The organism is Methylobacterium sp. WL119 (assembly GCF_008039875.1).
GTDB lineage: Bacteria > Pseudomonadota > Alphaproteobacteria > Rhizobiales > Beijerinckiaceae > Methylobacterium.
In genome coordinates this window covers 1-55,809 of sequence record NZ_VRUU01000006.1, presented here as the reverse complement: position 1 = coordinate 55,809, position 55,809 = coordinate 1, and the positions used below count along the sequence as shown (strand labels likewise).

At 71.8% G+C, this 55,809-nt stretch carries 53 protein-coding genes and 1 pseudogene (1 of these 54 only partly in view); 32 read left to right on the top strand and 22 right to left on the bottom strand.

Annotated features, from left to right (window positions below; translation table 11 throughout):
- On the bottom strand, positions 1-488 hold the 5' portion of the coding sequence (locus FV227_RS04805) for a MarR family transcriptional regulator (RefSeq protein ID WP_147729407.1). Its footprint begins 13 nt before the window's first position; only the first 488 of its 501 coding nucleotides appear in the window; its start codon is at positions 486-488; the stop codon falls past the left edge of the window.
- Positions 489-586: 98 nt separating this feature from the next.
- Between FV227_RS04805 and FV227_RS04800 the strand changes: the two genes are divergently transcribed.
- On the top strand, positions 587-1,366 hold the full coding sequence (locus FV227_RS04800) for a DUF1499 domain-containing protein (protein ID WP_147858421.1): 780 nt from the start codon (positions 587-589) through the stop codon (positions 1,364-1,366).
- Positions 1,367-1,402: 36 nt separating this feature from the next.
- On the opposite strand, the gene FV227_RS04795 is transcribed toward FV227_RS04800, so the two are convergent.
- Entirely contained in the window at positions 1,403-2,344 is a 942-nt protein-coding gene (locus FV227_RS04795) for an MBL fold metallo-hydrolase (RefSeq protein ID WP_147858420.1), read from the bottom strand.
- Between the two features lie 85 nt (positions 2,345-2,429).
- Complete coding sequence (locus tag FV227_RS04790; protein WP_147858419.1) at positions 2,430-3,350, bottom strand: DUF2865 domain-containing protein; 921 nt, start codon at positions 3,348-3,350, stop codon at positions 2,430-2,432.
- Positions 3,351-4,201: 851 nt separating this feature from the next.
- Here FV227_RS04790 and FV227_RS04785 point away from each other — a divergent pair.
- Positions 4,202-4,378 carry a DUF1328 domain-containing protein gene (locus FV227_RS04785; protein WP_147858418.1) on the top strand — a complete coding sequence of 59 codons (177 nt, stop codon included), beginning with the start codon at positions 4,202-4,204 and terminating at the stop codon, positions 4,376-4,378.
- Positions 4,379-4,445: 67 nt separating this feature from the next.
- Here the strand turns inward: FV227_RS04785 and FV227_RS04780 are convergent, their stop codons facing one another.
- Entirely contained in the window at positions 4,446-4,694 is a 249-nt protein-coding gene (locus tag FV227_RS04780; RefSeq protein ID WP_187274681.1) for a NepR family anti-sigma factor, read from the bottom strand.
- Between the two features lie 195 nt (positions 4,695-4,889).
- Here FV227_RS04780 and FV227_RS04775 point away from each other — a divergent pair, with 195 nt between their 5' ends.
- Complete coding sequence (locus tag FV227_RS04775; protein WP_147727398.1) at positions 4,890-5,693, top strand: response regulator; 804 nt, start codon at positions 4,890-4,892, stop codon at positions 5,691-5,693.
- Between the two features lie 424 nt (positions 5,694-6,117).
- Entirely contained in the window at positions 6,118-6,495 is a 378-nt protein-coding gene (locus tag FV227_RS04770; RefSeq protein WP_147727397.1) for a hypothetical protein, read from the top strand.
- A gap of 155 nt (positions 6,496-6,650) precedes the next feature.
- Here the strand turns inward: FV227_RS04770 and FV227_RS04765 are convergent, their stop codons facing one another.
- The gene (locus tag FV227_RS04765; protein WP_147727396.1) at positions 6,651-6,845 is read right to left on the bottom strand and encodes a KGG domain-containing protein; all 195 of its coding nucleotides are present in this window, start codon (positions 6,843-6,845) and stop codon (positions 6,651-6,653) included.
- Between the two features lie 173 nt (positions 6,846-7,018).
- Between FV227_RS04765 and FV227_RS04760 the strand changes: the two genes are divergently transcribed.
- Positions 7,019-7,231: a hypothetical protein gene (locus FV227_RS04760; protein ID WP_147727395.1), complete on the top strand. Its 213-nt coding sequence runs from the start codon at positions 7,019-7,021 to the stop codon at positions 7,229-7,231.
- A 6-nt stretch (positions 7,232-7,237) separates the two neighbouring features.
- Here the strand turns inward: FV227_RS04760 and FV227_RS04755 are convergent, their stop codons facing one another.
- Positions 7,238-8,032, bottom strand: coding sequence for an SCO family protein (locus tag FV227_RS04755; protein ID WP_246686355.1), 795 nt, complete (start codon positions 8,030-8,032; stop codon positions 7,238-7,240).
- Positions 8,033-8,199: 167 nt separating this feature from the next.
- On the opposite strand from FV227_RS04755, the gene FV227_RS04750 reads away from it, so the two are divergent.
- Positions 8,200-8,643, top strand: coding sequence for a Crp/Fnr family transcriptional regulator (locus FV227_RS04750; RefSeq protein WP_147727394.1), 444 nt, complete (start codon positions 8,200-8,202; stop codon positions 8,641-8,643).
- 17 nt (positions 8,644-8,660) lie between these two features.
- On the opposite strand, the gene FV227_RS04745 is transcribed toward FV227_RS04750, so the two are convergent.
- Positions 8,661-9,104 carry a VOC family protein gene (locus FV227_RS04745; RefSeq protein WP_147858417.1) on the bottom strand — a complete coding sequence of 148 codons (444 nt, stop codon included), beginning with the start codon at positions 9,102-9,104 and terminating at the stop codon, positions 8,661-8,663.
- Between the two features lie 177 nt (positions 9,105-9,281).
- On the opposite strand from FV227_RS04745, the gene FV227_RS04740 reads away from it, so the two are divergent.
- Together FV227_RS04740 and FV227_RS04735 are read left to right on the top strand one after the other, a co-directional pair.
- Complete coding sequence (locus FV227_RS04740) at positions 9,282-9,926, top strand: L,D-transpeptidase (RefSeq protein WP_147727392.1); 645 nt, start codon at positions 9,282-9,284, stop codon at positions 9,924-9,926.
- An 85-nt stretch (positions 9,927-10,011) separates the two neighbouring features.
- The gene (locus FV227_RS04735) at positions 10,012-10,656 is read left to right on the top strand and encodes a glutathione S-transferase N-terminal domain-containing protein (RefSeq protein WP_147727391.1); all 645 of its coding nucleotides are present in this window, start codon (positions 10,012-10,014) and stop codon (positions 10,654-10,656) included.
- 16 nt (positions 10,657-10,672) lie between these two features.
- On the opposite strand, the gene coaBC is transcribed toward FV227_RS04735, so the two are convergent.
- Entirely contained in the window at positions 10,673-11,947 is a 1,275-nt protein-coding gene (gene coaBC, locus FV227_RS04730) for a bifunctional phosphopantothenoylcysteine decarboxylase/phosphopantothenate--cysteine ligase CoaBC (RefSeq protein ID WP_147858416.1), read from the bottom strand.
- Positions 11,944-12,966 (bottom strand): selenoneine biosynthesis selenosugar synthase SenB, encoded by a 1,023-nt coding sequence (gene senB / locus FV227_RS04725; protein WP_147858415.1) that lies wholly within the window; start codon positions 12,964-12,966, stop codon positions 11,944-11,946. The genes coaBC and senB overlap by 4 nt, the downstream gene beginning before the upstream one ends.
- 27 nt (positions 12,967-12,993) lie before the next feature.
- On the opposite strand from senB, the gene senA reads away from it, so the two are divergent.
- The 3 genes from senA (at position 12,994) to FV227_RS30265 (ending at position 16,988) form a co-directional block, all read left to right on the top strand.
- The gene (senA, locus tag FV227_RS04720; protein ID WP_147841454.1) at positions 12,994-14,283 is read left to right on the top strand and encodes a selenoneine synthase SenA; all 1,290 of its coding nucleotides are present in this window, start codon (positions 12,994-12,996) and stop codon (positions 14,281-14,283) included.
- Between the two features lie 514 nt (positions 14,284-14,797).
- Positions 14,798-15,055 (top strand): MHYT domain-containing protein, encoded by a 258-nt coding sequence (locus FV227_RS04715; RefSeq protein ID WP_246686357.1) that lies wholly within the window; start codon positions 14,798-14,800, stop codon positions 15,053-15,055.
- Complete coding sequence (locus FV227_RS30265) at positions 14,943-16,988, top strand: EAL domain-containing protein (RefSeq protein ID WP_147862860.1); 2,046 nt, start codon at positions 14,943-14,945, stop codon at positions 16,986-16,988. The genes FV227_RS04715 and FV227_RS30265 overlap by 113 nt, the downstream gene beginning before the upstream one ends.
- 37 nt (positions 16,989-17,025) lie before the next feature.
- Here FV227_RS30265 and ubiB read toward each other — a convergent pair whose 3' ends face one another.
- Positions 17,026-18,582: a 2-polyprenylphenol 6-hydroxylase gene (ubiB, locus tag FV227_RS04705; RefSeq protein ID WP_147841452.1), complete on the bottom strand. Its 1,557-nt coding sequence runs from the start codon at positions 18,580-18,582 to the stop codon at positions 17,026-17,028.
- A 25-nt stretch (positions 18,583-18,607) separates the two neighbouring features.
- Positions 18,608-19,402, bottom strand: coding sequence for a bifunctional demethylmenaquinone methyltransferase/2-methoxy-6-polyprenyl-1,4-benzoquinol methylase UbiE (gene ubiE / locus FV227_RS04700; RefSeq protein ID WP_147729355.1), 795 nt, complete (start codon positions 19,400-19,402; stop codon positions 18,608-18,610).
- A gap of 206 nt (positions 19,403-19,608) precedes the next feature.
- On the opposite strand from ubiE, the gene mutM reads away from it, so the two are divergent.
- The 5 genes from mutM (at position 19,609) to gmk (ending at position 24,135) form a co-directional block, all read left to right on the top strand.
- Positions 19,609-20,535 (top strand): bifunctional DNA-formamidopyrimidine glycosylase/DNA-(apurinic or apyrimidinic site) lyase, encoded by a 927-nt coding sequence (gene mutM / locus FV227_RS04695; protein ID WP_147729354.1) that lies wholly within the window; start codon positions 19,609-19,611, stop codon positions 20,533-20,535.
- Between the two features lie 173 nt (positions 20,536-20,708).
- Positions 20,709-22,091, top strand: a complete 1,383-nt coding sequence (gene mltG, locus FV227_RS04690; protein ID WP_147858412.1) for an endolytic transglycosylase MltG — start codon at positions 20,709-20,711, stop codon at positions 22,089-22,091.
- A gap of 49 nt (positions 22,092-22,140) precedes the next feature.
- Complete coding sequence (locus FV227_RS04685; protein WP_147729916.1) at positions 22,141-22,491, top strand: VOC family protein; 351 nt, start codon at positions 22,141-22,143, stop codon at positions 22,489-22,491.
- Positions 22,492-22,554: 63 nt separating this feature from the next.
- Entirely contained in the window at positions 22,555-23,418 is an 864-nt protein-coding gene (locus FV227_RS04680) for a YicC/YloC family endoribonuclease (RefSeq protein WP_246686356.1), read from the top strand.
- Positions 23,419-23,463: 45 nt separating this feature from the next.
- A complete protein-coding gene (gene gmk / locus FV227_RS04675) occupies positions 23,464-24,135 on the top strand; it encodes a guanylate kinase (RefSeq protein ID WP_147728705.1) in 672 nt (223 codons plus the stop codon).
- Positions 24,136-24,148: 13 nt separating this feature from the next.
- Here the strand turns inward: gmk and FV227_RS04670 are convergent, their stop codons facing one another.
- The 11 genes from FV227_RS04670 to FV227_RS04620 form a co-directional block, all read right to left on the bottom strand.
- Complete coding sequence (locus FV227_RS04670; RefSeq protein ID WP_147728706.1) at positions 24,149-24,736, bottom strand: biliverdin-producing heme oxygenase; 588 nt, start codon at positions 24,734-24,736, stop codon at positions 24,149-24,151.
- The gene (locus tag FV227_RS04665) at positions 24,733-27,342 is read right to left on the bottom strand and encodes a histidine kinase dimerization/phosphoacceptor domain -containing protein (protein WP_147728707.1); all 2,610 of its coding nucleotides are present in this window, start codon (positions 27,340-27,342) and stop codon (positions 24,733-24,735) included. Before FV227_RS04665 ends, FV227_RS04670 begins: the two co-directional genes overlap by 4 nt.
- 115 nt (positions 27,343-27,457) lie before the next feature.
- Positions 27,458-28,852 (bottom strand): dihydrolipoyl dehydrogenase, encoded by a 1,395-nt coding sequence (locus FV227_RS04660; RefSeq protein WP_147858410.1) that lies wholly within the window; start codon positions 28,850-28,852, stop codon positions 27,458-27,460.
- A 123-nt stretch (positions 28,853-28,975) separates the two neighbouring features.
- Positions 28,976-30,565 (bottom strand): c-type cytochrome, encoded by a 1,590-nt coding sequence (locus tag FV227_RS04655; protein ID WP_147728831.1) that lies wholly within the window; start codon positions 30,563-30,565, stop codon positions 28,976-28,978.
- Positions 30,566-30,607: 42 nt separating this feature from the next.
- Positions 30,608-30,964, bottom strand: coding sequence for a hypothetical protein (locus FV227_RS04650; RefSeq protein WP_147728830.1), 357 nt, complete (start codon positions 30,962-30,964; stop codon positions 30,608-30,610).
- Positions 30,964-31,431, bottom strand: coding sequence for a TspO/MBR family protein (locus FV227_RS04645; protein WP_147728829.1), 468 nt, complete (start codon positions 31,429-31,431; stop codon positions 30,964-30,966). Before FV227_RS04645 ends, FV227_RS04650 begins: the two co-directional genes overlap by 1 nt.
- 11 nt (positions 31,432-31,442) lie before the next feature.
- Entirely contained in the window at positions 31,443-32,627 is a 1,185-nt protein-coding gene (locus FV227_RS04640; protein WP_147728828.1) for a geranylgeranyl diphosphate reductase, read from the bottom strand.
- 136 nt (positions 32,628-32,763) lie between these two features.
- A complete protein-coding gene (locus FV227_RS04635) occupies positions 32,764-34,131 on the bottom strand; it encodes a BCD family MFS transporter (RefSeq protein ID WP_147858409.1) in 1,368 nt (455 codons plus the stop codon).
- On the bottom strand, positions 34,131-35,012 hold the full coding sequence (chlG, locus tag FV227_RS04630; protein WP_147728498.1) for a chlorophyll synthase ChlG: 882 nt from the start codon (positions 35,010-35,012) through the stop codon (positions 34,131-34,133). The genes FV227_RS04635 and chlG overlap by 1 nt, the downstream gene beginning before the upstream one ends.
- 203 nt (positions 35,013-35,215) lie before the next feature.
- On the bottom strand, positions 35,216-36,664 hold the full coding sequence (gene ppsR, locus FV227_RS04625; protein ID WP_147728497.1) for a transcriptional regulator PpsR: 1,449 nt from the start codon (positions 36,662-36,664) through the stop codon (positions 35,216-35,218).
- 35 nt (positions 36,665-36,699) lie between these two features.
- The gene (locus tag FV227_RS04620; protein WP_243933281.1) at positions 36,700-37,587 is read right to left on the bottom strand and encodes a cobalamin B12-binding domain-containing protein; all 888 of its coding nucleotides are present in this window, start codon (positions 37,585-37,587) and stop codon (positions 36,700-36,702) included.
- A 277-nt stretch (positions 37,588-37,864) separates the two neighbouring features.
- Between FV227_RS04620 and bchF the strand changes: the two genes are divergently transcribed.
- From bchF to FV227_RS04540, 16 genes and pseudogenes are all read left to right on the top strand, one after another.
- On the top strand, positions 37,865-38,380 hold the full coding sequence (gene bchF, locus FV227_RS04615) for a 2-vinyl bacteriochlorophyllide hydratase (protein WP_147728496.1): 516 nt from the start codon (positions 37,865-37,867) through the stop codon (positions 38,378-38,380).
- Positions 38,377-39,678, top strand: a complete 1,302-nt coding sequence (locus tag FV227_RS04610; protein ID WP_147841439.1) for a ferredoxin:protochlorophyllide reductase (ATP-dependent) subunit N — start codon at positions 38,377-38,379, stop codon at positions 39,676-39,678. Before bchF ends, FV227_RS04610 begins: the two co-directional genes overlap by 4 nt.
- A gap of 4 nt (positions 39,679-39,682) precedes the next feature.
- The gene (bchB, locus tag FV227_RS04605; protein ID WP_147727568.1) at positions 39,683-41,245 is read left to right on the top strand and encodes a ferredoxin:protochlorophyllide reductase (ATP-dependent) subunit B; all 1,563 of its coding nucleotides are present in this window, start codon (positions 39,683-39,685) and stop codon (positions 41,243-41,245) included.
- Positions 41,220-44,939 (top strand): magnesium chelatase subunit H, encoded by a 3,720-nt coding sequence (locus FV227_RS04600; RefSeq protein ID WP_147858408.1) that lies wholly within the window; start codon positions 41,220-41,222, stop codon positions 44,937-44,939. Before bchB ends, FV227_RS04600 begins: the two co-directional genes overlap by 26 nt.
- A complete protein-coding gene (gene bchL / locus FV227_RS04595) occupies positions 44,936-45,829 on the top strand; it encodes a ferredoxin:protochlorophyllide reductase (ATP-dependent) iron-sulfur ATP-binding protein (protein ID WP_147727570.1) in 894 nt (297 codons plus the stop codon). Before FV227_RS04600 ends, bchL begins: the two co-directional genes overlap by 4 nt.
- 11 nt (positions 45,830-45,840) lie before the next feature.
- On the top strand, positions 45,841-46,548 hold the full coding sequence (bchM, locus tag FV227_RS04590; RefSeq protein ID WP_147727571.1) for a magnesium protoporphyrin IX methyltransferase: 708 nt from the start codon (positions 45,841-45,843) through the stop codon (positions 46,546-46,548).
- Positions 46,545-47,975 carry a BCD family MFS transporter gene (locus FV227_RS04585; RefSeq protein ID WP_147858407.1) on the top strand — a complete coding sequence of 477 codons (1,431 nt, stop codon included), beginning with the start codon at positions 46,545-46,547 and terminating at the stop codon, positions 47,973-47,975. Before bchM ends, FV227_RS04585 begins: the two co-directional genes overlap by 4 nt.
- Positions 47,976-48,006: 31 nt before the next feature.
- Positions 48,007-48,783, top strand: coding sequence for a photosynthetic reaction center subunit H (gene puhA, locus FV227_RS04580; protein ID WP_147728032.1), 777 nt, complete (start codon positions 48,007-48,009; stop codon positions 48,781-48,783).
- On the top strand, positions 48,780-49,481 hold the full coding sequence (gene puhB / locus FV227_RS04575) for a photosynthetic complex putative assembly protein PuhB (RefSeq protein ID WP_147728030.1): 702 nt from the start codon (positions 48,780-48,782) through the stop codon (positions 49,479-49,481). The genes puhA and puhB overlap by 4 nt, the downstream gene beginning before the upstream one ends.
- Positions 49,482-49,750: 269 nt before the next feature.
- Positions 49,751-50,224, top strand: coding sequence for a photosynthetic complex assembly protein PuhC (gene puhC / locus FV227_RS04570; protein WP_147728029.1), 474 nt, complete (start codon positions 49,751-49,753; stop codon positions 50,222-50,224).
- Positions 50,221-50,523, top strand: coding sequence for a hypothetical protein (locus FV227_RS04565; protein WP_187273562.1), 303 nt, complete (start codon positions 50,221-50,223; stop codon positions 50,521-50,523). Before puhC ends, FV227_RS04565 begins: the two co-directional genes overlap by 4 nt.
- 20 nt (positions 50,524-50,543) lie before the next feature.
- Positions 50,544-51,596: a magnesium-protoporphyrin IX monomethyl ester (oxidative) cyclase gene (gene acsF / locus FV227_RS04560; RefSeq protein WP_187274684.1), complete on the top strand. Its 1,053-nt coding sequence runs from the start codon at positions 50,544-50,546 to the stop codon at positions 51,594-51,596.
- Between the two features lie 10 nt (positions 51,597-51,606).
- On the top strand, positions 51,607-52,470 hold the full coding sequence (gene puhE / locus FV227_RS04555; RefSeq protein WP_147728027.1) for a putative photosynthetic complex assembly protein PuhE: 864 nt from the start codon (positions 51,607-51,609) through the stop codon (positions 52,468-52,470).
- A 45-nt stretch (positions 52,471-52,515) separates the two neighbouring features.
- The gene (hemA, locus tag FV227_RS04550; protein WP_147728026.1) at positions 52,516-53,733 is read left to right on the top strand and encodes a 5-aminolevulinate synthase; all 1,218 of its coding nucleotides are present in this window, start codon (positions 52,516-52,518) and stop codon (positions 53,731-53,733) included.
- A gap of 317 nt (positions 53,734-54,050) precedes the next feature.
- Positions 54,051-55,061: a magnesium chelatase ATPase subunit I gene (gene bchI, locus FV227_RS04545; RefSeq protein ID WP_147858406.1), complete on the top strand. Its 1,011-nt coding sequence runs from the start codon at positions 54,051-54,053 to the stop codon at positions 55,059-55,061.
- Positions 55,058-55,809 (top strand): annotated as a pseudogene (locus FV227_RS04540) (hypothetical protein); the annotation flags it as partial. The gene bchI and the pseudogene FV227_RS04540, both read left to right, overlap by 4 nt.

Genomic DNA, 55,809 nt, shown 5'->3' with positions numbered 1-55,809 from the left:
GGACGATCCGGCCTCTCGGTTTCGGACCGGGCCAGCTCCCGCCAGCGCAGCACGAGGCCCTCGAATGCGGCGAGGTCGTCGGCGCCGAGGCGCCCGAGCGTCCGCCCGACATAGGCCGCCTGCGCCGCGAGCCCCTGCGCGGCGAGGTCGGCGCCGGCCGGCGTGAGGTGGAGCGCATGCGAGCGCCGGTCGCCGGGGATCGGGCGGCGCTCGACCAGCCCGGCCTCGACCAGGCGGTCGATCAGACCGGAGACGTTGCCCTTCGTGACGTAGAGGCGCGCCGCCAGGTCCTGCTGGGTCAGGCCCTCGCGCTCGGTCAGCGTCGAGAGCACGTCGAATTGCGGGATCGACAGGCCGATGCCGCGCAGCGTCCCGCTCATCGCCGCCGTGACCCGCCGGTTGAGGCGGATGAAGCGGAACCAGACGCGCAGGGGATCGACCGCGGCGTCGGCAGGATCCGGATCGGGGACGGGGCGGGTACGCGGCATCACGGGGCCAAGCTATAGCAGACCGGGCGATCCCGGCGAGTGGCGCGGCCACGCGCCGGCCGGTATAGCGTTCGCGACCCCGAAGCCAGACACCAGCCATGCGCCGCCTTCTCGTCGAGGAACCCGTCACCCGCGCCGGCCCCCTGGCCCGGTGGGCCGCCCTGTTCTCGCTCATCGTGTCCGGCATCGCGATCGTGCTGGTCCGCGATCCCCGTGCGGAGGCCGGGCCGGCGCTGGCGACGCTGGCCGCGGGCCTCGGCGTCGCGGTGCTGGCGGTCGCGCTCGCCGGGTTCGCCTTCGTCCGGGTCTGGCGGGAAGGCGCCCGCGGCCTCGGTGCGGCGATCGGCGGCCTGGTCCTCGCGATGCTGGTGCTCGCCTACCCGGCCTACGCGGCGCTGCGGGGCTTCCGGCTGCCGGCGCTGACCGACGTGACCACCGACATCGACAACCCTCCGGCCTTCTCGCGCTCGCGCGCCGCGTTCGCCGCCCGGAACGGGCGCTACCCCGCCGATCCCGACCTCCCGACCCGCGAACGGCAGCGCGCCGCCTATCCGCAGACCGCGCCGCTGACCCTCGACATCGACGCCGACGAGGCGTTCGAGCTGGCGCGCAAGGCGGCGGTGAACCGCAAGTGGCAGATCGTCGAGGCGATCCGCCCCGGCGGGCGGACCGGCAACGGCCGGATCGAGGCGGTCTCGCGCAGCCTCATCCTCAACCTGCCCGACGACGTCACCATCCGCGTCCGGCCGCGTGCCGACGGCGCCCGCATCGACGTCCGCTCCGCCTCGCGGCTGGGCACGCGCGATTTCGGCGTCAATGCCGACCGCATCCGGGCCTATCTCGACGAGGTCGCGAACCTCGCGCTCGCCGTGAAGTAGGGTCGGGCGGCCGCGCGCGGCGGGCGGTCTCGCGCCTCAGCCGGCCGGCGAGGGGCCTGCTGCGAAGGTCCCGTCGAGGCGCGGCGCGCCCTGCGTCGCCACCAGCCCGCGCGCGACGAGATCCTCGAGGTGGGCGAACACCGACAGCGCCGCCGCGCCGCGCAGGCGCGGATCGAGGTTCTGGTACGTGGCCGCGACGATCGCCGGGATGGTGTCGTCGCCGGCGGCGATGCGCGCGCGGATCGAGGCCTCGCGGTGGCGGCGGTGGTTGGCCAACCCGCGCACGAAGCGCCGGGGATCGCGCACCGGGCCGCCATGGCCCGGCCAGTAGATGGTCTCGTCGCGGCCCCTGAGCTTGTCGAGCGAATCCATGTAGGCGCGCATCGAACCGTCCGGCGGCGCGACGATGCTGGTCGACCATGCCATGACGTGATCGCCGGAGAACAAGGCCGCCTCCTCCGGCAGGGCGAAGGCGAGGTGGTTCATGGTGTGGCCGGGCGTCTCGACCGCGACGAGGGTCCAGCCTTCGCCGGAGAGCGCATCGCCCTCGTGCATCGGCCGGTCGGGGACGTGGTCGCGGTCGGCGGCGGCATCGAGATGGCCGATCTCGCCGGCGCCGAGCGCGCGGGCGGCCCGATGCGGCAGGCAGCCGGCGATCGGCGCGCCGGTGCGTGCCTGCAGCAGGCGGGCGCCCGGGGAGTGGTCGCGATGGGTGTGGGTGACGACGATCGCCGCCACCGACTCTTGGCCGAGATCGGCGAGCAGGGCCTCGACGTGGCCGGCATCGGCCGGCCCCGGATCGATCACCGCGACGCGTCCGTGCCCGACGACGTAGGTGCAGGTGCCGCTCGCGGTGAACGGGCCGCCGTTCGGCGCGACCCGGCGGCGGACGAGGGGGCTCAACGTTTCCAGGCGGCCGCTCGCGGGCATCACCGTGTCGAAGTCGGGCGCATCGGTACCGGCATCCGTGTCCGCCATCCGAGGCTCCTTCCGATCCCGACCGGCGCGGTCGGCCCGGAGCTACGCGAACGCGCGGCGGCGGACAATCCGAAGCGCGAGGACGTCAACGGAACGGGGAGGGCGTGACCACGCGGATCGGGTTCTGGTTGATCGCGGCGCGCGCGGGGATGCGGAAGCCGTCGCCGACCGAGGCGACCTGGACGAGGCTCGCCCGCTCGGCCGTGCGCAGCGTCCGGCGGAAGGCGTGCGCCTCGGCGTCGCGCTGGATCGCGCCAACCTTCGCCTCGATCCGCCGGCTCTGGCCCCGCGTGATCGCGGCCTGCCGGAAGTCGACCAGGGCGACCGAGCCCGACCGGTTTCGCGTCACCACGTCGGCGCTGTCGCGGGTGGCGACGACGTCGCCCTTGCGCAGGGTGAGATCGCCGGCGAGCGGCAGGGGCGGGGTGCCGGGCGCGGCCTGGCAGGAACAGTTCTCGACGCGCCGCTGGCGGTAGATGTTGGCCAGAGCCGAGGCCCGGTAGGGCAGGCCCTGCGGGCTGATCGCGCGGTCGAGCTCGGTCTCGCGGGCGCCGAGGGTGTAGACGTTCGTCGGCGCCCCCGGGCAGGCGGCGGCGCAGGCCGCCTCGTGCACCGGCATGTCGGCCCGTGCCCCGAGATTGCCGATGGGGAAGAGATAGCCGTCGCACATCCGCACGCAGACCGTGCGACGCCCGGCCGAGGCGACGGCGACCCGCGTCACGCGCTCCGCGCGGGCCCGCTTGCGACGCGACCGGCCGAGCGGGAGGTCGGCCACGGGACGCGGGGTATGATAGACCGGGCGCGAATACCCGAGGCGGCGGCCGTCGGGCAGGTTGGCGTAGCGGCCGGGGCGGTGCGCCGGCGGCGCGGGCTGCGGCCGGGCGGGCGCGAAGAGTTCCTGGAAGAAGTCGAGCAGGCCGCCGCGCTCGGAGGCCTGGACGAGGCTCGATCCGATCGTGACGCTGCCGAGCCCGAGGATCAGCCCCGCCGCGGCGGTCCCGATCATCTGCCGCCGCGTTCCCCCGGAGCCGTAAAACCTCTGCCAGCGCGCCCAGAACGCCATGTCTCGTCAGGTCCCCGCCCATGCGGCATGCCGGCCCAGCGGTGGCCTGGGCGAGCGAGGCCGACTTAAAGGTTCGTTAAGCGGGGCGGCAAGTGCGGAAGACAACCGACACGATCACAACATCGCAGCGATCAGGCACAGGTATTGGCCCCTCGAGCGGCCTATTATGAGGACACCAGCAGGCGGCTCGACTTGGCGGACCTGTCGCGAGGCCATGCTCGTCGGCTTTGCCCGGTGGGCGGTGCGCGGCGCGTTCGAGCCTCCGCCGTGGGATTCCGGTGGACGGCGCATGAAAAAAGCCGCCCCGGAGGGCGGCTTGCTCAGCGACGGATCGACTCCGGCGGCGATCAATGCCGATGAGCGGGACCGTTCGGCCGGACCCGGATCGGAACCAGGCGCGGCTCGGGCCTCGGGGCCAGCGCACCCAGGACCTCCTCGACGCCGCGTGCCGCGGCACCTGCGGCGGAGCTGACGATATCGGTGAGGCGCTGGACGAGGGCGGACGCTTTTCTCATCGCTGTTCTCTGGTTTCGGACCTGGACTGAGGAACGCCGTTCGGAACGGCTCCGTTCCGGCTGCAGCCTCGTGTCCAACGAAGAGCAATATGGCGTGACATGCGCACCGGCGCGAGGGGGCGGGCGACGATTTCGGCGATGGATCGGCATCGGATCCGAGGCGCTCGATTTTTCGTGTGTGCAGGCATTCGAAGCGGCGGAACCGAAACAACGACTTGACGTTTGGGATGTCAGAAGGTCGCGGCCAAGCCCGCGTCCATGTTATCAAGGATAACGCAGATGCTCGGTTGGGCCGTTACGTTCCTCGTCGTGGCCCTCGGGGCCGCTCTGCTCGGCTTCGGTGGCATCGCCGGCACGGCGATGGAAGCCGCCAAGCTGGTGTTCTTCGTCGCGATCGTGCTGTTCGCCATCTCGGCCGTGATCGGCCTGATGCGCGGCCGCTCGCCCACGCTCTGACGCCGAGCTCGCATCCTGCGGGCGCTTCACGCGCCACAGGAACTGCAGAAGATGGAGCCGGAGCGCCTCAGGGCGACTTCGGCTCCTTCGCATCGAGACGCTCGATGAGCTCGCGAAATCGATCCGGGACGGGTTGCTGGACGAGTCCGTCGTAGAGGCAGCGGAGGTTGTGGCCGATGCGCGCCTGGGCCTGGTCGCTGAGGCGCGACGATCCATGCTCGCGCTTCTCGGCCCTCGAGCCCGCGGGCCCCGATTCTCCGACGGGCCTCAGGCCGGCATTGCCGATCGGCCTCCCCGCCTTCGCAGCGTCGGTCATCCTCACGTCCCCCGGTGCCGTTCGCGGCATCTGTGCATGAGGCACGCGCGCATTGTCTTGCCGCGCGACATACGCCATGGCTGCACCAGCAACGCCTCCGGCCAGAAGCGGTTCCGCGCCCTGCCGGAACGGAGTCGGATGCCCCGCGTTGGGGCGGCAGGTTGAATAGCAGGCCGACAAGGCACAGGGGATCGTATGTCGACATCGCAACTCGTGGTGCAGCACCTGCCGTACCTGCGGCGCTACGCGCGCGCGTTGACGGGCAGCCAGGTGGCGGGCGACGCCTACGTCGCGGCAACTCTGGAGACGCTGGTCAACGAGCCGGATACGCTCGGCCGCAGCACGAACGTGAAGGCCGACCTGTTCCGGGTGTTCACCCGCATCTGGAATTCGCTCTCGGTGAACGGCCGCAGCGAACAGGTGCAGCACGATCTCCCCGCCGAGGTGCGGCTCGGCCAGATCACGCCGCTGCCGCGCCAGGCCTTCCTGCTCTCCTGCCTCGAAGGCTTCTCGGAGGAGGACGCGGCGATCATCCTCGACGTCGACGTCAGCCAGGTGCGCGACCTGGTCGACGAGGCGGGACGCGAGCTCGCCGCGGACATGGCCACCGACATCCTCATCATCGAGGACGAGCCGCTGATCGCGATGGACCTCGAAGCGCTGGTCGAGGGCCTGGGCCACAACGTCATCGGCGTCGCCCGCACGCGCACCGAGGCCGTCAAGATCGCCTCCGAAAGCAAGCGCCCGGGCCTGATCCTTGCCGACATCCAGCTCGCGGACGGCTCGTCCGGCCTCGATGCCGTCAACGACCTGCTGAAGACCTTCGAGGTCCCGGTGATCTTCATCACCGCCTACCCGGAGCGATTCCTCACGGGCGAGCGCCCGGAGCCGGCCTTCCTCATCGCCAAGCCGTTCCAGCCCGCCAACGTCTCCGCCGTCATCAGCCAGGCGCTGTTTTTCCAGCAGACGGCACGCCGGCGTGAAGCCAAGTCGGCCTGACCGGGAGGCGGTCCACAACCGCCTCCGCGCCAATCCGCAGAACGAAAAAACCCCAGCGACGAGCCGGGGTTTTTTGTTGCCCGCCAAGGACATCGGTCCAGGCATAAAAAAACGGGCCGGAGAAATCTCCGACCCGTGGATGAGGTTCCGGCCGATGCACAAGGGGAATGCGGGGAGGACCAGGTGGCCGGGTGCTCGATCAACGGGCGTGCGCGAACCAAGTTCCGGGCGCGAACCGTTTTTCGACGCCTGTGGCGTCCGCGCCACTCCGGGTCGCTGTGGACAAGGTTCCTCGTGCCCGGCACCGCCACGAGAAACTGTTGCCGAATACTGATTTCGTCAAAAGCGAGGCCGTGACGGAACCGGATCATGGAAGACGCGTTTTCCGTTCATCCTGTCAAGCTCCCATTCGGAGACCACGACGATGCTTCGGTCAGGCTTCCTTCTCGGCGTGAGTGCACCGGCCGCCATCCTGACGTTGCTCGTCCACCCGATGGTCCAGGCGAGCGCGGACCAATGGGTCCCCACGACCACGGTCGCAGCCCCCGGTCCGGCCGCGTTCGAAGCCCGCCCCCTGCCGGGCATGCGCCCGGTCTCGATCGCGATCCGGCCGAGCCGCGTGGCGAGCCTGCAATCCGAGCCGAACCGCGCCCTCCCGGCCGCGTCGGACACGGCGCAGGAGATGGGAACCAAGCCGCCGCTCAAGCCGCGTCGGATGATGCGCGAGGGCTGCGAGGCGGCGCTCAGCTCGCTGGTCGGCCCCGAAGCCCGCCGCATGATCCCCGGCCGCTGCATCTCCTGAGGCGACACCGATCAGCCTACCGGCTTACGGTGCACGACGCGAAGGCCCGCTCCATGTTCTGGAGCGGGCCTTCGCGTTGTGCGGCACGGAAGCGGACATAAAAAAGGCGCCTGCCCAGCGAAGGGCAGACGCCGCGCGTCTCGAAGGGCGGTCGATCACTCGGCGCCGTCGCGGCCCGTACCGGTGGCCTGACCGCCCTTGCGGCCGGCCGTCGAGGCCAGTTCGCGGTCCTGCGAGAACGAACGCTTCTCAGCCGGCACGCTGCGGCCACCCTTGCTGGCGATCTCGCGCTGGCGCTCGAGATCCATCGACGCAAAACCTCGCTTCGAGGTTGAATTACCGGATGCCATCAGCTCCTCCTCAGGCTTCTCTTCACCCTTTCACAACCTTCGCCAGTATCCGAAGGTTCCTCTCACGCTTCCGCGACAAGCTTAGCCGCAACCACGTCGGTGCGCTGGCGTTGGAAGACAGCGGTGGGGCAAACGACAATTCAGCGCCTGCGTCGAACGAGGTTTTTTCGAGCATGACGAATCGCGAGATGGTCTCCGGTGCGGCCAAGGTTTCGCCGGAGGCCGCGCCGAAGCCGAACACCGCGGCGCTTCCGCCGATGCCCGCGGACGAGGGCAGCGCGACGCCGACGACGCAGGTCGAGCCGATCGATTCGCCCCAACCGAACGCCAGCGCCGGCCGCGAGCCGCCGAGCGCCGAGAAATCCGGCTTGGCGACGAAGCGCTGAGCGGCCTCAGGCCTGCCGGGGCCGGCGGTTGAGCAGGACGATCCCGATCGCCATCGCGAGGATCGTCCCGGCGGCGGCGAAACTGAGGACGCGGCGGATCATCGGCGTGTAGACGCCGGTCGCGGCATCGTACCCGTAGCAGAGCAGGACGAGGCGGTCGGCGAGGCTGCCGGTCCGGCCCTCGCCGGCCTCGACGAGGGCGAGCCGCAGGTCGCTGCCGTTCAGCGCCAGCGGCGACAGGACGCGGGCGACACGGCCGTCGCCGGTGAGCAGGATCGCGGCGGCGGGGTGGGCGAAGCTGTCGGTGCCGGCGTCGTAGACGAAACGGTAGCCGAGCGCCTGCGTCAGCCGATCGACCGTGGCGGCGTCGCCCACCAGCGCGGCCGCCTTCGCCGAAAGCCCCGGGTTCCCGAGCTCGGTCTCCAGCATGTGCCGCGCCGCGGCCGCGTCGTCGCGCGGGTCGATCCCGACGAGGACGAGGCTGACGTCGCGGCCGGCGACGAGGCCGGTTGCGGCCAAGGCCGCCCCGGACATCGACAGCATCGGGTCGCAGACGTTGCCGCAGGTGTAGTCCACCGGCAGCAGCAGGGTCGGCCGGCCGCCGAGCGCCTCGCCCAGCGTGGTCGGCCGGTCGCCCGCGGCATCGTTCCAGGCGAGATCGAGGGGAACACGGGCGCCCGGAGGCGGCACGACCGCGACGCGCGCAAGCTCGGTCCGGTTCAGGCGGGCGGCGGCCGGCGTGGCGGCGAACGCGATCCCGACGAGGAGCGCGGCGAGGCGAGGATGGCGGGCGCGGCGCATGGCACCTCCGGTGGGGGCCTGCATGCCCGATCGCGTTCGACGGGGCATCCGGGTCACGCCGTCGCAGCGTGCCGCCGGGACGGGAGGGCTGGACAAGATCGCCGCAAGCCGCATGGATGAGGCGGCCGGCGCCATCACGAGATCCGGCGCGGTGCGGAGTTCCACCTATGACCCTCGATACGGAGGTTACCTCCCTTCGGCAGGTGCCGCTGTTCCGCGAGGTCGAGCCGTCGCGGCTGAAGCTGCTCGCCTTCACCAGCGAGCGGGTGCATTTCGAGGCGGGCCAGCAATTCTTCACCCGCGGCGACGTCGCGGATGCCGCCTACCTCATCCTGGAGGGCAGCGCCGCCGTGACCATCGACGGGGCCGCGGGGCCGGTGCGTCTCGCCCTGCTCGGGGCCAACGCCCTGGTCGGCGAGATGGGCATCCTGGCCGACCAGCCGCGCTCGGCCACCGTCACGGCCGAGACGGCGGCCACCGCCCTGCGCATCGACCGCGGCGTGTTCCTCGAGCTGCTGGCGCAGTTTCCGCAGATCAGCATCGCGCTGATGCGCGAGCTGGCCCTGCGCCTCGAGCAGACAAACCAGGCGCTCGCGCAGAGCCGCGCCTGAGATCGCGCGATCGGGCGTCACGGCGCCGGGTAGGTGATGAACTCCATCAGCGACCCGTCCGGATCGCGGAAGTAGATGCTGGTCCCGGGCCCGGCCGCGCCGTGGCGCTCCACCGGGCCGAGCTCGACGGGGACGCCGTGCGCGGCCAGGTGCGCCATCGCCTCCTCGATCGTGCCGGACCAGCGGAAGCACAGGTCGCTGCCGCCCGGCATCACTGGCTTCTCGGCGAGCGGCTCCGGGGTCAGCCCGGGGCCGTGGCAGTTCAGCTGCACCCCGCCGAGCCGGTACGCGAAGCCCGCGCCGGCCGGGACGATCTCGGCGCCGACCACGTCGCCATAGAAGGCGTTCGCGCGCGTCCAGTCGCTGACGTGGATCACGCAATGGTCGAGGTGGATCGCCGGGCGCAGCGGCGTCTCCGGCAATGCGCCTTGCATCTCGGGAAGGGTGAGCGTGTCGGCCATGATGCGCCTCGTCTCGGAACCGATCCGAGAGAGTTAGGGCGCAAGCCACGGCCGAACGAGGCGAAATCCGGGCAATCGTGCCGGGCGCTTCATCCAACCTGAGACGCAAAAGTCACATCGTGGGGGGCGGCGAGGCGGTAGGCATGATCCGAACGCTTCCTCGCCTCGTGAGGCCCCATGCCCCTCCGCCGGATCCTCCTCGCTGCGGTCCTCATCGCGCCGCTCGCAGCCTGCAACCAGCGCGGGCCCGTGAACCTCGCCGCCAACGACGAGGAGGCGGCGTGGTATGTCGGCTCGATGCCCGACAAGCCGTTCGACGTGCCGCTGGTCGACACCAACCGCCTCGATCCGAAGTACCGCCGGCAGGTCGTGAGCTATTCCGGCCCCGAGCGGCCGGGCACCATCGTCGTTGACATCGACAAGCGTCAGCTCGCCCTCGTCCAGGCCGACGGAACGGCGATGCAGTACGGCGTCGGCGTGGGCAAGCTCGGCTTCTCGTGGAAGGGCGAGGCCCGGGTCGGCCGCAAGGGCGTCTGGCCGGACTGGAGCCCGACCACGACCATGGTCGCCCTCCATCCGGAGATCGACCGCCAGCGCAAGGGCGGCGTCGACAACCCGCTCGGCGCCCGCGCGCTCTACCTCTACCAGGGCAACCGCGACATCCTGTTCCGCATCCACGGCACCAACGAGCCCTGGAGCATCGGCGAGCAGATGTCGTCGGGCTGCGTCCGCATGCTCAACGAGGACATCGTCGACCTTTACGAGCGCGTGCCGGTGGGGACGCAGGTGCTGATCAAGCGCAACGGCAAGTACCGGGTCTGAGCCGATCCGGTCCGAACGGCCGGCTTGACCGGAGCCGGCCTCCGGCAGAGCGTGCGCCCGAAGCGTTCAGGCCCCGGAGACGACGATGCCGACCACGACCGACGGACTCGTCCTGCACCACGCCCCGAACACCCGCTCGACGGGCGTGCGGGTGCTGCTCGAGGAACTTAACGCGCCGCACGAGCTGCACGTCATCAACCTCAAGGCCGGCGAGCAGCAGGGCAGCGCGCACCTCGCCGTCAACCCGATGGGCAAGGTCCCGGCGATCCGCCACGGCGGCGCGACGGTGGCCGAGCAGGCCGCCTGCTACCTTTACCTCGCGGACCTGTTTCCCGAGGCCGGCCTCGCGCCCGGCACGACCGATCCGGCCCGCGGCGCCTACCTGCGCTGGATGGTCTTCTACGGCTCGTGCTTCGAGCCGGCCGTGATCGACCGGGCGATGGAGCGCGCGCCGCCGCCCCGGATGATGTCGGCCTACGGCGATTACGACACGGTGCTGGCCCAGGTGCTCGCGATGCTGACGCCCGGCCCCTGGATCCTCGGCGAGCGCTTCTCCGCCGCCGACGTCCTGTGGGGCTCGGCGCTCGGCTGGACCACCGCGTTCAAGCTCGTCCCCGAGGAGCCGGCGATCATGGCCTACCTCGCGCGCTTCCGGGCGCGTCCGGCCTACCAGGCGATCGCCGCCGACGACGCGCGCCTCGCGGCGGCGCAGCAGGCGGCGGCAGGGTAGGGCACCCGAACCGGCCCTAACCCCGAAGCAACTCCGAAAACCGTGCCACCAGCCGGCGCGCGACCTCGTCCTTGTCGAGCGTCGGCCAGGTCTCGACCGACCCGTCGTGCGCGATCAGGTGGACCGTGTTGGTCGCGCCGCCCATCACGCCGCCCGCAGCCGAGACGTCGTTGGCGACGATCAGGTCGCAGCCCTTTCGGGCGATCTTCGCCTGGGCGTGCGCGATCACCGTGTCGGTCTCGGCGGCGAAGCCGACGACGAGGGCGGGGCGGTTCTGCGTCCGCCCGGCGATAGTGGCGAGGATGTCGGGGTTCTCGACCAGCGTCAGTGGGGCGGGCGCCGCGCCGGCCTTCTTGATCTTGGAGCCGGTCTCGGTGGCGGGCCGCCAGTCGGCGACCGCGGCCGTGAACACCGCGATGCTGGCGGGAAGCGCCGCCTCGACCGCCGCCAGCATCTCGCGCGCGGTCTCGACCCGCACCACGGCGACGCCCTCGGGATCGGGGATCGCCACCGGCCCGGAGACCAGCGTGACCGTCGCGCCGGCGGCGGCGGCGGCGGCGGCGATGGCGTGGCCCTGGCGCCCCGACGAGCGGTTGGCGATGAACCGCACCGGGTCGATCGGCTCATGGGTCGGCCCGGAGGTGACGAGCACGCGGCGGCCGACGAGCGGCCCGGCGGCCTTGGCGCGACCCGCGAGGAAGCCGAACCCGGCGGTCTTCGCCTCGGCCTCCCCGAGCATCGCGGCCGCGGCGTCGGCGATCTCGGCCGGCTCGGCCATGCGGCCGGGCCCTGTCTCGGGCTCGGCCATCGGGCCGGCATTGGGGCCGACGACCCGGACGCCGTCGGCGAGCAGCGTCGCGAGGTTGCGCCGCGTTGCGGGATGCGCCCACATCGCCACGTTCATCGCCGGCGCGATCAGGATCGGCAGGGTGGTGGCGAGCAGCACCGTGGAGGCGAGGTCGGGGGCGTGGCCGGTGGCCATCCGCGCCATCAGGTTGGCGGTGGCCGGCGCCACCACCACCGCGTCGGCGTCCCGGGCCAGCTTGATATGGCCGATCTCCGCCTCGTCGGCCCGGTCGAACAGGTCGGTATGGGCGGGCTGGCCGGCGAGCGCCGCGGCCGCGAGCGGGGTGACGAATTCCTGCGCGCCCTTGGTCAGCAGCGGTCGGACGGAGGCGCCGCGCTCGCGCAGGCGGCGGATCAGGTCGAGCGCCTTGTAGGCCGCGATGCCCCCGCCGATGACGAGGAGGATGCGCCGGTTCGCGAGCGGCAACGTGGGGGCTGCGGTCATGGCAGAAGGAGTGCCGGTGCGGGGCGGGCCGCGTCAATCCCGGCCGCGGCCCGCGCTCTCGCCGCGCCGGCCGCGCGCGCGACGAGGACGGCCCAGGCCTCCCGCTCGTGCGCCGGGTCGAACGCCGCCGCACGCGCCGCACCGTGCGCGCGCAGGCGCTCGAGGAAGGCCGGGTCCTGTTCCGCGCGCAGCATCAGGCGCGCGAGCGCAGCCTGGTCTCCGGCCGGGAAGTAGCCCGGGTGGTCGGCGCCGAGCAGGCCGACATTGCCCGGGATCTCGGAAGCGAGGATCGGCAGCCCGGCCGCGATCGCCTCGGAGATCACGTTGGCGCCGCCCTCGTTCAGCGAGCTCAGCACCATCAGCCGCCCGCGCCGCAGGAACCGCCGCACCCGTGCGCCGGAGACCTCGCCGCGCCAATCGTAGCGCGGGTTGGCCTGCATCTCGGCCCGCGCGCGATCCGCCCACGCCGGGTCGGGCGCGCCGCCGAGATGGACGACGCGGATGCGGGAGGCGGGCGGCAGGGCGCGGGCGGCGAGCGCGGCGCGCAACGGGTCCTTCTCGGCGCGCAGGTGGCCGACGACGAGGATCTCGAAGGTGCGCGTCGTGGGCGGCAGGCGCTCCTCGCTCGCCGGCACCGACTGCACGATCACCGCGAGCTTGTCGCGGTAGGATTCCGGGATCGCGTCGGCGACGAGGTCGTGCAGGCCAACGAGCGCGTCGGCGAGATCGAGCGAGCGCAGGGTGGTGCCGGGATCGGCGGCGAGATCGTGATTGATGTCGGTCCCGGTCAGCGCGACGACGAGGGGGCGCTCCGGGTATAAGCGCCGGTATCGCGCGATCGCCGGGGCGCTCTTCCAGGCGTGCAGCGCGATCATCAGGTCGCAGGGCGCGTCGGCGTAGGCGGTCGCCACGACGACGCGGTGGCCGAGCCGGCGCAGGATGCCGGCCCAGCGCAGGGCCGTCGTGCGGTTGCCGGCCCGCGAACGTTTCGGCGCCGGCGTGATCAGGATGATGTCCATGGGTCGATCGCTTATCGGATGGGTGCCATGACCGACGCCACACAACTCATCGCGATGCTGGAGGACAGCCGCGCCCGGACCCTCGAGCTGGTGGCCGGGCTCGATGCCGAGCGGCTGATCGGGCCGCGGCTCGACATCGTCAACCCGCTGCTGTGGGAGATCGGGCACCTCGCCTGGTTCCACGAGCACTTCATCCTGCGCGCCCTCGACGGGGCGGAACCCGCGATCGCGGATGCCGACGCGGTCTACAATTCCGCGGTGCTCGCCCACGACGATCGCTGGGTGCGCGCGCTGCCGCCGCTCGACGTCACGCTCGGCTACATGGGCCGCGTCCACGACGCGCTGGTCCGGCGCCTCGACGGCTCGCCGACCGCCGAGGAAGCCTACCGCTACCGGCTGACCACCTACCACGAGGACATGCACGGCGAGGCCTTCACCTATTCGCGCCAGACGCTCGGATACCCGGCGCCGTCCTTCGCCGCCTCGGCCGGTCTCGCCCCGGTCGCGGAGGGGCCGTGGCCGGGCGACGCGGCGATCCCCGGCGGCACCTTCCGGCTTGGCGCCGAGCCGGGCGAGGCGTTCGTGTTCGACAACGAGAAGTGGGCGCACCCGGTCGAGGTCGCGCCGTTCCGCATCGCGCGGGCGCCGGTGACCAACGCGGAGTTCGCCGCCTTCGTCGCCGCCGGCGGCTATCGCGAGCCGTCGTTCTGGGACGTGGAGGGATGGCGCTGGCGCTGCCGGAGCGGTGCGGAGCACCCCGCGCATTGGCAGCCGGACGGGGCGGGCTGGCGGGTCCGCCGCTTCGACGGCGTCTCCGACCTCGCCCCGCACCAGCCGGTGGTCCATGTCAGCTGGTACGAGGCCGCCGCCTACTGCGCCTTCGCCGGCCGCCGCCTGCCGACCGAGGCCGAATGGGAGGTCGCGGCCTCCACCGCCCCGACCTCGGGCGGGGCGATGGGGCAGGTGAAACGCCGCTATCCCTGGGGCGAGGCGGCACCGGATGCGACCCGCGCCAACCTCGACGGCGGCCGCCTCGGCTGCGTCGACGTGGCCGCCCACGAAGCGGGCGACAGCGCCTGGGGCTGCCGCCAGATGATCGGCAACGTCTGGGAATGGACCGCGAGCGACTTCCTGCCCTATCCGGGTTTCTCGCCCGATGCCTACCGCGAGTATTCCGAGCCCGCCTTCGGCACGCGGAAGGTGCTGCGCGGCGGTGCCTGGATCACCCGCGGGCGGATGGTCGACAACGCCTACCGCAACTTCTTCGGGCCGGATCGCCGCGACATCTTCGCGGGCTTTCGCACGGCGGCCGTGTAGGATCGTACTTCTCAGAAGTTGAATTACAACTTCTGACCTCACCCGATGGGTACTCGTTCCTTACACTGTAGATGACAGGAAGTGGAACGCCGCACGCGGAAACCGCGGGCAACGTCCTCGACTTGCGCCTCACGCACGAAATCTGAGCGGCAAAACATATTTAAGAAAATTATCGCACCCTGCTACTCGAACCGTCCCAAGGTCGCACCACGCAGCGTCGTCGTCTCGCAGGCTCGATCCGTTCGGGAGAGGCCGGAGGATCGGACCGCGCCGCCCGGGGCTCGGCCGAGGCGATTTCGGACTTGCGCGCATGTTGACCGTCCTCGGTTGCTTCACGGCCCGGCACGACCTCCGCCTCGTCGTCCTGGCGGGCGTGATCTGAGCGATCGCGGCGCTGACCGCGATCCGGCTTCTCCGCCACGCCGGCACCGCCAGCGGTCGTGCGCGATCGACCTGGCTCGTGGTCGCGGCGATCTCCAGCGGGTCGGGCATCTTCGCGACCCACTTCATCGCGATGCTGGCGTTCGAGCCGAGCATCCCGAGCGCCTACGATTCCGGGTTGACCGTCCTCTCGCTGGTCTTCGCGATCGGCCTCACCGGCCTGGGCCTGCGGATCGCCCTGTCCGAGACGCCGCGGGCGTCCTGGCTCGGGGGGGGTCGTGGTCGGCTTCGGCATCGCCGCGATGCACTACACCGGCATGGCGGCCTTCGAGGTCACGGGACGTCTGCGCTGGGATCCGGCCTTCGTGTTCGCGTCGATCCTCATCGGTGAGCTCCTTTCCGCCGTCGCCGTCTCCATCGCCGTGCATGCCCGTTCGCTCACCTCCCTGTTCGGCAGCGCAGGCCTGCTCGCGCTGGCGATCGGCGCGCATCACGGGGTGGGCATGGCCGGGGTGACGATCACCGAGAACCCGCTGGCGACCCTGTCGCCCCAGGCGATGCCGCCGGGCTGGCTCGCCGGCGCCGTCGCGGTGGCCAGCCTCATCGTGTTCGTCCTCACGGCGACGGCCTACGCGCTCAGCCTTCGCGAGCAGCGTCGCGCGCGCGCGGAGATGGTGCGCATGCGCGGCCTCGCCAACGCGGCGGTCGAGGGTCTGATCGTCCTGGACCGGTGCCGGATCGTCACGGCCAACATCAGCTTCAGCCGGCTCGTCGGCCTCTCGCACGAAGCGATGACGGGCCTGTCGGTCACCGCCTTCCTCGACGAGCCCCGGACCTGGGATCGGCTCCCCTACGTCATCGGGCAGCCGGTCGAGCTGAGCCTGCGCGACGGCGCCGGCGCGGTCATCGAGGCGGAGGTGATCCTTCGGCGGATCGATTTCGCGGGCAAGCCGCATCATGCCCTGGCGGTCCGCGACATCCGGCAGCGCAAGCACGCCGAGCGGCACATCCGGTACCTCGCCCACCACGATGCCCTGACGGGCCTGCTCAACCGCTCCGCCTTCAACGCGCGCCTCGATCGCGCCATGGGCGCGGCAGTTGCGACCGGCGTTCCGATCGCGGTGCTCTGCCTAGACCTCGACCGGTTCAAGGCGGTCAACGACCTGTTCGGCCATGCGGCCGGCGACGCGACGCTGAATCGGGTCGCCCGCCGCGTCACCGGGCTGCTCAGCCCCGACCAGATCCTGGCACGCCTCGGCGGCGACGAGTTCGCCATCCTCATGGCCGGACGGACCGGGCCGGACGCTGCCGAGCGCCTGGCGAAGACCATTCTCGCGGCCCTCGCGGCGCAGGCCTCGGGCGGGCCCGCCGACGCGATCGTCGGGGTCAGCATCGGCATCGCCCTGTGCCCGCAGGACGCTGTGGAGCGCCAGGGCCTGATGGGACATGCTGATACGGCGCTCTACCGCGCCAAGGCCGAGGGCCGGGGGACCTACCGCTTCTTCGAGCCGCAGATGGGCATCGCCGTGCGCGAGCGTCACGCCTTGGAACGCGACCTCGAACAGGCCCTGGCGCGCGGCGAGTTCCACCTCGTCTACCAGAAGCAGGTCGCGGCCGCGGGCGGCGCCCTGCTCGGCTTCGAGGCCCTGCTGCGCTGGACCCATCCGACACGAGGGCTCGTCCCGCCCGACGTCTTCATCCCGGTGGCCGAGGAGCGCGGAACGATCTCGGCGATCGGGATGTGGGTGCTTCGCACCGCCTGTCGCGAGGCCGCGGCCTGGGCGTCGCCCCTGCGGGTGGCGGTGAACGTTTCGGCGGTCCAGGTCCACGATCTGGCCTTCGCCCCGCAGGTGCACGCGGTTCTGGTCGAGACCGGGCTGCCGGCCGCGCGGCTGGAGCTGGAGATCACCGAGACCGCGCTGATCCGCAACTTCGACCGTGCGGTGGCGACGCTGCGCCAGCTGCGGACGCTCGGCGTCGGCATCGCCATGGACGATTTCGGGACGGGCTACTCGTCGCTGGCCAACCTCCGGGCGTTCCCCTTCGACCGGATCAAGATCGACCGGTCCTTCGTGCGCAACGTCGACACCAACGCCCAGACGGCGGCGATCGTGCGCGCGGTCCTCGGGCTCGGCTGCGGGCTCGGCCTGCCGGTGGTCGCCGAGGGCGTCGAGACCGTCGCGGAACTCGCGTTCCTGAGAGCGGCCGGGTGCGCCGAGGTGCAGGGCTACCTGTTCGGTCGCCCGGGCCCCGTCGACACGCACGGGATCGCCCCCTGCGCAGCCGCCGTCGCGGATGCGCCGCGACAGGGTCGCGCCGCCTGATGGAACGCTCCGAAGCGGGCGGCTTCGCCGTCCCGGCCTATCGCAAGGCCGCCACCAGCACGCCCGCCGCGATCGCCCACAGGGCCAGCGTCTGCCACAGCGCGTTGCGGCGCTCGTTGCGGGCGATGCGCTCCAGGCGGCGTGCGTCGCCCGTGCCCGCCTCGTCGGCATGGACGATCAGGCGCCGGAGCCGCAGGGCGAGGTCCGGCACGTCGGCGACGATGTCGGTGAGGGTGCGCGCGGCGTGGGCCGCCCCTTCCAGGCGCCCGGCCGGGCCGAGGTTGCGGGTGATCCAGCTGCGGACCACCGGCTCGGCCGAGGTCCACATGTCGAGTTTGGGATCGAGGCTGCGGGCGACGCCTTCCACCACCACCATGGTCTTCTGCAGCATCACCAGCTCGGTGCGCGTGCTCATGTCGAACAGGGCGGTGATGTCGAACAGCAGCGTCAGCACCTTCGCCATCGAGATCTCGTCGGCGCGGCGCTGGTGGATCGGCTCGCCGATGGCGCGGATCGCCTGGGCGAAGTCGTCGACCGAGTGGTGCGCCGGCACGTAGCCCGCCTCGAAGTGGACCTGCGCCACGCGGCGGTAGTCGCGCATGATGAAGCCGAGCAGGATCTCGGCGAGGAACCGCCGTTCCTTGCGCCCGAGCCGGCCCATGATGCCGAAATCCACCGCGACGAGCTTGCCGGCGGCGTCCACGAACAGGTTCCCCTGGTGCATGTCGGCGTGGAAGAACCCGTCGCGGATCGCCTGGCGCAGGAAGCTCTGGATCACCGTGCGCCCGATCGCGTGCGGGTCGTGGCCGGCTTCCCGAAGCGCGGCGGCGCTGTGGAGGCGGGTGCCGTCGATCCATTCGCAGGTGAGCACGTCGCGGGCGATTAGCTCCCATTCGGGCCGCGGCACGCGAAAATCGTCGTCCTCCGCGGTGTTCTGCGCGAGCTCCGAGGCGGCGGCGGCCTCGAGCCGGAAGTCCATCTCCATGGTCACGGAGCGGGCCAGGATCTCGACCACGTCGCGCGGGCGCAGGCGCTCGGCTTGCGGAGACAGCACGTGGACGATGCGCGCGAGGAGGCGCATCACCTCCACGTCGCGCTGGAAGCGCTCGCGCACGCCCGGCCGCATGATCTTCACGGCGAGCGTGCGCTGGGTGCCGTCGGCATCGTGGACCACCGCCTTGTGGACCTGCGCGATCGAGGCCGCGGCCACCGGCTCGCCGAAGGCGACGAACAGGGCGGAGATCGGCTTGCCGAAGGCGGCCTCGACCACCTTCACGGCCACCGCCTGCGGGAAGGGCGGCACCCGGTCCTGCAGCATCTCGAGGTCGCGGGCCGCGCTCATCCCGACGATGTCGGGGCGGGTGGCGAGGAACTGCCCGAACTTGACGTAGGACGGGCCGAGCCGGGTCAGGCCGGCCGAGAGCCGGGCCGCGCCGGTACCGAGGCCCGGCCGCTCCAGCAACCGGACGATCCGCAGCCCGAGCCGCAGGTGCGGCGGCAGCTCGGAGGCGTCGACGAGCGCCAGCGCGCCCTCGCGCGCCAGCACGAAGCCGACATGGGCCCCGCGGAAGAGGTTGACCGCGGCGGCGATCATCGCGCCGCCCGGCGGCTCGGGTCGGTCACGAGACCTTCCAGCCGGAATGGATCGCGACGATGCCGCCCGAGAGCGGCCGGTGCGTGACGTGGCGGAAGCCGGCCTGCTCGATCATCCCGGCGAACAGCCCGGGGGAGGGGAACTTCCGGATCGATTCCACGAGGTAGCGGTAGGATTCCGCGTCGCCCGCGACCCGCGCGCCGAGCCGCGGGATCACGTGGAAGGAGTAGGCGTCGTAGATCTTGTCGAGCACCGGCAGGTCGACCTTGGAGAATTCCAGGCACAGGAAGCGGCCGCCGGGCTTCAGCACGCGGCGGGCCTCCTGCAGGGCCAGCTCGATCCGCGGCACGTTCCGGATGCCGAAGGCGATGGTGTAGGCGTCGAAGGTCGCGTCCGGCAGGGGCAAGGTCTCGGCGTTGCCGGTGACGAAGTCGATGCGCCCGTCGAAGCGCGCCCCGGCGCGCTCGGCGCCGACCCGCAGCATCGCCTCGTTGATGTCAAGCACGGTGACCGAGGCCTGCGGGCCGCCGGCCTCGAGGACGCGGAAGGCGACGTCGCCGGTGCCGCCGGCCACGTCGAGATGGCGGAACGGCCGCGTGCGCGACGGGCGCAGCATCGCGATGAGCTGCGCCTTCCAGGCCCGGTGCAGGCCGCCGGACATCAGGTCGTTCATCAGGTCGTAGCGCTTGGCGACCGAGCGGAACACGTCGTCGACGCGCGCCTGCTTCTCGGCCAGGGCCACACGCTCGAAGCCGAAATCGGTCTCCTGCGCCCCCGTCGTGCCGTCCCGCGCGCCCGTCGTCTCGTCCGCCACCGTCATGAAGTCCTGCCCGTCTGCGCCCTCGCGCCTCATAGCGAAGCCGGACGCGATCCGCCATGCGTCGTAAGACGCGGTGGGGACGGCCGGCCGTGGGCGGCGAAGCCTCGCCCGTCGGCCGGGATTGCGGCGGCGGCGGCCCGGGCCGATACCCGGCCTCCACGATCCGCCTTCCACCATCCGATTTGCCGAGGGACGGCCACAGGACGATGCCCGAGCTTCCAGAGGTCGAGACGGTGCGGCGCGGCCTCGCGCCGGCGATGGTCGGGGCCACCTTCAGCCGCGTCACCCTGCGCCGCCCGAACCTGCGCTTCCCGTTCCCCGAGCGCTTCTGCGCGCGCCTGGAGGGGCGCCGGGTCACCGGCCTCGCGCGGCGGGCGAAGTACCTCACGGCCGGCCTCGATTCGGGCGAGACGCTGATCATGCATCTCGGCATGAGCGGCCGCTTCGACGTGGCGATGCCCGACGGCAGCAACACGTCGCCCGGCGACTTCTACCTCGACGGGGCGCTCGGCACGCCCAAGCACGACCACGTGGTGATGGCGATGGGGAACGGCGCCACCGTCACCTACAACGACGCCCGCCGCTTCGGCTTCATGGACCTCGTGCCCACCGACACGCTCGCCGCGTGCCGGCACTTCGCCGGCATGGGCATCGAGCCCCTGAGCGCGGATCTGACGGCCGAGACCATCGCGCGGCTCTTTCGCCACAAGATCACGCCGCTGAAGGCCGCGCTCCTCGACCAGCGCCTGATCGCGGGCCTGGGCAACATCTACGTCTGCGAGGCTCTGCACCGGGCCGGCCTCCACCCCGAGGCCGCCGCGGGCACGCTGGCAAAGGCCGACGGCGCGCCGACGCCGAAGGCCCGGCTGCTGGCCAGGGTGATCGGCGAGGTGCTCACCGAGGCGGTCGCCGCCGGCGGCTCGACGCTGCGCGACTACGCCCACACCGACGGCACGTCGGGCGCCTTCCAGCAGGCGTTCCGCGTCTACGACCGGGTCGGCGAGGCCTGCCGCACCAAGGGCTGCGGCGGGACCGTCGGCCGGATCGTGCAATCCGGCCGCTCGACCTTCTTCTGCGCGACCTGCCAGCCTTCTGGGACGCGGATCGCGCCGACGCCCCCGAAACCGCGCTGACCGGATCGGCCTGTCTGTCGACCAGCCGGGGCGCGTGCAGCGCGCAACGGCAATTTCGCCACAAACCGGCGTAGTTTCCGGTACCCTGCGGCGATCCTTCGTGATCGCCGCCCCGTCGCGCATGCGCGCCCGGCACCGCCCTCGTCGCCGGCGCGAGCCCGAGCAGGATCCCGATGTTCTTCCGTCGACGCCAGACGCACGTGCCGCCGCAGCCGCTCACCTTCGACGAGCCGGCCCAGCCGCAGCGCCTCTCCCCCCGCTCGCCGAACGAGGCGATCAAGCCGACCGCGGCCCCGCCGCCGCCCGAGCGGCCCGAGCGCCGCCGCGGCGGGCTCCTCGCCACCATCAGCGGGCTGCTCACCTTCGCGGTGGTGATCGCCATCGCCGTGATGCTCGGGCTGACGCTGTTCCAGCGGCAGGTGCAGGAGCCCGGCCCGCTCGCCGCCGACAAGGTGGTCGTGATCCCGTCCCGCAGCGGCACCGGCGAGATCGCCGAGATCCTGAAGCGCGAGGGCGTGATCGACCATGTCGGGCTGTTCGAGTTCGCCGCCCGGTTCGGCGGGCGCCCGCCGCTGAAGGCCGGCGAGTACACCTTCAAGGCCCATGCCAGCATCAGCGATGCGATCGACACCGTGACCACGGGCCGGCAGGTCCAGCACGCGATCACCTTCCCCGAGGGGCTCACCTCCGAGCAGATCGTGATGCGCCTCAACGAGAACGACGTGCTCACCGGCGAGGTCGGCGAGATCCCGCCCGAGGGCTCGCTGCTGCCCGACACCTACAAGTTCGAGCGCGGCGCGAGCCGTCAGCAGATCGTCAACCTGATGCGCGAGAAGCAGCGCAAGGTCCTCAACGACATCTGGCTGCGCCGCAGCGCCGACGTGCCGGTGCGGACGCCGGCCGAGATGGTCACGCTGGCCTCGATCGTCGAGAAGGAGACCGGGCGCGCCGACGAGCGGCCGCGGGTGGCCGGCGTGTTCGTGAACCGCCTGAACAAGCGGATGAAGCTGCAATCGGACCCGACCATCGTCTACGGGCTGGTCGGCGGGCGCGGCACCCTCGGGCGCGGCATCCAGCGCTCCGAGATCGACCGGGCGACGCCCTACAACACCTACGTGATCGAGGGCCTGCCGCCCGGCCCGATCGCCAATCCCGGCCGCGCCGCCCTGGAGGCGGTCGCCAATCCGTCGCGGACCAAGGACCTGTTCTTCGTCGCCGATGGCACCGGCGGGCACGCCTTCGCCGAGAGCCTCGACGGCCACCAGAAGAACGTCGCGCGCTGGCGCCAGGTCGAGAAGGCCCGCCTGGCCACGACGCCGGATGCCGCCGGCGTCGACAAGGCCGAGCCGCCCGCCGATCCCGCCGCGGTGCCGAACCGGGCCTCGGCCTTCGCCCCGCCGACGAACGCCTACGCGCTGGACGGGGCGACCGTCGGGGCGGGCGGGCCGCGGCCGAAGGCCTTCGACGCCTCGGAGGGCACCAAGCTCGATCCGCTGAAGAACAAGACCTACGACCTCGGCTCGCCCAAGACCGTGCCGGTGCTGAAGCAACCGTGATCGTCCCCGGCGCTGCGGCGCCGCTGGCACGCGCCATCAGGACGAGCCGATGCACCTGAACCACGTCAACCTCGGCGTCACCGAGGTCCCGGCCACGGTCGCGATGTTCGAGACCTATTTCGGGCTGCGCCGCACCGCGATGCCGGTCAACGACAAAATGGCCTTCCTCGCCGACGACGGCGGCGGCATCCTCAGCCTGTTCCGCGTGAAGGATGTGACCTACCCCAAGATCTTCCACATCGGCTTCATCCAGGAGCGGGTGGAGCAGGTCCACGCCATCCACGCACGGCTGACCGAAGGCGGCTTCGCCCCGGAGACCCCGCGCGAGGAGCACGGGCGGGTGACGTTCTATTTCCAGGCGCCGGGCGGGTTCACGGTAGAGGTCAACGCCTTCGTGTAGGCGTCCCGCACGACGAAACCTCGGCGCCGCAACGCAGGGCATCGCAAGACCATGATCGCGAGCATGACCGGGTTCGCCCGGGCCGCCGGCACCACCGGGCCGGTGCAGTGGGCCTGGGAGGTCCGCAGCGTCAACGGCCGCGGGTTCGACGTGCGGCTCCGGGTGCCGAACGGATACGATGCCGTCGGCGAGGTCGCGCGCACCGCCCTGCAGAAGACGCTGGCCCGCGGCCAGTGCCAGCTCTCGCTCAACCTGACGAAGCCGGAGAGCAAGGCGCGGGTGCGGATCGACGAGGCGTTGCTGGCGCGGCTCGCCGAGGCCGTCGCCCGCGTGCCGGTGCCGGAGGGGATCGCGCCCGCGACGATGGACGGGCTGCTGTCGATCCGCGGCGTCGTCGAGGCCGAGGACGAGGCCGCCACCGAGCCGGACGCGCTGGCGCGCGACCTCGCGGAGGGCGTCGTGCGGCTGGTGGCCGACCTCGTCGAGGCGCGCCGCGCCGAGGGCCGGGCGCTTGCGGAGATCGTCGCGGCGCAGGTCGCGCGGATGGGCGTGCTGACGCAGGCCGCGGAGGATTGCCCGGCGCGCAGGCCCGAGGCGATCCGCGCCCGTCTCGCGGCCTCCGTCGCGGGCCTGCTGGACGCCGGCGGCCTCGATCCGGAGCGCCTGCACCAGGAGGCGGTGATGATGGCGGCCAAGGCCGACGTCCGCGAGGAGCTCGACCGCCTGCGCGCCCACCTCGAAGCGGTGTCCGAGCTCCTGGCGGCGGGCGGCGCGATCGGGCGGCGCCTCGATTTCCTGGCCCAGGAGCTTGGGCGCGAGGCCAACACCCTGTGCGCCAAGGCCAACGACGTGGCGCTGTCGCGAATCGGACTCGACTTGAAGGCCGTGGTGGAGCAATTCCGCGAGCAGGTTCAGAACGTCGAGTAGCGGGACTGAGGCGATGGGCGCGCGAGACACGGCCGGGGCACGCGGATGACGGACGCCCCCTCCCCATCGGTCTCAGACTCGATCGCCCGCCGCGGGCTGATCCTGATCCTGTCCTCGCCGTCGGGCGCCGGCAAGACCACCCTGACGCGCGCCATCGCCGATGACGGCGGCTGGGGTCTCGACCTGTCGATCTCGGTGACGACCCGCGCCCGGCGCCCGTCCGAGATCGCCGGGCGCCACTACCATTTCATCGCGCGCGAAGCCTTCGACGACCTGCGCAGCCGGGACGACCTGCTCGAATGGGCCGAGGTCCACGGAAACTTCTACGGCACGCCGCGCCGCCCGGTGGAGAAGGTGCTCAGCGCCGGCCGGGACATGATCTTCGACATCGACTACCAGGGCACCCGCCAGGTCCGCTCCAAGCTCGCCGACGACGTGGTGACGGTGTTCATCCTGCCGCCGAGCCTGGAGGAGCTGCGCCACCGCCTGGAGCGCCGGGCCGAGGACAGCCCGGAGACCATCGAGAAGCGGCTCGCCAACGCCCGCGTCGAGATCCAGCGCTGGAGCGAGTACGACTACGTCATCGTCAACGACGACCTGCAGAACGCCTTCGACGCCCTGCGCGGCATCCTGGCCGCCGAGCGCCTCAAGCGCACGCGGCGGATCGGCCTCGAAGCCTTCGTCGACGGGCTGCTCGGGCGGGATCGCGAGGGCTGAGGCGGCCTGCGCCTCAGCCGCCCCCGCACGCGGCGGACGAATCCGGCGCGCACAGCCAGATCCGAAGCGCGTCGAACGTCGCGGTGCCGGTCGCCAGGGCGGCCGCCTCCGCCTCCGGATCGCCCGACAGGCGATCGAGCCGCGCGCGGAAGGCGTTCCACATCACGCCGGTCTGCCGGCCATGGGCGTGGTAATAGGCGAGGCCCGCCTGCGTCAGCCCGTGCACCGCGCCGATGTGCCGGCCGATGACTTGGCCGCCGAGCGTGGAGCCTTCGAGCACGTAGAGCGCCCCCATCGCCGCGGCTTCGTCCGCGAACGTCACGGCCGAGGGCCGGGGCAGGGTGGCGATCTCGGCGTCCGGCATCCCGAGATGGGCGAGGTCCGCCGCCAGCGCGGCGAAGCGCCGGCGCGGGCCCCAGAACGCCTCGTCGGCGAGCGCAAGCCCGATCGCCGGCTCGTAGGCCGCATGGAATCCATGGAAGCGGGCGAGCAGGGCGCGATACCCGGGCAGCGACGCGACGCGCGCCCGCCAGTCGAGCGCGTCCTCGAGACCCTGATGCGACGAGGCGGTGGCGGCGCGCAGCCGCTGGTGCAGGCTCACGCCGTGATCGTGAAGCAGGCGCCGGGCGCGTTGTCGACGTCGAGACGGGCGTTGATCTGGTCGAGCATCGCCCGGATCAGCTTCATCCCGAGCCCGACGCCGGTGCCGTTGGCGCGGGGCTTGGTCTCCGACCAGCCCTCGGGCAGGCCCTCGCCGTCGTCGCAGACGCGCAGCCGCACGCTGCCGGGGCCGTGGCCCGAAACGGTGACCGCCACGCGGCCGACGCCCTCGGGCTTGGCGGCGTACTTGAAGGCGTTGGTGACGAGCTCGGTGGCGATCAGCGAGAGCGCCACCGCCTTGCGGTAGGGCACCATCAGGCCGGGCTCGGCGGTGAGGTCGACGGCATGGCCGCCGCCCGCCATGCCGGCGAGGTCGGTGCAAAGCGCCTCGATGGTCTGGCCGAGGTCGACCTCCTCGACGTTCTCCGCCTGATACAGGCTGTCGTGGACGCGGGCGACGCTCATCACCCGGGCGGAGGTGTCGGCGAAGGCCTGCCGGGCAGCCGGATCGGAGACCTGACGCCGCTGCATCTGCAGGAAGGCCGAGACGATCTGCAACGAGTTCTTCACCCGGTGGTCGATCTCGCGGGTCAGGAGATCCTTCTGGGCGAGCAGGCGCTCCTTCTCGGCGAGGAGGCCGGTGAGCTCGTCGATCTTGCGGCGCTGGCGCAGGACGACGCCCTCGACCGCATGGGCGAGGGAGCCGGCCAGCGACACCTGCCAGTCGGCCCAGGGGCTGGCGAAGCCCGTGCGCTCCTCGACCCAGCGCTCGAACGAGCGCCGCGGCAGCACCGCGACGGGCCCGTTGCCGGCGAGCACCGGTTTCCGCGGATCGCCGCTCCACGTCACCGTGCTCGACACCTCCGGGCGGAACCAGAGCAGCAGGTTCCCGCGGGATTCGTCGACGAACGCGGCGAGCACGCCGCTCGCGATCTCGCGGTGCGGGGCGGCGGCGGGACACTGTGCGGAAAAGTTGGCGCTGGCATAGGTGGTCTCGCCCGGCGCCAGGATCTCCTTCAGCCAGTCGCCGATCGCGCGGACGGCCTCGTCCGGGGGCGTCGTGCCGATCAGGGTCGCGCGCGCGCCGGAGACGATCGCCGCACCGGTCGACCCGAACAGGTCGAGGAGGGTGGTCGAGCCGCCGGTCAGCGCCGCGACGAAGTCGTCCGACCGGGTCAGGCCGCGGACCAGGCGTCCTTCGGTGTCGAGATGGGCCTTGCGCTCGGTCCAGAGCCGGCGCGCCTCGATCTCCTGCACGCGCATGGCGAAGGCGTCGGTGAGCACGGTCGCGGCGGCGCGGGTCTCGGGCGCGACGTAGTGCGGGTGGCGGTGATGGCCGATCATCAGGCCCCACAGCCGCCCCTCGACCATGATCGAGATCGACATCGAGCCGTTCACGCCGAGGTTGCGCTGGTACTCCAGGTGGATCGGCGAGAGCGTGCGGTGCTGCGCGAAGGTGAGGTCGATCGGGCCGTTGCCGGCCGCCGGCGCCGCGACCAGGGGCACGGGCACCGAATCGCGATCGATCACGAAGCGGCTCTTGGCCTTGGTGTAGAGCGCGCGCGCCTGGGCCGGGATGTCGGAGGCCGGGAACCGCAGCCCGAGCAGGGCGCGCGACCAATCCGGCACCTTGTCCTCGGCGATCGCCTCGCCGTTCCAGTCCGCGTCGAAACGGTAGACCAGCACGCACTCGAAGCCGGTGAGCGCCCGGACCTCGAGCGCGGCGATGCGGGCGGCCCCGCTCAGCGTCTCGGCGGCCCGGAGGCGGGTGACGGCGAGTTCCGAGTCGGTCTGGGTCGCGACCCGGAAGTCCTCGGGATGCTCGGGCTCGAGCTCCAGCTCGACGATGACCCGGCCGGAATGGGCGTGGACGATGGCGTAGTAGCTGGCATGGTCGTCGCCCGCGAGCTTGAGCGTGCGGCGGATCGAGCGCCCGTCGTCGAGGGTGGCGCTGGCGAGGCGCTGGCGGATCGTCTCGACGAAGGCGGTCGGCAGGACCTCGGCCAGGGGCAGGCCGGCGATCCGCTCCGGCGCGCGGCTGAGCACGTCGCGGACGTTGGTGCTGTGGGCCAGGATCTCGAGCGTGCCGGCATCGGCCGCCAGCATCACCGCGTTCGGCTGGATCGAGCCCGGGATGTGGATCGGCTCGCGCTCGCAGAGCTGGGGATCGACCGGCTCGGCCCGGACGCGGCGGCCGATGGCGGCCATCACCGCCTCGCGCGACTGGCCCGCGCCGAGGGTCTCCACCGGGGTGATCGTGAGCCAGGTGACACCTTTGCCGCTCCGCATCCGCACGCGGGCGCGCAGGGGCTGCGGCATGCGCCCGAACACGAAGTCGAAGCTATCGTCGAGGTGCCCGCGGCGGGTGCCCGCGAGGAAGCGGCCGAAGAACCCGGGGACGTTGGTGCTCGGCACCACCTCGCGGAAGTAGTTGCGGCCGATCACGGCGGCGCTCGCGAGGCCCGAGAGCGCGCTCGCCCCCTCGCTGAACGACACGATCGTCCCGGCGGCGTCGAGCCCGATCACCCCGATATCGAGGCCATCGCGCTCTTCCGCCGTCAGGGCGTCGAGGTCGATCGCATTGCCCGCGGCAACGATCGTGGACATCAGGAATGGGACCGCGTCATCTGCGGCCCGGTATGACCCGTGGGACGGGCGGGCGCAATGGTATCCGCGATGCGGCAAGATGAAGGATCGGTCACGACCGTCCGGCGTCCGGCGATCATCCCTTCAGCGGTTGTATAAGATCGGACAATGCGCTCGCAAGTCCCTCTTCGACGGTGGGATGGTAGATCGGCCGCGCCAGAAGGTCGTCGACGGTCCGTCCGTCGCCGATCGCGTGCGCCACGAGATGGGCGAGGTGCTCGCAGGACGGCCCGAGCATCTCGCCGCCGAGCAGGCGCCCGTCCCGATCCGCCCAGAGCCGGATGCCGCCCCGGTTGACGCCCTCGACCCGCGCCCGGCCCTGGTCGTCGAACGACATCCCGCCGACCACGCGCCCGTCGCCCGCCTCGGGATCGAACGGCGCACCGATGCTCGCCGCCTGCGGGTGGGTGAACACCATGGCGAGCGCCGGCCAGGGCTCCGGCGCCGCGAGGGCTCGGCCCGCGGCGAGGGCCGCCGCGTTCCGCCCCGCGATCCCGCCCTGGCGGCTCGCCTCGTGCAGGACCGGTCGCACCGCGTTGGCGTCGCCCGCGATCAGCACGGGCGCTCCCGCACAGAGCAGGGTCCGGGTGTCGAAGGCCGGCATGCCCTTCTCGTCGAGACGAAGCCTGGCCTGCGCGAGGTCGAGGCCTCGGACGTTGGGCGGCCGGCCGGCGGCTGCGAGCACCCGGGCGAAGGTGCCGGTGCGACGGGTGCCGTCGGCCTCCGCCCAGGTCAGCTGCGCCCCGCCGTCGACGGGCTCGGCCGAGACGAGTTCGGACCCGAGATGCAAGGCCATCTCGTCGGAGAAGATCGCGGCCGCGTCCTTCCGAAGGCCGGGCTCGCTCAGGCCGGCCAGGCCCGACCCGGTGTCGAAGAGGTCGACGCGCACGCCGAGGCGCGCCATCGCCTGGGCGATCTCGATGCCGACGGGCCCTCCGCCGATCACCGCCAGCGACGCCGGAAGGTCGGGAAGCTCGAACACGGTGTCGGTGGTCAGGACGGCGTCGCCCAGCGGCGCGAGCGGCTTCGGGATGCTCGGGCTCGATCCCGTGGCGATCACCGCCGCCCGAAACGCGACGCGGCGGTCGTCGCCGAGCGCGAGCGTCCGGGCGTCGAGGAACCGCGCCTCGCCGGCGAGCCGCTTGGCTAACGGGATCGCGTCGAGCCCGTCGCGCACCCCGGCGACGAAGCGGTCGCGCTCGGCCCGCACACGCGCCATCACCGCGGGGCCGTCGACCGATACGCCCGACACCGCGACGCCGAACAGGCTGGCGCGGCGCGCGTCGTGGGCCGCCGCCGCGGCCGCGACGAGCAGCTTCGAAGGCATGCAGCCGACGCGTGCGCAGGTGGTGCCGCCGGGGCCGCGCTCGATCAGCACGGCGTCGGCGCCCGCCGCCTCGGCGGCACGGAACGCGGCGATCCCCGCCGTGCCGGCCCCGATGACGGCCACGTCACAGGTCTGATGCGTCATGGTTTTGAAAAGACCGGGATTGCGGAATCGAGCGACACCGCGACATCCCCTCGTCGGCGCGGCCGGCCAACGCGCCAATCGCGCGCTGGTTCGTCAGGCCGCCCGCGACCGGTTGCCCGTAGCTCAGTTCGGCTTCGGCATCGCCGGGGCCGGCATCGTGCTGGCCTGCCGCTCGGGGTGCTTGAGCTGGCTGTAGACGAGGTTGCTGAAGCTGCCGATCGTCGCGTGCCAGGGCAGCTTCACGTCGTCGGTCTCCGGCTTGGCGGCCTTGCAGAATGCCGTGGTCAGGCCGTTGACGATGTCGTCGTCCCGTCCCGCGGGCAGCGCCGACTTGATCTTCGGCAGGAGCGCATTGATGCGCGGGATGAAGTCCTCCTGCTTGAGACCCTTCAGCTGTTCCGCGGCACCGGCGTCGGCCACGGCCTTGGCCACGTCCGGCTGCTCGATCTCGGCGCAGGGCGCATTGCCGGCGAGCATGGTGCTCGTCGCCTTACGCGCGTCGGCGGCGACGCCGGACTTCAGGACGGGAGCGCTGTTGCCCCAGGAGTTGCGGATGTAATCGGTGACGTCGGCGACCTGCTGGTCGGTCATGCCCTGGCCGATCGCGGTCATCGGCGCGTAGCCGCTCTGCGCGCCGAGCCCGCCGTAGATCACGCGCAGCACCGTCTCCGGGCCGGCCGACTGGACCGAGGTGTTGCCGGCGAGCGCCGGGATCGCACCCTCGACGCCCTTGCCGTCGGGCTGGTGGCAGGACGAGCAGTAGCTGAGGTAGACGCCCGCGCCCGGCGCGCCGGTGGTGTCGTAGGCCTGCAGGTCCTTGGACTTGTAGGTCTGCTTGGCCTGGTAGGTCCGGAGATACGCGACCATCGCCTTGAGGTCGGCGTCCGTCATCTTCGAGAGCGATTCCTCGATGGTCTGGCGCATCGGGCCGGCGGCGACGCCGGGCTTGTCGCCCGGGGCGGTGCCGGTCTTGAGGTAGGTCACCACCTGCTCCTCGGTCCAGGCGCCGATGCCCTGGTGGCCGTCGGGGGTGATGTTCGGGGCGTACCAGCCGTCGATCACGCCACCGCCGAGCTTGCCCGCGAGGCTGCTGTTGCCGACGATCTTATTCTCGTTGTGGCACATGCCGCAGTGGCCGAGCCCCTCGACGAGGTAGCCGCCACGGTTGACCTCGGCGGTGGCGTTCGGATCGGGCTTCCACTCGCCCGGCGTGAAGAAGGCGGTGCGCCAGGTGATCAGGGCGGTGCGGATGTTGAACGGGAACGGGATCTCGCTGTCCTTGCGCGGCTCCTTCACCGGCTCGAGGGAGCGCAGGTAGGCCCAGATCGCCTTGACGTCGTCCGTCGTCACCTTGGTGTACCAGGCGAAGGGGAAGGCCGGGTAGAGGTAGTGCCCCTCGTTGTCGATGCCCTCGTGCATCGCCTTGACGAAGTCCGCTTCCGTCCACTTGCCGAGGCCGGTCTCGTCGTCGGGCGTCAGGTTGGGGGTGCGGATCTTTCCGATCGGCGTGTTGAGGACGTAGTTGCCGGCCAGCCGCTTGCCGCTCGGGCCGGTATGGCAGGCGACGCAATCGCCGGCGGTGACGAGGTACTCGCCGCGCTTCACCAGATCCTGGCTCGCGCCCCCGGCAGCCTCCTGCGCGAAGGCCGCGATCGGCAGGCTGGAACCCAGCAGAAAACCGGAGGTCGCGGCCAGAGCGAGGAAGCCACGCATGATGCCTAATCTCCGATTGTGGCAGGTGAGAAGCATAATAATTCAGCTTCGCGGCCGCGCGTTGAACGCGGCCGCTGCGTCGGAAGTTCCTGGCACGCCAGGGGCGCCGGTGCGACCAAGCGTCAGGCCGGCCGGGTTGCGCAGGCGCGGCACGAGGTCCCCGAGATGGGCGCCGAGCGAGACCAGCATCCAGCCGGCGACGACCGGCCAGGGCGACTGGACCAGGGCCGCACGCACGGCCAGCATCAGCGCCGCCCCGGAGACGAGGTTGCACAGGAGCGGCACCGGCGCCGGCCCGCGCCCCGTCCGCCGCCGGAACGCGAGCAGCATCGCGGCCTCTGCGGCGACGAGCACGAGGATCGCGTCGACGATCCGGCCGGTCGCGAACCACTCCGCCATCACGCGGCTCCGAACGGGCCGTTGAGCCGCACGATGGCACGGTTGAGGAACCCGGCGATCGTCACCCAGAGGAGGTAGGGCGCCAGCAGCACCGCCGCGACGCCCGAGACCGGCAGCGTGACGGCGATCAGCGCCGCCACCGAGAGCCAGAGCAGGACGAGCTCGAAGAACGCCCAGTCCGGCCGCTCGGCGCGGAAGAACAGCGCGCTCCAGGCGATGTTGAGCACGGCATTCACGGCGTAGGCCGCGAGCAGTACGACGCGCTGCGGCTCGTCGGCCTCGCTCCAGGCGATCACGGCGGAGACGACGCAGAGCGCGAAGATCGTCGCCCAGACCGGGCCGAACGCCCAGTCTGGCGGCTTCCAGGCCGGGTTGCGCAGGGCGCGGTACCACGGGCCGGTGGTGGTCAGCACGCCGCCGGCCAGGGCCACCACGAGCGCGGACAGGGTGGCGATCGCCGCCGGCATCCAGACCTCGCTCAAGGCGAGACCCAGCGGAACAGGTGCGCCATGTCCTTGAAGAAGATCTTCACGTGCGCCATCGGCTTCTTCCGCACCAGCTCCTTGTTCATGTAGCTTTCCCAGGTGAGCTGCTGCACGTCCTTGTCGCGGCAGATCGAGACGAAGCGCTCGCGCAGGGCGTCGTTGCGGTACCAGACCGCCTGCATGATCCGCAGGATCAGGAACACCCGCCCGTGCAGCTTCATGAAGCGACGGCGGGCCTGGGCGAGGGCACGGGCATCGCCCGTCCTGAGGAACGCGTCGGCCGCGTCGGCGGCGAGCCGGCCGCCGAGCATCGCGTAGTAGATGCCCTCGCCGGATGCGGGCGCGACGATGCCGGCGGCATCCCCCGTGAGCAGGACGTCGCGGCCGTTGTCCCACTTCCTCAGCGGCTTGAGCGGCAGCGGCGCACCCTCGCGGCGGACCGTCTCGCCCGCCGCCAGCCCCGTCGACTCGCGCAGGTTGCGGATCGCGGTGCGGAGCGAGAAGCCCTTCCGCGCCGAGCCGGTGCCGATGCTGATCGTCTCGCCGTGCGGGAAGATCCAGGCGTAGAAATCGGGCGAGTGCTTGCCCTGGTAAAACACGTCGCAGCGCGTGGCCGCGTAGGCTCCGCTGCCGTCGGCCGGCGGCCGGACGATCTCGTGGTAGGCGAAGACCTGGCGCATCCCGGCATGGCCCGGGATCTCGGCCCGGCCGACCGGGGACGAGGCCCCGTCGGCACCGATCACCAGCTTGGTCCGCACCGTGCGCGCCGCGTCGCCGACGCGGTAATGCACCGTGGTGCCGGCACCGTCGCGGACGATGCGTTCGTAGGTGCCGGGGCGGTGGTCGGCGCCGGCGAGCGAGGCCCGGTCGCGCAACCACGGATCGAAATGCTCGCGGTCGACCATGCCGACGAAGCCGTCGCCGACCGGCATGTCGACGGCCGTGTCGGAGGGCGCGATCATCCGCGCGAGCTTGATGCGGGCGACGATCTGCGCGTCGGGGATGGCGAAATCGCGGATCGCCCGCGGGGGGATCGCGCCGCCGCAGGGCTTGATCCGCCCCGGCTTGTCGAGGAGCAGCACGCTGCGGCCCATCCGCGCCAGGTCGGTCGCCGCCGTCGCGCCGGCGGGACCGCCGCCGACCACGACGCAATCGAAGAATTCGGGGGCTTCGGACATGCTGTGCTCCCTGGCGCTGGTTTCGGCGGGCGGCGCTTGGAGCGTCTTCCCAGATCGCCGGATCAAAAAAACGCTCTCTCGTCGTCGGGTCGGATGTCCTTCACGCGAGCCGGCATCCACCTCGCCTGAAAACGCCCTAGAACCGCGGCTCGAACCGGAGATCGAGCGCCGCCCGGCGTTGCGCGCGCGGCACGCGGGTGGCGCCCGCATGCTCGATCCGCAGCGCGATCAGGGTGGCGAGCACGAACAGCAGCGCCTCCGCCAGGAAGACGGCGGCGTAGGCGTGGACGGCTTCCGGGGTGACGAGGCGGGCGAGGTCGACCGCGACGGTGCCGAGGAAGCCGCCGGCGCCGAAGGCCACGCCCTGCGCCGCGCCCCACACGCCCATGCGCGTGCCGCGCTCGGCCTCGCCGCCGGCGCCCGCGAGCCCCATCATCGAGCCGATCGCGGCGACCGCGAAGACGCCGTTGAACAGGCCGAGGCCGAAGACCACGGCGCGCAAGGGAAACTCCGGCCCGACGAGGCCGCCGGCCGCGATCCCGACGAGCATCGCGCCGGAGCCGGCGCAGCCCAAGGCCGTCCAGAGCTTGAGCGAGCCGAGCCAGGGTCCGCCGACGCCCATGGTGAGACCCGCGACCAGCAGCATCCCGGCGAGCACGCCGCCGTGCTGGAGGCCGGCGAGCTTGGTGGTGGTGCCCGGCGTCATCGCGAAAACGAGGCCGGCGAACGGCTCGAGGATCAGCTCCTGGGCGCTGTAGGCCAGCATCGCCACGAAGATGAACACGGTGAAGCGGCGCGAGGCCGGCTCGGACCAGACCTTGGCGAGCACCGCCCGGAACGGCGCCTTCGCAGAGCCGGCTGTCTCCGATCGCACCGGCGCGACGGTTGGCTCGACCCCGCGCACGGCCAGGCACGCGAGGGCGAACGCCGCGAGCGACACGGTGCCGGAGACCGCGACCAGGCGCGCGCCGGAGAACGGATCGAGGAAGTGCCCGGCCAGCGGCGCCGTGACCGCGAAGCCGGCGATCATCATCACCCAGACGATGGTGGCGGCGGCACCCCGGCGCCGATCCTCGACGCCGGTGGCGAGCAGGACGAGGAGCGAGGTTCCCGCCGCGCCCGCGCCGATGCCGACGGAGAAGAAGGCGAGGATCGCGAGCGAAAGGCCGGCGGGGAGGTTCGTCTCGGCGAGCGCCGTCGCCGCCGCGGCGAGGAAGCCGCCGAGCGCCAGAGCGGCCATGCCGCCGACGATCCACGGCGTGCGGCGGCCGCCGACATCCGAGCCGTAGCCCCAGCGCGGGCGCAGCACCTGCACCGCGTAGTGCAAGGCGACCAGCGCGCCCGGGACGATGGCGGGCAGCGCCAGCTCCACCACCATCACCCGGTTGATGGTCGAGGTCATCAGCACGACGACGGAGCCCAGCGCGGTCTGGACGAGGCCGAGACGGACGATCTGCGCCCAAGAGAACGAAGATGTGAATGACGATGAGGCGGGCGCGGCCATCACGGGGCTCCCACGAGCGGGCGGAGCGCGAAGGCGGAAACCAGCATGCCGAGCACGTAGAGGGTGGTGCCGGTGCCGTTGTACCAGGCGGCCTTCGCCCGCGGCGCGGCGAGCAGCCGGCGCATCAGCGCGATCTGCCCGACGAGCAGCAGCGCGACGATCGCGGCGTGCCACCCCCGGCTCCAGCCGTAGAGGAACGCGATCACGGCCACCTGCGGCACGGTCATCACGAGGCAGGCGAAGCGGGCGGCCCCGGGGATGCCGAGCTGGACCGGCAGCGAGCGGATGCCGGTGAGGGTGTCGCCCTCCACCGACTTGAAGTCGTTCAAGGTCATGATCCCGTGGGCACCGATCGAGTACAGCGCCGCGACGATCAGGACGCGGCGGTCGGGCACGGTGGCGGCCATCACGGCGGCGCCGGTGAACCACGGCAGTCCCTCGTAGCAGATCGCCACGGCGGAATTGCCCCACCAGCCGTTGCTCTTCAGGCGCATCGGCGGCGCGCTGTAGAGCCACGCCAGAACGAGGCCGAAGATCGCCGCGCCGAGGATCCAGGGCCCGAGCGCGGCGGCGACGAGGAGCGAAAGCCCGGTCCAGGCCCCGGCGACGTAGAGCCCCCAGCGGCCGGGCATGCGGCCGGACGGGATCGGGCGGTTCGGCTCGTTGATCGCGTCGACGTGGCGATCGTACCAGTCGTTGACCGCCTGGCTGGTGGCGCAGACCAGCGGCCCGGCGAGCACGACGCCGGCCATGATCACCGGCCATTGCCCGTGGGTGGATTGCCCCGACGAGACCACGCCGCAGGCGAAGGCCCACATCGGCGCGAACCACGTGATCGGCTTGAGCAGTTCGACGAGTGCGCTGGGAGCCGGTGTCGCCATGGTGCGAGGCTAGGATCTCGCCCTACGAGGTGTCAAGCAGAGATGACACGACAGATGATCGAAAACTTGGACACATGAAGGTAAGAGTAGTGCCAAGCTGAAACCAAGCGGGCGAGGTCGAACGCCGACGGACGGTCCATTCACGAGCGTTCCGGCGGCGGACGTCGCGATTCGCGGGTCGAGGCAGGCCGAGCGGATCGCGCTCAGGCGTCGGGATAGTCGGGCCCGTCGAGATCGCCGATGCCGTATCGGCGCAACTTGGCGTAGAGGCCCTGGCGACTGAGCCCAAGCATCTCGGCGGCCGAGGCCCGGTTGTCGCGGGTGATCCGCAGCGCCGCCTCGATGCAGAGACGCTCGATCAGGTCGGTGGTCTCGCGCACGAGGTTCTTCATCGAGACGCGGCCGACCAGCTCGGTCATCTGCTCGACCGAGCGCGGCAGCTCGTGCCCGCCCGACACCGCCGTCGCCACGGCACGGCGCGGCGTGCCGCGAATGGTGAAGCCGAGGCAGGGCGGGCGGGCGTTCGGCACGGCGACGGCGGCGATCTCGACCTCCTCGACGGATCCGAGAAGGCCGCGCAGGCCGGTGGCGAAGTGGCGGACCGAGCCGTGCTCGGCCAGCGTCGCGAACAGGGTCGCGGCCTCGGTCTCCTCGCGGCCGATCCAGCGGTCGATCAGCTCGCCGCGCGCCTGCTCCACGGTCGCGACCTGGGCGAGGTCGAGGAAGGCCCCGTTGGCGGTGAGGATCCGCCGCGACAGGTCGGTGACGACGAACCCTTCGGGAATGCCCTCGATGACGTCGAGGAGCGGGCCGCGCCGCTCGGGCGACGCGGCGTCGCCGATCGCGGAATCGCTTAGCCGCAGCAGCGCGCTCGCCGAGCTGCCCTGCCGGAACAGCGATGCCGAGATCCGCGCCTGCCCGCGGCTTCCGGCGAGCCGGGTCTCGAGATCCTCGGCTTTGCCGGTGGCGCGCAGGCCGGAGAACAGCAGCTCGATCTCGCGCCCGCTCGCCGCCTCGAACAGCTCGACCACGTCCAGCCCGAGGATCCGCTTCTCGGTGCGCCCGAGGAGCCGGACCGCGGCGGGGTTGACCTCGGTGACCCGGCGCGTGGCCGCGTCAACCACGAGCACCGGCTCGCTGCCGAGCTGGAACAGCATGCGGTAGCGGGTCTCGGCGCCGCGCAGGCGGAGATAGTCGCGCTCCAGCGCCTGCTGCGTCTCGACGAGCTTGCGCTGGAGCGAGGCCATGGCGAGCAGGTTGCGGCCGATCGCGATGATCGAGCCGTCCGTGCCGAGGCGCATCGCGGCGTAGCGGATCGGCAGGTCGTCGCCGGAGACGGACGGGTGGTTGACCTGCCGCCAGCGCGTCACCCCGTCCGGCGCGGCGTCGCGCAGCAGCGCATCGATCTTCGGGCGGCTCTCGACGGTGACGGTGTCGATCCAGCGCCGCCCGAGCCACGTGTCGCAGCCCTGGCCCGCGAGGTCCGGGGCGGCGAAGGCCGCGTCGCGGATGATGCCGTCGGCATCCACCACCAGGGACAGGTCGGTCGCGGCCGCGACGAGAAGGCCCGCCGCCTCTCCCCCGAGGGCCGACAGGGTCTTGCTCAGGGCTGCGGAGGGGTTCTGCGCAGCGTGGGTGGCCAAGCTGGTCAAGTCTCACCGCTTCGTGAAGTCGTCGATCGGGTCTTTCAGCAGGCTCCCGCCCTGAGATCAAGCATGAACTCGGCGGCGGCCACAGCACGACGCGCATCCGTGGCCGTGGCATCAGCACCCACGCGCTCGATATGCCCCGGATTGTCGACGAAGATCGGGCCGCCGACGAGGATGCGCACGCCGGGATTGAACGAGACCCGGCGCAGCTCGTGGACGGTCTTGGTCAGGGTCGGCAGAAGCACCTCGCAGCCGAGCGACAGGCCGATCACGTCGAACCAGGCGGTCCGCGCCTGGTTCAGGATCTCGCCCACCGGCGCGAGCGCCGTGCTCGTGACGTCCCAGCCCGCGTCGCGAAAGAACTGCTCGATCATCGACAGCCCGAACATGTGGGTCTCGCCGGGACAAAGGCTCAGGAGGATGCTGTGCCCGTCCCGGTGCCCTCCTGTTTCGCCGCCGTAGCGGCGCGCGAGGTCGTGCATGATCCGCTGCAGGCGGCCCATCGCGATCGTCAGCTCGGCGAAGTCGCAGAGGTCCTCCTCCCAGAGCACGCCGAGGTGCCGCGCGGTCGGCGCCAGGAGGTCGAGGAGCAGGCTGTCGAGGGCGAGGCCGTCGTCGACGAGCGCGGCGATGCGCGCCTCCACCACCTCGCCGGCCGGCGCCAGCACGAGGGAGGCGAAGGCCTCGATGTCCTCGGCGGTCGGCTTTCTCGGCCCCGGGCCGCGCGTCGACGCCTCCATGCGGTGTGCGAGCATCAGGCGGGGGATGATCTCGGCCTCGACCACGCGGGAGAGGTGACCGTGCCACCGATCGGACAATTGCTGCCGGCGCGGCGGCGCCTGCTGGTCGATCTCGCAGGCTGACGCCATCTCGCGAGCGAGCGCTAGGATGGCGTTTCGCCCCTCGGAGCGCCTCAAGTCATCCATTGGCCAACTCCAATGTCGCTGACGGCTTAATTGTATTCAAAATATAGCTTGGCCGGGGTTAGGATTCCCCGTGCCGTCGCCCTCTCCGGGACGACTTGACCTAGACGATACGCTTTCGAGGCGGCTTGGCAATGGTCGAATCGAATAAGAATGCTTCCCGTCATTGTCATACAGTTTTGACGTAAAGCGCGCTTGACACTTTTTGGCACGGTTTCTAGGCTTCCCCCAAGCCGCCCTCCCGAGAGGCGGCCCGCCGCAGCAGGGATGGGGTAAGGCTATGGGTCCCAGTGACCGGACGGCACGACCATCACTCTACACGTCGGCCGAGCGCGCCCGGCGCGACGCGACCCGCTGGACCCTGGTCCAGGGCCTTCTGGCCCCGCTTCAATTCCTCGTGTTCCTCGTCAGCCTGGGGCTGGTCCTGCGGACGCTGTCCACCGGGGAGGGCGAAGCCGCGGCCAACCTCTCGGTGCTGGCCAAGACCTTCCTGCTCTACGCGATCATGGTCACCGGCTCGATCTGGGAGAAGGCGGTGTTCGGCCGCTACCTGTTCGCCCCGGCCTTCTACTGGGAAGACGTGGTCAGCATGCTCGTGCTGGCCCTGCACACCGCCTACCTCGCAGCCCTCGGCTTCGGGCTCCTCGGCACGGCCGGCCTGATGTGGCTGGCGCTCGCGGCCTACGCCTCCTACGCGGTCAACGCGACGCAATTCCTGCTGAAGCTGCGGGCGGCGCGGCTGCAGGCGCCGCGGCGTCCGCGCCCCGTCGCCGGCACCGCGATGGTGGCGCGATGAACGCGCCCTTCCTCCCGCCGAGGACCGTCGCAGCCACCGCCGAACCCGGCTGCGGCGACGTGGCGATCCGGCAGGAGCGCGGCCAGCGCGCGGTGTTCTGCGGGCTGACCGGCATCGTCTGGCTGCACCGCAAGATCCAGGACGCGTTCTTCCTCGTCGTCGGCTCGCGCACCTGCGCCCACCTGATCCAGTCGGCCGCCGGGGTGATGATCTTCGCCGAGCCGCGCTTCGCCACCGCGATCATCGACGAGCGGGACCTCGCCGGCATCGCCGACATGAACGAGGAGCTCGACCGGGTGGTGCGCCGCCTGATCGAGCGCCGCCCCGACATCCGGCTGCTGTTCCTGGTCGGCTCGTGCCCCTCCGAGGTGATCAAGCTCGATCTCGGCCGCGCGGCGCAGCGGCTCTCGACCACCTTCTCGCCGGACGTGCGGGTGCTGAGCTATTCCGGCAGCGGCATCGAGACCACGTTCACGCAGGGAGAGGATGCCTGCCTCGCGGCCCTGGTGCCCGAGATGCCGCGGGAAGCGCCCGACGCCGCCCCGTCGCTGCTGGTGGCGGGCGCGCTCGCCGACGTGGTCGAAGACCAGTTCCTTCGGCTGTTCTCCGAGCTGGGCATCGCGAACGTCGCGTTCCTGCCGGCGCGCCGGGCCGGCGCGCTGCCGGCCGTCGGCCCGAGCACGACGTTCCTGCTGGCGCAGCCGTTCCTGACCGACACCGCCAAGGCCCTGGAGGCCCGCGGCGCCAAGCGCCTGTCGGCCCCGTTCCCGCTCGGCGTGGAGGGCACGACGCGCTGGCTCAGGGCCGCGGCCGACGCGTGGGGGGTGCCTGAGGGCCGCTTCGAGGCGGCGACCGCGCCGGGCCGGGCCCGCGCCGCCCGCGCGCTCGATCACCACCGCGAGACGCTTGCCGGCAAGCGGGTGTTCTTCTTTCCCGATTCGCAGCTCGAGGTGCCGCTCGCCCGGTTCCTGTCGCGGGAATTGGGCATGGGCCTGTGCGAGGTCGGGACGCCATACCTGCACCGCGGGCACCTCGCCGAGGACCTCGCCCTGCTGCCCGACGGCACGGACATCGTCGAGGGCCAGAGCCTCGACGCGCAGATGGACCGGGCCCGGGCCGAGAGGCCCGATCTGACGGTCTGCGGCCTCGGCCTCGCCAACCCGCTGGAGGCGGAAGGGCTCGCGACCAAGTGGTCGATCGAGCTGCTGTTCACGCCGATCCAGGGCTACGACCAGGCCGGCGACCTCGCCGAGCTGTTCGCCCGCCCGCTCGTCCGCCGCACCCGGCTGGAGGTCTGAGGCGATGCAGCTCACCCTCTGGACCTACGAAGGACCGCCGCATATCGGCGCCATGCGGGTCGCCACCGCGATGGAGGGGCTGCACTACGTGCTGCACGCGCCGCAGGGCGACACCTACGCCGACCTGCTGTTCACGATGATCGAGCGGCGCGACGCCCGCCCGCCGGTCACCTACACCACCTTCCAGGCCCGCGACCTCGGTTCCGACACCGCCGAGATCTTCAAGGACGCGGCCGCCGCCGCCTACGAGCGCTTCCGGCCGCAGGCGATGATCGTCGGCGCCTCGTGCACGGCGGAGCTGATCCAGGACGATCCGGGCGGCCTCGCCAAGGCGCTGAACCTGCCGATCCCGGTGATCGCGCTGGAGCTGCCGGCCTACCAGAAGAAGGAGAACTGGGGCGCGTCGGAGACCTTCTACCGGCTGGTCCGCGGGCTTTCCGGCTCGCCGTCCCCGGAGCCGAAGCCGGAGGGCCGGCGTCCGTCCTGCAACATCCTCGGGCCGACCGCGCTGGGCTTCCGCCATCGCGACGACCTCGACGAGATCACCGGCCTGCTCGAGCGGCTCGGCATCGCCGTCAACGTCGTGGCGCCGATGGGCGCAAGCCCGGCCGACCTCGGCCGCCTGAAGGACGCCGACTTCAACGTCGTGCTCTACCCGGAGGTGGCGCGCGCGGCCGCGCAGTATCTGCAGAAGACCTTCGGCCAGCCGATGGTCGAGACGGTGCCGATCGGCGTCGGCGCGACGATCCGCTTCGTCGAGGAGGTCGCGGCTTTGGCCGGAATCGACCCGGCGCCGGTGCTCGCCGGGGCGCCGTCGCGCGCGCCCTGGTATTCGCGCTCGGTCGACTCGACCTACCTCACCGGCAAGCGCATCTTCATCTTCGGCGACGCCACCCACGCGATCGCCGCCGCCCGCGTCGCGAAGGCCGAGCTCGGGTTCCGGGTCGTCGGCCTCGGCACCTACGGCCGCGAGTTCGCCCGCGAGGTCCGGGCGGAGGCCGCGCTCCACGGCATCGAGGCGCTGATCTCCGACGACTACCTCGACGTCGAGGCGGCGATCCAGGCGGCCGGCCCCGAGCTGGTGCTCGGCACGCAGATGGAGCGTCACATCGCCAAGCGGCTCGGGCTGCCCTGCGCGGTGATCTCGGCGCCGGTCCACGTCCAGGACTTCCCGGCGCGCTACTCGCCGCAGATGGGCTTCGAGGGCGCCAACGTCCTGTTCGACACCTGGGTCCACCCGCTGATGATGGGCCTGGAGGAGCACCTGCTCGGGATGTTCCGCGAGGACCCCGAGTTCAACGACCGCGCCCCGTCCCATCTCGGCGGCAAGGCCCCCGCCGGGGCGCCCGCGCCCGCCCCGCCGGTTCCCGAGCCCGTCACCTCGGTGACGCTCGCCGGCCCGACCGCTCCGACCTGGGCCGTGGAGGCCGAGAAGGAGCTGCGGAAGATCCCGTTCTTCGTCCGAGGAAAAGCCCGCACCAACACGGAAACCTTCGCCAGGGAGCGGGCGCTGCCGCTCATCACCGTCGAGACCTTGTACGATGCCAAAGCGCATTTCGGTCGCTGAACGGCCCGAGCTCCGCATCGTCGTCGTGACGATGGACAACCACATGGCGAGCGCCCTCGAGCGCGCCCGCCTCCGGCTGCGCAGCGAGATGCCCGGCCTCGTCCTCGACTTCCACGCCGCCGCCGAGTGGGACACCGCGCCCGCGAGCCTGTCCGCCTGCAAGGCCGACATCGCCCGGGCCGACATCGTGCTCGCGACGATGCTGTTCATGGACGAGCACGTCCGCGCCGTGCTGCCGGCGCTGCTGGCCCGCCGCCCGCACTGCGACGCGATGATCGGCTGCCTCTCGGCCGGCGAGGTGGTGAAGACCACCCGCCTCAACCGCTTCGACATGGACGGCACCAAGCGCGGCGCCCTCGACTTCCTGAAGAAGCTGCGCGGCAAGCCGGGCGCCCAGGGCAACGGCGCCCGCCAGATGGCGATGATCCGCAAGCTGCCGAAGATCCTGCGCTTCATCCCCGGCTCGGCGCAGGACGTGCGCGCCTACTTCCTCACCCTGCAATACTGGCTCTCGGGCTCGGACGAGAACATCGCCAACCTCGTGCGCTTCCTGGTCGGGCGCTACGCCGCCGGCCCGCGCCTCGCCTGGCGCGAGATCGCCGCCGCACCCGCGCCGCTGAGCTATCCCGAGACCGGCCTCTACCACCCGCGCATGAAGGGCCGCATCGGCGAGTCGCTCGCCGCGCTCCCCGTGCCCACGGGGCCTTCGAGCGGCCCTGCGAAGGGTCGGGTCGGCCTGCTGGTGATGCGCTCCTACGTGCTGGCCGGGAACACCGCCCATTACGACGGCGTGATCGCGGCGCTCGAAGGCCGCGGCCTCGCGGTGGTGCCGGCCTTCGCCTCGGGCCTCGACAACCGCCCGGCGGTGGACGCCTTCTTCCGCCGCGACGGCCGGCCGGCCATCGACGCGCTGGTCTCGCTCACCGGGTTCTCGCTGGTCGGCGGGCCCGCGTACAACGACGCCGCGGCGGCCGAGACGGCGCTCGCCGACCTCGACGTGCCCTACCTCGCCGCCCACGCGCTGGAGTTCCAGACCCTGGAGCAGTGGGAGGGCTCCGACCGCGGCCTCTCGCCGGTCGAGGCCACGATGATGGTCGCGATCCCCGAGCTCGACGGCGCCACCGCGCCGATGGTGTTCGGCGGCCGCTCCGGCGCGTCGATGGGTGAGAACGCCCGCGACATGCGCGTTCACCCGGAGCGTGCCGACATGCTCGCCGCCCGCATCGAGCGCCTCGTCGCCCTGCGGCGGACCGCGCGGGCCGCGCGCAAGGTGGCGATCGTGCTGTTCGGCTTCCCGCCGAACGCCGGCTCGATCGGCACGGCGGCGTTCCTGTCGGTGTACCAGTCGCTGCACAACACCCTGACGGCGATGAAGGCGGACGGCTACGACGTCGCGGTGCCCGACACGGTCGACGACCTGCGCAACGCGGTGCTCGCCGGCAACTCCGCCCGCTACGGCACGCCCGCCAACGTCCATCACCGCATCCCCGCCGAGGAGCACGTCCGGCGCGAGCGGCACCTGTCCGAGATCGAGGCGCAGTGGGGGCCCGCGCCGGGGCGCCAGAACAGCAACGGTTCGGCCCTCTTCGTCCTCGGCGCGCAGTTCGGCAACGTCTTCGTCGGCGTGCAGCCCGGCTTCGGCTACGAGGGCGACCCGATGCGCCTGCTGTTCGAGCGCGGCTTCGCGCCGACCCACGCCTTCTCGGCCTTCTACCGCTACCTGCGCGACGACTTCCGCGCCGACGCGGTGCTGCATTTCGGCACCCACGGCGCGCTCGAGTTCATGCCCGGCAAGCAGACCGGCCTGTCCGAATCGTGCTGGCCGGAGCGGCTGATCGGGCCGCTGCCGAACGTCTACCTCTACGGCGCCAACAACCCCTCCGAGGGGATGATCGCCAAGCGCCGCTCGGCCGCGACCCTGGTCAGCTACCTGACCCCGAGCCTCGCCCAGGCCGGGCTGTACCGCGGGCTGATCGACCTCAAGGCCTCGATCGAGCGCTGGCGCGCCCTGGAGCCGGAGGCGGAAGCCGAGCGGCGCGACCTCGGCCTGCTCGTCCAGGCCCAGGCCGCCGCCCTCGACCTCGCTCCGGCCGAGCCCGCCTGGGACGACCTCGCCGCCCGCATCCAGGCGCTGGGCCAGGCGGTGCACGAGCTGGAGCACACCCTGATCCCGCACGGGATGCACGTGGTGGGGCAGGGCACGCCGCCCGAGGAGCGGGTCGACCTGCTGCTGGCATTGGCCGAAGCCTCCGCCGGCCTCGCGCCGGAGCGGGCCGGGATCGCGGCCCTGGTGGCCGGCGAGGACGTCGACGCGGCTTTGGCCACCGCGAACCTGCCCCTCGACGAGACCCACCGCGCCGCCTTCCGGTCGCTGGCCGAGACCGACGCGCTGCTCGCCCGCGACCACGAGGTCGCCGGCCTGCTCAAGGCGCTGGACGGGCGCTTCATCGCGCCGGTGGCCGGCGGCGACCTGCTGCGCAACCCGGCCGTGCTGCCGACGGGACGCAACCTGCACGGCTTCGATCCCTACCGCCTGCCCTCGGCCTTCGCGGTCGCCGACGGCGCGCGGCAGGTCGCCCGGATCCTCGCCCGTCACCGCGACGAGGGCGCGGCGCTGCCCGAGAGCGTCGCCCTGGTGCTGTGGGGGACCGACAACCTCAAGAGCGAGGGCGGCCCGATCGCCCAGGCCCTGGCGCTCATCGGCGCGGCGCCGCGCTTCGACGGCTACGGCCGGCTCTGCGGCGCGACCCTGATCCCGCTGGAGACGCTCGGCCGCCCGCGCATCGACGTGGTCGTCACCCTCTCCGGCATCTTTCGCGACCTGCTGCCGCTCCAGACGAAGCTCCTCGCCGAGGCCTCGTACCTCGCCGCCACCGCCGACGAGCCGGTGGAGTGCAACTTCGTCCGCAAGCACGCCCTCGCGCATCAGGCCGAGCACGGCATCGACCTCGAGACCGCGGCGCTGCGGGTGTTCTCGAACGCCGAGGGCACCTACGGCGCCAACGTCAACGGGCTGGTCGAGTCCGGCCGCTGGGAGGACGAGGACGAGATCGCCGAGACCTTCTCGCGCCGCAAGAGCTTCGCCTACGGCCGCACCGGCCAGCCGGCGCCGCAGCGCGCGCTGATGCGCAGCGTGCTGGCCAAGGTCGACCTCGCCTACCAGAACCTCGATTCGGTCGAGGTCGGGGTGACGAGCGTCGACCACTACTTCGACGGGCTCGGCGGCATGGGCCGGGCGGTGGCCGAGGCCCGCGGCGCCGCGGTGCCGATCTTCATCAGCGACCAGACCCGCGGCGAGGGCACCGTGCGCTCGCTCTCCGAGCAGGTCTCGCTCGAGACCCGCACCCGCATGCTCAACCCGAAATGGACCGAGGGCATGCTCGGCCACGGCTACGAGGGCGTCCGCCAGATCGAGGCGCACCTCACCAACACCATGGGCTGGTCGGCCACGAGCGACGGCGTCGCGCCCTGGATCTACCAGCGCATCACCGAGACCTACGTCCTCGACCCCGCCATGCGCGAGCGCATGGCCGCCCTCAACCCCACCGCCTCGGCCAAGGTCGCGCACCGGCTGATCGAGGCGCACCAGCGCGGCTTCTGGACTCCCGATGCGGCGACGCGCGACGCGCTCGCCCGCGCCGAGGAGGAGCTCGAGGACCGTCTCGAAGGCATCACCGCGGAGGTTGCGGCATGAACATCGCGATTCGAAACCCCGTGGCCGCCCGCCGCGAGCCGGAAGGCAGCGTCCAGGTCTCGCTGGACGTCGCCATCGGCACGACGGCGAAGGTCTTCGCCGTCTACGGCAAGGGCGGCATCGGCAAGTCGACGACCTCGTCGAACCTGTCGGTCGCCTTCTCGAAGCTCGGCAAGCGGGTGCTGCAGATCGGCTGCGACCCGAAGCACGACTCGACCTTCACCCTCACCAAGCGCCTGGCGCCGACCGTGATCGATGCGCTGGAGGCGGTGCAGTTCCACTCCGAGGAGCTGCGCGTCGAGGACTTCGTCGCCGAGGGCTACAACGGCGTGATGTGCGTCGAGGCCGGCGGGCCGCCGGCCGGCACCGGCTGCGGCGGCTACGTCGTCGGCCAGACGGTGAAGCTCCTCAAGGAGCATCACCTCTTGGAGGACACCGACGTGGTGATCTTCGACGTGCTCGGCGACGTGGTCTGCGGCGGCTTCGCCTCGCCGCTCCAGCACGCCGAACAGGCGCTGGTCGTCACCGCCAACGACTTCGACTCGATCTTCGCGATGAACCGCATCGTCGCCGCGATCCACGCCAAGGCGAAGAACTACCCCGTGCGGCTCGGCGGCGTCATCGCCAACCGCTCGGCCAAGACCGACGAGATCGACCGCTTCAACGCCGCCGTCGGCCTGGAGCGCATCGCCCACTTCCCCGACCTCGACGTCGTGCGGCGCTCGCGCCTGAAGAAGTCGACCCTGTTCGAGATGGACGAGACGCCGGAGCTGGAGGCCGTGAAGGCCGAGTACATGCGGCTGGCCGCCTACCTCTACGCCGGCGGCAAGCCGCTCTCCGCGATCCCGATGAAGGACCGCGACCTCTTCGAGTTCCTGGGATTTGATTGAGGGGTCTCGTGATGACCAGCGCATCCTACGCCGAGCGCCGCTCGCAGCTCACCACCTACTTCGACCGCACCGCGGTCGAGGCCTGGGCGCGGCTAACCTCCGACGCACCGGTCTCGAAGATCCGCGCGACGGTGCGGGCGGGTCGCGACACGATGCGGGCTCAGCTTCTGTCCTGGCTGCCCGACGACCTGACCGGCCGGCGCATCCTCGATGCCGGCTGCGGCACCGGGGCGCTCAGCCTGGAGGCCGCGCGCCGCGGCGCCGAGGTCGTCGCCATCGACGTGTCGGCGACGCTGGTCGGCCTCGCGGCCGAGCGCGCCGGGCCGATCGCGGGCGGCGGGTCGATCGACTTCCGGGTCGGCGACATGCTCGATCCGAGCCTCGGCCGCTTCGACCACGTCGTGGCGATGGATTCGCTGATCCATTACGGCGCCGCCGACATCGCCCGGGCGCTCGCCGCGCTCGGCGCGCGCACGGACGGGTCGGTGGTGTTCACGGTGGCGCCCCGCACCGCCCTGCTCACCGCGATGCACGCCGCCGGCACGCTGTTCCCGAGGGCCGACCGGGCGCCGGCGATCGTGCCGATCACGCTGGGCGCGCTGGCCAAGCGGATCGGCCGGGAGCCGGCGCTGGCCGAGTTCGCGCTGACGCGCACGCAGCGCGTCAACAGCGGCTTCTACCTCTCGAACGCGATCGAGCTGGCGCGGGGCCGCCGATGAAGCTCGGCCTCCGCCTGATCCGGCACGTCGCGGCCCTCGGGCCGTCGATCCTCCCCTTCGCCGACGCGGCGACGAAGGAGCTGCCGCTCGGGCGGCTGATGCGGCTGTCGCTGTTCCAGGTCACCGTCGGCATGGCCGCGGTGCTGCTGATCGGCACGCTCAACCGCGTCATGATCGTCGAGCTGGAGGTGCCGGCCTGGGTCGTCGCGCTGATGCTGTCCCTGCCGCTGATCTTCGCCCCCTTGCGGGCGCTGATCGGCTTCCGCTCGGACACGCACCGGTCGGTGCTCGGCTGGCGCCGCGTCCCCTACATCTGGTTCGGCACGCTGCTGCAGTTCGGCGGGCTCGCGATCATGCCGTTCGCGCTGCTGCTGCTGTCGGGCGACACCACCGGCCCGATGTGGGCCGGGCAGGTCGCCGCCGCGCTCGCCTTCGTCCTGGTCGGCGCCGGCCTCCACACCACGCAGACGGTGGGGCTCGCCCTCGCCACCGACCTCGCACCGGCCCATGCAAGGCCCAAGGTCGTCGCGCTGCTCTGCGTCATGCTGCTCGTCGGGATGATGGTCAGCGCGGTCGCCTTCGGCCTGCTGCTCGCCGACTTCTCGAAGGTGCGGCTGATCCAGGTGATCCAGGGCACGGCCCTCGTCACCATCGTGCTCAACGGGCTGGCCCTGTGGAAGCAGGAGGCGCGCGACCCCGACCGCGCCCGCGACGCGGCGCAGCCGAGCTTCTCCGAATCCTGGGCGGCCTATGTGGGGCAGGGGCTGGCGCGGCGCCGCCTCGTCGCCACCGGGCTCGGCACCGCCGCCTTCTCGATGCAGGACATCCTGCTGGAACCCTATGGCGGGCAGATCCTGCACCTCTCGGTCGGCGCGACCACGGCGCTGACCGCGATGCTGGCGGCCGGCGGCGGCCTCGGGCTGCTGGCGGCGGCGCGCTGGCTCAACCGGGGCGGCGACCCGTTCCGGGTGGCGGCGGCGGGTGCCGTGATCGGCATCCTTGCCTTTTCCTGCGTCGTGTTCGCGGCCCCGCTCGGCTCGACGCAGGTCTTCGCGGCCGGCGTCAGCCTGATCGGCTGCGGCGGCGGCCTGTTCGCCCACGGCACGCTCACCGCCTCCATGGCGAAGGCCGGGCCGGAGGATACCGGGCTCGCGCTCGGCGCCTGGGGCGCGGTCCAGGCGTCGGCGGCCGGCCTCGCCATCGCCGGCAGCGGCATCGTGCGGGACGTCGGCTCGGCGCTCGCCGTCTCGGGGGCGCTCGGCGAGGGCATGAGCGATCCCTCGATCGGCTACCTCGTCGTCTACCACATCGAGATCGCGCTGCTGTTCGCGACGCTGGTCGCGATCGGCCCGCTGGTCCGGGACCGCAGCCCGCAACCGGCGGCGCGGGGCAGGCCCCGCGTCGCCCTGTCCACCTCCTCCACCTGAAGCTCGGGAGATCGCCATGCCACCAGGAGCACTGCCCACGGGAGCACTCACCGGCTACGTCGACGTCGCGCAGATCGTCCTGTACGCCTTCTTCCTGTTCTTCTTCGGCCTGGTCTTCTGGCTCCGGCGCGAGGACCGGCGCGAGGGCTATCCCCTCGAGGCCGAGGTGACGGGCACCCTCAAGCGCCCCGACCCGATCCTGATCCCGACGCCGAAGCTGTTCCACCTCGCCGACGGCAAGATCAAGCAGGCGCCGCAGGCCGACACCAGGCCCGACCGCAACTACCTCGGCAGCAAGCGCGAGCCCTGGCCGGGCGCCCCGCTGGAGCCGACCGGCGCCGACCCGATGTTCGCCCATGTCGGCCCCGGCTCCTGGGTCAGCCGCGACGACGCGTTCGATCACACCTTCGACGGCCAGAAACGGATCGTCCCCTTGCGGGTCGCGACGCACTTCATGGTCCACGAGGACGGCCCCAACCCGATCGGCATGAGCGTGTTCGGCGCCGACAGCCAGATCGCCGGAACGGTGTCCGACATCTGGGTCGACCGCGGCGAAAGCTTCGCCCGCTACTACGAGGTCGATCTCGGCGCCGGCGGACGCCGCGTGCTGATGCCGGTCACCTTCTGCCGCACGGGGCGGTTCTCGCGCACCGTGAAGACCGAGGCGCTGCTCGCCCGACAGTTCTCGGACATCCCGCCCCACGCCGACCCCGACGCGGTGACTCTCCTCGAGGAGGAGAAGATCATCGCCTATTTCGGCGCCGGCACCCTGTACGCCACGCCCCAGCGCGCGGAGACCCTGCTATGAGCGGCCGCCGGACCCACGATACGCCCTCGGACGACACCGTCCGCGACGACCGGATCCCCGAGGGCCTGCCCGAGGCGCTGCCGCCGGGCGAGCACATCCTGTGGCAGGGCCGGCCGACCGCCTTCGGCATGGCCGCCCGCCCGATGCACGGCGGGTTCGTGGTGCTGTGGTTCGGCGTGCTGGCCGCCTGGACCATCCTGCCGGCGGCTCTCGACGGCGCGGTGCTGGCGGGCCTCGAAGCCTCGTGGCCGACCTTCGCCGCCTGCGCCGCCGCGCTGGCCGTCGTCGGCGGCCTCGGCTGGCTCGCCTCCTGGACCACGACCTACACCATCACCAACCGCCGCGTGGTGATGCGGATCGGCATCGCGCTGCCGGTCACCTTCAACCTGCCGCTGGCGCAGGTGGAGGATGCCGCCCTGCACAGCTTCGCCGACGGCACCGGCGACCTGCCGCTCCGGCTGAGCGCCGGCACCCGCGTCGCCTACCTGCACCTGTGGCCGCATGCCCGCCCCTGGCGCGTGACCGAGCCGCAGCCGATGCTCCGCTCCGTCCCGAACGCAGGCGAGGTAGCCGCCATCCTCGCCCGGGCGATCGTCGCGGCGCGGGCGCCCGAGGAAGAGTCCGCGCTGCCGGTGCTCGTCGCCCGACCGCAGAACGCGGCGCGCAAGCCGCGCCTCGTCGCCGTCGGAGCGCGCTGACCGGCCCGAGCCTCCGCGGAGCCGCGCGGACGAGACATCACCCCGCCCGTCCCGGCCGAACCGCCGGGGCGGGCGTTCGCTTCTCGAAAAAAGTCGTTCGCGAACAGGACCTTGCCGGCACCCTCGAAAAACCCGCCCGAAAAATCCAGAACGAGGATTGTCAAGCGTGCTTGACACCGGTTAACGTGAAGCCAAGGAAACGGCGACGTGGCCGGACACCGAGCGGTGCCGCCCCGACGACCGGTCCGGGCAGACGGTGAGGGAAGCCGATGGGTGAGGTGGCGGAGGGCGGACCGATCCCGGCGCTCGCACTGATCGGAGCCGGGGCGCTCCTCGGCTTCACCATGCTGGCGGTGGTGGTCGGGCGCACCGAGCGGATCGGCCTCAGCGGAAACCCCGGCGGGAATCCCGTCGCCTCCGTCGCCCTGCGCGTGCTGGACCGCCCGGACGGGTCGATCCGGATCGAGGATGCCGCCGATGCGCGGCTGATCGAGACCATCGAGCCCGGCCAGGACAACTTCGTCCGCGCGACCCTGCGCAGCTTCGGCCAGTCCCGCCTGCGCGCCGGCCTGACCCCGGCCGAGCCGTTCCGCCTAACCCGCTACGACGACGGCTCGCTCGCCCTGATCGACGAGACCACGGGGCGCAGCGTCAACATGGGCGCCTTCGGCCCGACCAACGCGCTCGCCTTCGCCAAGCTCCTACCCGGCAACGCCCTTCCCGACGTGAGCGTCCCGCGATGATCGGATTCCTGAACGGCCGCCGCACGGTCGAGGTGCCCTGCACCGTCGAGATCGAGCAGACCCCCGAGAGCCTGCACGCCCATGTCAGCCTCGACGCCGACTTCGAGATCGAGCCCGGCGACGAGGTGCAGGTCCACGACGCGCCGACCTCGGTGCCCTACGGCGAGCGCCTCGTCGTCCGCCGCACCGCGACGGTGACGCGGGCCGGCCGGATCGAGCGGCTCTGGACCAAGCTCGCCGGCCATCTCGAGCTGACCGAGCTCTACGAAGTCAGCTTCAGCGAGAGGAGGAAGCTTTGAACGCTCCCGTCAGGCATCCGCTGCCCACCCGCCCGGTCAACGAATCGACCAAGTCCGCGCAGGAGACGACCTTCCTCAGCCCGCGCTTCTACACCACCGATTTCGCGGAGCTCGACCGCACGAACGTCGAGCCGGTCCGGGCCGAGTGGGACGTGCTGATCGAGGAGCTGCGCTCCGACCCGAACAAGCGCCACTTCACCCGCAACGCCGACTTCGACTGCGACCTGTCGCAGATGGAGCCCGAACTCCGGAAGGAGTTCCTCGACTTCCTGGTCTCGTCGATCACCGCCGAGTTCTCGGGCTGCGTCCTCTACGCCGAGATGCGCAAGCGCGCCAAGAACAAGGACATCAAGGAGCTGTTCGGCTTCATGAGCCGCGACGAGGCGCGCCACGCCGGCTTCATCAACGACACGCTGAAGGATTTCGGCATCGGCGTCGATCTCGGCTTCCTGACGAAGTCGAAGAAGTACACGTTCTTCCGCCCGAAGTTCATCTTCTACGCAACCTACCTGTCCGAGAAGATCGGCTACGCGCGCTACATCACCATCTTCCGCGAGCTGGAGAAGCACCCCGAGCGGCGCATCCACCCGATCTTCAAGTGGTTTGAGAAGTGGTGCAACGACGAGTTCCGCCACGGCGAGGCCTTCGCGCTACTGATGCGCGCCAATCCGAAGCTGACGCAGGGGCTGAACCGCTACTGGATCAAGTTCTTCCTGCTGGCGGTGTTCGCGACGATGTACGTCCGCGACCATTGCCGGCCGGCCTTCCACGCCGCCCTCGGGGTCGACCCGTCCGAGTACGACTTCACGGTCTTCCGCATCACCTCCGAGATCTCGAAGCAGACCTTCCCGCTGACGCTCGACCTCGACAACCCGAAGTTCAAGCAGCGGCTCGACACCCTGCTCGACTGCTCGGTGAAGATCGCCGAGGCGCGGGCGCAGGGCGGCGTCGCCGGCACGCTGAAGCGCGGCGTGCAGGTGGCGCGGGCCGCGGTCACCTTCGGCAGGCTCTACCTGTTGCCGACCCTCGACAACGCGATGCCCGCCGACATCCGCCTCGAGCCGGTGTGGTAGCGGGCCGGCGATGTCGCCCTACGCCGTCCCGGCCCTCTATGCGGTGGCGATCTGGTGGTTCTCCACCGGGGTGATCATCCTGCTCGACCATCTGCCGCGCCGCACCTTCCCGTGGAGCATGGCCGCCGGCACCGCGGTGCTGCTGGCGGCGCTCTACGCGATCGGCACGAGCGCCGGCGACGCCACGGAGACGGGGGCCTACACCGCCTTCACCGGCGCGCTGCTGGTCTGGGGCTGGCAGGAGATGAGCTACTACATGGGCTTCGTCACCGGCCCGCGGCCGGAGGCCTGCCGGCCCGGCGCCCGCGGCGTCGAGAAGTTCCGGGCGGCGGTCGCGACGAGCCTGTGGCACGAATTCGCCATCGTTCTCGGCGCGCTGGCGATCCTGGCGCTCACCTGGAACACCCCGCAAAGATTGGCCCTGTGGACCTACTGCGTGCTGTGGGGGATGAACCTCAGCGCCCGGCTCAACCTGTTCCTCGGGGTGCGCAACCTCAACGCCGAGTTCCTGCCCGACCATCTGGCCTATCTCGGCTGCTACCTGACGAAGCGGCCGATGAACCTGCTGTTCCCGGCGTCGGTCAGCGTCGCCACCGTGATCGTCGTGCTGCTCGGCCAGGCGGCGCTCTCCGAGCCGATCACGCCGCACGCGATGGTCGGCTTCACCATCCTCACCACGCTGATGGGCCTGGCGACCCTCGAGCACTGGTTCCTGATGCTGCCGCTGCCCGCGGCCGCCCTCTGGAACTGGAGCCTCCCGCCGAAGGTCGCGGCGTCCGCCGCGGCCGTCCCGACAAAGGTGAAGCTCGCGGCCTCCGCCGCAGCCGGACCGACACAGGGGCCGGCCGAGCCGGCCCGGCGCGACGCGGCCTAACGCGGGAGAACCCGCGCGATCGAAACGAGGACGGGGAGACGAGCGATGGATTACGACGCGTTCTTCGGCGCCGAGCTTCAGAATTTGCACCGGGAGGGGCGCTACCGCGTCTTCACCGATCTCGAACGTCAGGCCGGACGCTTCCCGCACGCGACCCATCACAGCCCCGAAGGCGAGAAGCCCGTCACGGTCTGGTGCTCGAACGACTATCTCGGGATGGGCCAGCACCCGGACGTGCTCGCCGCCATGCACGCGGCGCTCGACCGCTGCGGCGCGGGCGCGGGCGGCACCCGCAACATCTCCGGCACCAACCACTACCACGTGCTGCTGGAGCGCGAGCTCGCCGACCTCCACGGCAAGGAGGCGGCCCTGCTGTTCACCTCCGGCTACGTCTCGAACTGGGCGGCGCTCGGCACCCTCGGCGCCAAGCTGCCCGGCTGCGTCATCCTCTCGGATTCCGAGAACCACGCCTCGATGATCGAGGGCATCCGGGCGTCGCGCGCCGAGCGCCAGATCTTCCGCCACAACGACCCGGAGGACCTCGACCGCAAGCTGCGGATGATCGAGCCCGGCAGGCCGAAGCTCGTGGCCTTCGAATCGGTCTACTCGATGGACGGCGACATCGCGCCGATCGACGAGATCTGCGACGTGGCCGAGGCGCACGGCGCGCTCACCTACCTCGACGAGGTCCACGCGGTCGGCCTCTACGGCGCGCGCGGCGGCGGCATCTCGGAGCGGATGGGGCTGGCCCACCGCCTCGACGTGATCGAGGGCACGCTGGGCAAGGCCTTCGCGGTGCATGGCGGCTACATCACCGCGAGCGAGACGCTGTGCGACTTCGTCCGCAGCTTCGCCTCGGGCTTCATCTTCACCACCTCGCTGCCGCCGGCGGTGGCGGCGGGCGCGGCCGCCAGCATCCGCCACCTCAAGCGGAGCAACGTCGAGCGCGCACGGCACCAGGAGCGGGTGCAGCGGGTGCGCGAGCGCCTGGACGCCGCCGGCATCCCCACCCTGCCCAACGACAGCCACATCGTCCCGGTGATGGTCTGCGATCCGGTGCTGTGCAAGGCGATCTCCGACACCCTGCTCGACGAGTTCGGCATCTACGTGCAGCCGATCAACTACCCGACCGTCGCCCGCGGCACCGAGCGCCTGCGCATCACCCCGTCGCCCCTGCACACGGACGCCGACATCGACCACCTCGTCGGGGCGCTGGCCGCGATCTGGGGGCGGATCGGGCTGGAGCGGGTGGCGGCGGAGTAGGGGACACGCCGCCGACAATCCGTGCGGCGAGTTTCTCCGCGTCCTCGGGCCCTACCGAATTCCGACGCCTCTGCGTGACGGCGCCGGATGGTGCGTCCGAAGCACTGCGGGGCCCGTTCTTCCATGGGGAGAGGGGACCCGCGCCTGACCCTGCATAGCGTGCGGCCCTGACGAGTCGCATCGGAAGAAGGGAACTGCCCGTGCGTTTCGAAGGCCAGGGTGCCATTCTCGATCGCGCCGATCGAGCCGATCGCGCCGAACCTCCCCAGCCACGGATCGGCGTGACAACATCTTCGCAATCACGAGTGCCCCCGCGCGTGACTACCTTCCCCTTCACCGCCATCGTCGCCCAGGACGAGATGCGTCGGGCGCTGCTGATCGCGGCGGTCGATCCGTCGGTGGGGGGCGTGCTGGTGTTCGGGGATCGCGGCACCGGCAAGTCCACCGCGATCCGGGCGCTGGCCGGTCTGCTGCCGCGGATGCGCGCGGTCGTCGGCTGCCCCTATGCCTGCGATCCGGCCGCACCCGCCGAATCGTGCCCGCATTGCCGCGGCCAGGCGGAGCGCAAGAGCGCGCTCGTGCCGGTGCCGGTGGTCGACCTGCCGCTCGGAGCCACCGAGGACCGGGTGGTCGGCGCGCTCGACCTGCAGCGGGCGCTGGCGCTCGGCGAGAAGGCGTTCGAGCCCGGGCTGCTGGCGCGGGCCAACCGCGGCTTCCTCTACATCGACGAGGTCAACCTGCTGGAAGACCACCTCGTCGACCTGCTGCTCGACGTGGCGGCCTCCGGGGTCAACACCGTCGAGCGCGAGGGCCTGTCGATCCGGCACCCGGCGCGCTTCGTGCTCGTCGGCTCCGGCAACCCGGAGGAGGGCGAGCTGAGGCCGCAGCTCCTCGACCGGTTCGGCCTCGCCGTCGAGGTGGCGACGCCCACCGACATCGCGACCCGCATCGACGTGGTCCGCCGCCGCGACGTCTACGAGCGCGACCCGGAAGCGTTCTGCGCCACCTACGCCAAGGCCGAGCGGGCGCAGGCCAAGCAGATCACGCTCGCCCGCGAACGGCTGAGTGCCGTGACGATCCCCGACGCGGTGCTGGAGGCCTGCGCGAGGCTCTGCGTGGCGCTCGGCACCGACGGCCTGCGCGGCGAGCTCACCCTGATGCGCACCGCCCGCGCGCTGGCGGCGCTCGACGGCGCGGACGACGTGACGATCGACCATGTCCGCCGGATCGCGCCGGCGGCGCTGCGCCATCGCCTGCGCCGCAACCCGCTCGACGAGGCCGGCTCCACCGCCCGCGTGGCGCGGGCGGTGGCCGACGTGCTGGCGTGACGCTCGCGCCCGGCGAGGGCCGCTGGGCCGAGGCGCTCCGCGCCGCTTCGCTGCTGGCGGCCGATCCGCAGGCCTGCGTCGGCATCCGCCTGCGCGCCGGGACGGGCCCGGTCCGCGAGGCGTGGCTGCGGCACCTGACGGACCGCCTCGCGCCCGGCACCCCCGTCCGGCGCTGCCCGCCCGGCATCGGCGACGACCGCCTGCTCGGCGGCCTCGACCTCGCCGCGAGCCTGTCGGCCGGCCGCCCGGTGGCCCAGGTGGGCCTCCTGGCCGAGGCCGACGGCGGCCTCGTCGTCGTGCCGATGGCCGAGCGCCTGTCGCCCGGCACGGCGGCTCGTCTCGCCGCGGCGCTCGACACCGGCACGATCACGGTCGCGCGCGACGGTTTCTGCGAGACGCGGCCCGCCCGCTTCGGCCTGGTGCTGCTCGACGAGGGGCTCGACGACGAGGCGCCGCCGAGCGCGCTCACCGAGCGCCTCGCCTTCGACGTGGATCTGCGCGCCTTCGGGCTGCGGGAGATCGAGGATGCTCCGCCCGGGCATGACGCGGCGGACCTTCGGGGGTTGCAACGGGCGCGTTCCGCAGAACGCCATTCTTCTGGAACGGCTTTCGCATCCGCCCACCCCGAACGGCGATCGCAGGAACCGCTTTTCCCTCCCCCCTCTGCGGGGGAGGGTGGCCCGCGAAGCGGGTCGGGAGAGGGGAGCGACGATGCCGGATCCGGCGCTCCCCTTTCCCGCCCCTCGCT

Coding starts and splice junctions, on each gene's coding strand:
- mutM (WP_147729354.1), top strand. CDS start 19,609: ATGCCCGAGCTTCCAGAGGTCGAGACGGTGCGGCGCGGCCTCGCGCCG.
- FV227_RS04775 (WP_147727398.1), top strand. CDS start 4,890: ATGTCGACATCGCAACTCGTGGTGCAGCACCTGCCGTACCTGCGGCGC.
- FV227_RS04660 (WP_147858410.1), bottom strand. CDS start 28,852: ATGACGCATCAGACCTGTGACGTGGCCGTCATCGGGGCCGGCACGGCG.
- FV227_RS04640 (WP_147728828.1), bottom strand. CDS start 32,627: ATGTCCGAAGCCCCCGAATTCTTCGATTGCGTCGTGGTCGGCGGCGGT.
- FV227_RS04750 (WP_147727394.1), top strand. CDS start 8,200: ATGACCCTCGATACGGAGGTTACCTCCCTTCGGCAGGTGCCGCTGTTC.
- hemA (WP_147728026.1), top strand. CDS start 52,516: ATGGATTACGACGCGTTCTTCGGCGCCGAGCTTCAGAATTTGCACCGG.
- puhB (WP_147728030.1), top strand. CDS start 48,780: ATGAGCGGCCGCCGGACCCACGATACGCCCTCGGACGACACCGTCCGC.
- FV227_RS04610 (WP_147841439.1), top strand. CDS start 38,377: ATGAACGCGCCCTTCCTCCCGCCGAGGACCGTCGCAGCCACCGCCGAA.
- FV227_RS04655 (WP_147728831.1), bottom strand. CDS start 30,565: ATGCGTGGCTTCCTCGCTCTGGCCGCGACCTCCGGTTTTCTGCTGGGT.
- gmk (WP_147728705.1), top strand. CDS start 23,464: ATGACGGACGCCCCCTCCCCATCGGTCTCAGACTCGATCGCCCGCCGC.
- FV227_RS04645 (WP_147728829.1), bottom strand. CDS start 31,431: ATGCCGGCGGCGATCGCCACCCTGTCCGCGCTCGTGGTGGCCCTGGCC.
- senB (WP_147858415.1), bottom strand. CDS start 12,966: ATGGACATCATCCTGATCACGCCGGCGCCGAAACGTTCGCGGGCCGGC.
- FV227_RS04665 (WP_147728707.1), bottom strand. CDS start 27,342: ATGTCCACGATCGTTGCCGCGGGCAATGCGATCGACCTCGACGCCCTG.
- chlG (WP_147728498.1), bottom strand. CDS start 35,012: ATGGCGACACCGGCTCCCAGCGCACTCGTCGAACTGCTCAAGCCGATC.
- FV227_RS04650 (WP_147728830.1), bottom strand. CDS start 30,964: ATGGCGGAGTGGTTCGCGACCGGCCGGATCGTCGACGCGATCCTCGTG.
- bchM (WP_147727571.1), top strand. CDS start 45,841: ATGACCAGCGCATCCTACGCCGAGCGCCGCTCGCAGCTCACCACCTAC.
- FV227_RS04770 (WP_147727397.1), top strand. CDS start 6,118: ATGCTTCGGTCAGGCTTCCTTCTCGGCGTGAGTGCACCGGCCGCCATC.
- puhE (WP_147728027.1), top strand. CDS start 51,607: ATGTCGCCCTACGCCGTCCCGGCCCTCTATGCGGTGGCGATCTGGTGG.
- bchF (WP_147728496.1), top strand. CDS start 37,865: ATGGGTCCCAGTGACCGGACGGCACGACCATCACTCTACACGTCGGCC.
- FV227_RS04765 (WP_147727396.1), bottom strand. CDS start 6,845: ATGGCATCCGGTAATTCAACCTCGAAGCGAGGTTTTGCGTCGATGGAT.
- bchB (WP_147727568.1), top strand. CDS start 39,683: ATGCAGCTCACCCTCTGGACCTACGAAGGACCGCCGCATATCGGCGCC.
- FV227_RS04600 (WP_147858408.1), top strand. CDS start 41,220: ATGCCAAAGCGCATTTCGGTCGCTGAACGGCCCGAGCTCCGCATCGTC.
- ubiE (WP_147729355.1), bottom strand. CDS start 19,402: ATGACGGTGGCGGACGAGACGACGGGCGCGCGGGACGGCACGACGGGG.
- FV227_RS04685 (WP_147729916.1), top strand. CDS start 22,141: ATGCACCTGAACCACGTCAACCTCGGCGTCACCGAGGTCCCGGCCACG.
- FV227_RS04800 (WP_147858421.1), top strand. CDS start 587: ATGCGCCGCCTTCTCGTCGAGGAACCCGTCACCCGCGCCGGCCCCCTG.
- FV227_RS04745 (WP_147858417.1), bottom strand. CDS start 9,104: ATGGCCGACACGCTCACCCTTCCCGAGATGCAAGGCGCATTGCCGGAG.
- FV227_RS04635 (WP_147858409.1), bottom strand. CDS start 34,131: ATGGCCGCGCCCGCCTCATCGTCATTCACATCTTCGTTCTCTTGGGCG.
- FV227_RS04780 (WP_187274681.1), bottom strand. CDS start 4,694: ATGACCGACGCTGCGAAGGCGGGGAGGCCGATCGGCAATGCCGGCCTG.
- FV227_RS04735 (WP_147727391.1), top strand. CDS start 10,012: ATGCCGACCACGACCGACGGACTCGTCCTGCACCACGCCCCGAACACC.
- FV227_RS04715 (WP_246686357.1), top strand. CDS start 14,798: ATGCTGGCGTTCGAGCCGAGCATCCCGAGCGCCTACGATTCCGGGTTG.
- FV227_RS04565 (WP_187273562.1), top strand. CDS start 50,221: ATGATCGGATTCCTGAACGGCCGCCGCACGGTCGAGGTGCCCTGCACC.
- FV227_RS04755 (WP_246686355.1), bottom strand. CDS start 8,032: ATGCGCCGCGCCCGCCATCCTCGCCTCGCCGCGCTCCTCGTCGGGATC.
- bchL (WP_147727570.1), top strand. CDS start 44,936: ATGAACATCGCGATTCGAAACCCCGTGGCCGCCCGCCGCGAGCCGGAA.
- FV227_RS04760 (WP_147727395.1), top strand. CDS start 7,019: ATGACGAATCGCGAGATGGTCTCCGGTGCGGCCAAGGTTTCGCCGGAG.
- FV227_RS04795 (WP_147858420.1), bottom strand. CDS start 2,344: ATGGCGGACACGGATGCCGGTACCGATGCGCCCGACTTCGACACGGTG.
- coaBC (WP_147858416.1), bottom strand. CDS start 11,947: ATGACCGCAGCCCCCACGTTGCCGCTCGCGAACCGGCGCATCCTCCTC.
- FV227_RS04790 (WP_147858419.1), bottom strand. CDS start 3,350: ATGATCGGGACCGCCGCGGCGGGGCTGATCCTCGGGCTCGGCAGCGTC.
- ubiB (WP_147841452.1), bottom strand. CDS start 18,582: ATGATCGCCGCCGCGGTCAACCTCTTCCGCGGGGCCCATGTCGGCTTC.
- puhC (WP_147728029.1), top strand. CDS start 49,751: ATGGGTGAGGTGGCGGAGGGCGGACCGATCCCGGCGCTCGCACTGATC.
- FV227_RS04585 (WP_147858407.1), top strand. CDS start 46,545: ATGAAGCTCGGCCTCCGCCTGATCCGGCACGTCGCGGCCCTCGGGCCG.
- senA (WP_147841454.1), top strand. CDS start 12,994: ATGACCGACGCCACACAACTCATCGCGATGCTGGAGGACAGCCGCGCC.
- mltG (WP_147858412.1), top strand. CDS start 20,709: ATGTTCTTCCGTCGACGCCAGACGCACGTGCCGCCGCAGCCGCTCACC.
- FV227_RS04740 (WP_147727392.1), top strand. CDS start 9,282: ATGCCCCTCCGCCGGATCCTCCTCGCTGCGGTCCTCATCGCGCCGCTC.
- FV227_RS04620 (WP_243933281.1), bottom strand. CDS start 37,587: ATGGATGACTTGAGGCGCTCCGAGGGGCGAAACGCCATCCTAGCGCTC.
- FV227_RS04680 (WP_246686356.1), top strand. CDS start 22,555: ATGACCGGGTTCGCCCGGGCCGCCGGCACCACCGGGCCGGTGCAGTGG.
- FV227_RS04785 (WP_147858418.1), top strand. CDS start 4,202: ATGCTCGGTTGGGCCGTTACGTTCCTCGTCGTGGCCCTCGGGGCCGCT.